A 56,271-nucleotide genomic window follows, 5' to 3' on the forward strand; every position below is an offset into this window, starting at 1 on the left:
TTATACGACTGGCGTAAAATTGACGCAGCCTCTTTCAGGTTGCCCTGATTCGCCGCCCAGACCGGAGATTCGCTCATATAGCGGCTGCGGATGGCGATAATCACCAGCGCGGGCACCGCGCCAAAGCCGAGAATCAAACGCCACAGCCAGTCGCTGTGGCTCTCCGGCAGCACGGCGTAGAAGAAAAGCACCAGCAGGTAGGAGATGCTGATGGCGGCATACCAGGTGGGGCACCACATCGCGACGCTGGAGGCCTTATTTCCGGGCCCTTTTAGCCTGGCGAACTCGCTTAAAAACGCCATCGCCACGGGAAGGTCGATCCCAACCCCCAGCCCCATCACAAAGCGGGCGCCCGCGAGCACATATTCGCTCGGGGCCAGCGCACAGGCTATCGCTGCCACCACGAAGAACACCATATCAGCCATAAAAACGCGGTAGCGCCCGATTTTATCCGTGAGGTAACCGCCGAGCAGCGCCCCGACAATGGCACCAAAGGTAATCGCCGAGGCCACCATGCCGGTACCGGCGGGCGTCAGGTTAAATTCGCGGGTGATGTCTTTAATGCCAAACGCCAGCGCGCCCAGATCGTAGGCATCGAGAAAAATGCCGCCCAAAGCGATTCCGACCACGATACGGGCGTTTGTCCGGCCCTGAGAACCGTCATTAACGAGGCGTGATACATCCGAAGCGCTGCGCACCCACTGGATGTCGCCATCAGGGGGAATACCTGCCGTTGAAAGGGGAGTTGATTCTGTGATTTCAGCCATTTTCTTCTTATGTGGTTGTGTTGTGTCCCTAACAGTTACCACAGGCAGAAGGTGACCAAAATCACATTTGGCTATAAGGCATAACTAACCCTTCGGAGCGTCTTTTTTCTTTCTCTTGAGCTTCGTCCAGATTTTGGTCTCCTGACGACGCCACAGGCGCTGAATATTGTCGTGATGACGCAGCAGGATAAGACAGGAGAGCATCGACACCGGGAAGGTGAACTGGGGTTTGAACCACCAGACGTAGAACGGGGCGATCAGCGCGCTGACGATTGCGCCCAGCGACGAATAGCCGCTCAGAAGAATGGTGAGCAGCCAGGTCCCGGCCATTACGCCGGTGAGATCCCAGCCGATAGGCGCAATGGCGCCAAAGGCGGTCGCAACGCCTTTTCCGCCTTTAAAGCCGAAGAATACGGGCCAGATGTGGCCGACGCAGGCGGCAATAGCAATGAGCCCCAGCCAGAACGGCGTGACGCCCAGCGCATAAGCGCCCCAAACGGGCAGCATCCCTTTCAGAACATCAAAAATCAAAACCGCTACGGCTGCTCCCTTGCCGCCAATTCGTAGTACGTTGGTCGCCCCCGGATTCCCGGAACCATTTTCACGCGGGTCAGGTAACCCGGCAATGCGGCAGACCAGAATGGCGCTGGAGATTGAGCCGCAAAGATAGGCGAGGAGGATCATTCCAGGCGCGATTGCACTCATAACGCTGTTCCGTTTTGAAAATGTATCTGTATTCTCAACATCTGTGGATAATACGCATAATTCGCCGGAAGTGGTATCCGGTTTAGCCAAAAAGCAGGCAGGTCGTGATGGATATTGTATTTATAGAGCAACTTTCGGTAATCACCACAATTGGTGTTTACGACTGGGAACAGACCATCGAGCAGAAACTGGTGTTCGATATCGAAATGGGATGGGATAACCGCAAATCGGCAAAAAGCGATGACGTGAACGACTGTCTGAGCTATGCCGATATCAGTGAAACGGTCATCGCCCACGTTGAAGGGCAACGTTTTGCGCTCGTCGAACGGGTGGCGGAAGAAGTCGCAGAATTGCTGCTGAAAAAATTCAACTCACCGTGGGTGCGCATCAAGCTGAGTAAGCCGGGAGCGGTGGCGCGCGCCGCCAATGTTGGCGTCATCATTGAGCGTGGCACAAATCTGAAAGGCAAGAATTAACGTCATAATTGCTAAACCATTTTAGGTTATACCGGTCTCAGGACTGTATCTTATCGGTTGTCCATATGGGGCACCGTTTTTTTATATCTTTTTAGGGGTTTATAGATGAGCGATATGCACTCGCTGCTGGTGGCGGCAATACTGGGTGTGGTCGAAGGATTGACGGAGTTTTTGCCGGTTTCCAGTACGGGCCATATGATTATCGTTGGCCATCTGCTGGGCTTTGAAGGGGATACCGCAAAAACGTTTGAAGTGGTGATCCAGCTGGGGTCTATTCTGGCGGTGGTCGTGATGTTCTGGCGTCGCCTGTTTGGCCTGATCGGCATCCATTTTGGACGTCCGCCTCAGCACGAGGGGGCCAGTAAAGGTCGTCTGTCACTGATCCATATTCTGCTCGGGATGATCCCTGCGGTGGTGCTGGGTCTGGTGTTCCACGACGCCATCAAATCGCTGTTTAATCCGATTAACGTGATGTACGCGCTGGTGGTGGGGGGCTTACTGCTGATCGCCGCGGAAGTGCTGAAGCCAAAAACGCCGCGCGCGGAAGGTCTGGACGATATGACGTATCGTCAGGCGTTTATCATTGGTTGCTTCCAGTGTCTGGCGCTGTGGCCGGGCTTCTCGCGTTCAGGCGCAACAATCTCCGGCGGGATGCTGATGGGCGTAAGCCGTTACGCCGCATCAGAGTTCTCGTTCCTGCTGGCGGTGCCGATGATGATGGGCGCTACCGTGCTCGACGTCTATAAGAGCTATCACTTCCTGACGGCTGGCGACATTCCGATGTTCGCCGTCGGCTTCATCACCGCGTTTATCGTGGCGCTGATTGCCATCAAAACCTTCCTTCAGCTGATTAAGCGTATCTCGTTTATTCCGTTCGCGATCTATCGCTTTATCGTGGCGGCTGCGGTGTACGTGGTCTTCTTCTGACCGATGGCCCTCAGTCTTTCGGCTGAGGGCAATGCTTTTCCTTCCAGTCCGACACCGCCTGAATTCGCCGCTTCGTGAGCTCTTCGCGAATTTCCGGTCCTTTGAATCCCGCTTCGACAACGTCCTTCGTGGGCACCGCTTTCGCTACGTCCCAGGCTTTACGCAGTAAACGTCCCTGCGGGTAATCGCACGCTTCAAAACCGGTACGACCGCGCACGTCAGCTTCGCTGGTCAGCGCGATTTGCTCCACGCGCTGGGGTTTGCGCCAGGCGTCGATGTTGTCGAAAAGCTTAACGATGGTAGCCGGTTTCAGGATGGGGAAGGTGTGGATCAGATCGTGGAACTCGGCCACCAGTTTCGCCAGATCGCGGATCTCGTTCGGCACGCGCAGACGCTGGCACAGCCCCTCGACCAGCTTCACCCCTGCCGGGCCGTGCCCGTGGTGGCGAGGCCAGAATTCTTTTGGCGTTAGGCCTTTGCCGAGATCGTGGCACAGGGTGGAAAAGCGCACGTCCACGTCAGGGCTGAGCATGGCGGCCATGCTCAGGGTCATCAGCGTGTGTACGCCGGTATCAATTTCCGGGTGCCATTTTGCCGGGGCAGGTACGCCAAACAGCGCGTCTATTTCCGGGAACAGTACCTTCAGCGCGCCGCAGTCGCGCAGGACCTGGAAAAAGACCTGCGGGTTGCGCGTGGTGAGGGCATTTTCCGTCTCTTTCCAGACGCGCTCTGGCGTCAGGTGTTCAAGCTCGCCCGCCTCGGTCATGGCGGTCATCAGCGCCATTGTCTCATTGGCAATACGGAAGCTGAGATGGGCGTAACGCGCGGCAAAGCGCGCCACGCGGAGCACGCGGAGCGGATCTTCAGAAAACGCCGGGGAAACGTGACGTAAAAGACGGTTGCGCAGATCGTCCTGACCGCCATAGGCGTCTACGATCTGCCCGTCTTCGTCCTGCGCCAGCGCGTTGATGGTGAGATCGCGACGCAGGAGATCTTGCTCCAGCGTGACGTCCGGCGCGGCATAGCAGGTGAAGCCCGTATAGCCCGAGCCCGATTTCCGCTCGGTACGCGCCAGGGCATACTCTTCACGGCTTTTCGGGTGCAGGAACACGGGAAAATCGCGGCCTACCTGCTGGTAGCCCGCGTCGAGCATCTCTTCAGGAGTGGCGCCAACCACCACCCAGTCTTTATCTTTGACCGGCAGACCTAACAACGCATCACGTACCGCACCACCGACCAGATAACTCTTCACGCCCAACTCTCCCGTTTTCTCTTTTCCAGAATGATACGTAAGTCTGGCAGAGAAGACGAATTAGTTCATCCAGCGGTCTTTACGCTTACGGCTTGGGATCAGATGCGGCAGCACCAGACCCAGTACCAGACCCACGCCCAGCACGCCGCCGCCATACATAAACCACTGCATGATAATGGTGCGCTGTTTGTCGTCGAGCTGCAGATTGGCGGCATTCACCTTCTTCTGCGCGACAATCAGCTCGTTTTTCAGTTTCTGGTTCTCTTCTTTCAGGCCGTTAATCACACCGTCGCTTTGCGCCACTTTCTGCTGCATTTCAGCGGTGCGCTGGTTCCAGGTGCCGTCGATGTTGTTCAGCTTATCGGTCAGAGTCTTCACCTGGTTTTCCAGATCGGGAACGCGCGTGCGCAGGCTTGGCACGGTGCTCAGCTCTTTCAGCGGGATCCAGGAAGTGCGGCCGGTACTGTCGCGAACCTGGCCGTAATTGGTATCCGCGTTGGTCTGTAACAGGGTGACTTCCTCACCGGCATTCACCGTGCCCACGAGGCGATAATTATCTCCAGGGCCACTGCGTACCCAGGTGTTCAGTTCGTCAGAAACGTAACGCTTCTCTTCAGCGTGCACTGCGGTTGCGGCGCTAAAAGCGAGTAAAGTAAGTCCAATCAGGCGTAATTTAAGCATCATTAGTCGTTATTTTCATAAATAGTGGAACGATAGTAGTGGCAACAGTGTCTCTACGCAAAGCATTCGTCAGCAATCAGAATCATCTGTGTCACGACTCTACAGATTTACGCCCGACAAATTGCTCATTGCATGGCAATTTGGCGCAAAATACTATGTACTGACAAACAAATGGCGAGGAAGTTCGCCTTCATTGACGCGTCTGTGACGCCCGCAAAAGTACAAGGCTATGGCACAAGAAATCGAATTAAAGTTTATCGTCGAAAAAGACAGCGTTGACGCACTCCGCCAGCATCTGCATACGCTTTCCGGCGAACACCATGCACCGGTACAACTGCTTAATATCTATTACGAAACGCCAGACAACTGGCTGCGTCGCCACGATATGGGGCTGCGCATCCGCGGCGCGAGCGGGCGCTACGAGATGACGATGAAAATTGCCGGCCGCGTGGTCGGCGGTTTACATCAGCGCCCGGAATACAATATCGACATCAGCAAGCCAGAACTTGAGCTGGAACGTTTCCCGGCGGAAGTCTGGCCGGATGGCGAGCTGCCTTCCACGCTGGCGGAACAGGTGCAGCCGCTGTTCAGCACCGATTTCTGGCGCGAGAAATGGCTGGTGACGGAAGGCAAAAGCCGCATCGAAATCGCCCTCGATCTGGGGGACGTGAAGGCGGGTGAGTTCCAGGAACCGATTTGCGAACTCGAGCTTGAGCTGCTGGAAGGGGACGCGAATGACGTGCTGAAGCTGGCGCGTAAGCTGGTGAACCAGTCCGGACTGCGTCAGGGAAGCCTGAGTAAAGCCGCGCGGGGTTACCATCTGGCCGCCGGAAATGCGCCGCGCGCGCTAAAAGAGACGACCATCCTGCACGTTGCGCCGAAAGCCAGCGTTGAACAGGGTCTGGAAGCCGCGCTGGAGCTGGCGCTTTCTCAGTGGCAATACCATGAAGAGCTGTGGGTGCGAAATGTGAAAAACGCGAAATCCAACGTGCTGGCGGCGATTGCCCTGGTGCGCCATACCCTGACGCTGTTCGGCGGTATTGTTCCTCGCAAAGCGAGCGCTCACTTACGTGACCTGCTGACGCAAACCGAAACGCTGATGCTCTCCGACGTATCGGCGCAAACGGCGATCTACAGCCCGCAAGCCGCGACGGCAAAACTGGCGCTGACCGAGTTCCTGGTGACGCGCGGCTGGCGCGCCTTCCTGGATGCGAAAGCCGAGACCAAAATCGCGGAAAACTTTAAGCGTTTCGCGGATATTCATCTTTCCCGTCATGCCGCCGAGCTGAAGAGTACCTTTGCGTATCCGCTCGGCGATCAGTATGGCGATCAGCTTCCTCGTCTGTCGCGCAACATCGACAGCATGCTGCTGCTTTCCGGCGCTTATGACGGCGTTAAAACCCAGGCCTGGCTGGAGAACTGGCAGGGGCTGAAGCACGCCATTGAAACCCGCCAGCATATTGAGATTGAGCATTTCCGTAACGAGGCCATTTCGCAGGAGCCGTTCTGGCTGCACAGCGGAAAACGTTAACTCTGGCAAGGAACCCCTATAATGCCGCTTTCTTCACCGTTACAGCAGCAGTGGCAGACCGTTTGCGAACGTCTGCCTGAGTCATTACCGGCGTCATCGTTAAGCGAGCAGGCGAAGAGCGTGCTCGCCTTCAGTGATTTTGTGCAGGAAAGTATCACCGCCAACCCGGACTGGCTGGCAGAGCTTGAGAACGCGCCGCCGCAGGCGGACGAGTGGCGGCATTACGCCGGCTGGCTGCAAACTGCGCTTGAAGACGTTGCGGATGAAGCGACGCTGATGCGCGTCCTGCGCCAGTTCCGCCGTCGGGTGATGGTGCGCATTGCCTGGGCGCAGTCGCTGGAGCTGGTAAGCGAAGAGAGCACGCTGCAGCAGCTAAGCGAGCTGGCGCAAACGCTGATTGTCGCCGCGCGCGACTGGCTCTACGCCGCCTGCTGTAAAGAGTGGGGCACGCCGTGCAGCGAGGAAGGGGTTCCTCAGCCGCTGTTGATTCTGGGGATGGGCAAGCTGGGCGGCTGCGAGCTGAACTTCTCCTCCGACATTGACCTGATTTTTGCCTGGCCCGAGAACGGCTCCACGCGCGGCGGCCGTCGCGAGCTGGACAACGCCCAGTTCTTTACCCGCCTCGGTCAGCGTCTGATTAAGGCGCTGGATCAGCCGACGCAGGACGGTTTTGTTTACCGCGTGGACATGCGCCTGCGCCCGTTTGGCGACAGCGGACCGCTGGTGCTGAGCTTTGCCGCGCTGGAAGATTACTACCAGGAGCAGGGGCGCGACTGGGAGCGCTATGCGATGGTTAAAGCGCGGATCATGGGCGACAGCGACGACGCTTACGCCAACGAGCTGCGCGCCATGCTGCGCCCGTTCGTATTCCGTCGCTATATCGACTTCAGCGTGATCCAGTCCCTGCGAAATATGAAAGGGATGATCGCCCGTGAGGTGCGCCGTCGTGGTCTGAAGGACAACATCAAGCTCGGCGCGGGCGGCATCCGCGAAATCGAATTTATCGTTCAGGTCTTCCAGCTTATTCGCGGCGGCCGTGAGCCGTCCCTGCAGTCCCGCTCGCTGCTGCCGACCCTGAGCGCCATCGAGCAGCTGCACCTGCTGCCGGACGGCGACGCGCAAACCCTGCGCGAAGCCTATCTGTTCCTGCGCCGTCTGGAAAACCTGCTGCAAAGTATCAACGACGAACAGACCCAGACCCTGCCGGGCGATGACCTTAACCGGGCGCGCCTGGCCTGGGGCATGCGCGTGGACGACTGGACGGCGTTAACCGAACGGCTGGATGCCCATATGGCAGGCGTACGCCGCATCTTTAACGAGCTGATCGGTGATGACGAAAGCGAATCGCAGGACGATGCGCTTTCCGAGCACTGGCGCGAGCTGTGGCAGGACGCGCTCCAGGAAGATGACACTACGCCGGTGCTGACGCACTTAACCGACGACGCGCGCCATCGCGTGGTGGCGCTGATCGCTGATTTCCGTCTTGAGCTGAACAAACGCGCCATCGGCCCGCGCGGTCGTCAGGTGCTGGATCACCTGATGCCGCACCTGCTGAGCGAGGTCTGCTCGCGGGCGGACGCGCCGGTGCCGCTGTCGCGCATGATGCCGCTGTTAAGCGGGATCATCACGCGTACCACCTATCTGGAACTTTTAAGCGAGTTTCCTGGGGCGCTGAAGCACCTGATTACGCTCTGCGCCGCGTCGCCGATGGTGGCCAACAAGCTTGCGCGTTACCCGCTGCTGCTGGATGAGCTGCTCGATCCGAACACGCTGTATCAGCCAACGGCGACGGATGCCTACCGGGACGAGCTGCGTCAGTATCTGCTGCGCGTGCCGGAAGAGGATGAAGAGCAACAGCTGGAGGCGCTGCGCCAGTTTAAGCAGGCGCAGATGCTGCGCGTGGCGGCGGCGGACATCGCCGGAACGCTGCCGGTGATGAAAGTGAGCGATCACTTAACCTGGCTGGCAGAGGCGATCATCGACGCGGTGGTACATCAGGCGTGGGTGCAGATGGTGGCGCGCTACGGCCAGCCGAAACACCTGGCCGAACGTGAAGGACGCGGATTCGCGGTCGTGGGGTACGGCAAGCTTGGCGGCTGGGAGCTGGGCTATAGCTCCGATCTGGATTTAATCTTCCTGCACGATTGCCCGGTTGACGTAATGACCGACGGCGAGCGTGAAATTGACGGGCGTCAGTTCTACCTGCGCCTGGCGCAGCGCATCATGCACCTGTTCAGCACGCGCACCTCGTCGGGCATTTTGTATGAAGTGGATGCCCGTCTGCGTCCGTCCGGCGCGGCGGGCATGCTGGTGACCTCAACGGAATCCTTCGCCGATTACCAGAAGAATGAAGCCTGGACGTGGGAGCATCAGGCGCTGGTGCGTGCTCGCGTGGTGTACGGCGATCCGCAGCTCAAAACGCAGTTTGACGTCATCCGCAGGGAGGTTATGACCACCTTGCGTGATGGCAGCACGCTGCAAACGGAAGTGCGCGAAATGCGCGAGAAAATGCGCGCGCATCTCGGTAATAAACATCGCGATCGCTTTGATATTAAAGCCGACGAGGGCGGGATTACCGATATTGAGTTCATTACCCAGTATCTGGTGCTGCTGCACGCCCACGACAAGCCGAAGCTGACGCGCTGGTCCGATAACGTGCGCATTCTGGAACTACTGGCGCAAAACGACATCATGGACGAGCAGGAGGCGCAGGCCTTAACCCGCGCCTACACGACGCTTCGCGATGAGCTTCATCACCTGGCGCTGCAGGAGGAGCCGGGGCACGTGGCGCTGGACAGTTTTGCTCATGAACGTGCTCAGGTAACGGCCAGCTGGCAGAAGTGGCTGGTGGAACCGTGCGTAACAAATCAAGTGTGATATTATCGCGCGCAAATTGTGAATCTTTCTGGAGTCAGGAATGAAAGTAACACTGCCAGAGTTTGAACGTGCTGGGGTAATGGTTGTTGGGGATGTGATGCTGGATCGCTACTGGTATGGGCCTACCAGCCGCATCTCTCCGGAAGCACCGGTACCGGTGGTTAAGGTCGACACCATTGAAGAGCGTCCCGGCGGCGCGGCAAACGTGGCGATGAACATTGCCTCTCTGGGCGCGCAGTCGCGTCTGGTGGGCCTGACCGGCATTGACGATGCGGCGCGCGCGCTGAGCAAGTCGCTGGCGGACGTGAACGTGAAGTGCGACTTCGTCTCTGTTCCGACCCACCCGACCATCACCAAGCTGCGCGTGCTGTCGCGCAACCAGCAGCTGATCCGCCTCGACTTTGAAGAAGGGTTCGAAGGCGTTGATCCTGAGCCGCTGCACGAGCGTATCAACCAGGCGCTGGGCAATATCGGCGCGCTGGTGCTGTCCGACTATGCCAAAGGCGCGCTGGCGAGCGTGAAGACGATGATTCAGCTGGCGCGTAAAGCCAACGTCCCAGTGCTGATCGACCCGAAAGGGACCGATTTTGAGCGCTATCGCGGCGCAACCCTGCTGACGCCAAACCTCTCCGAGTTTGAAGCGGTGGCGGGCAAGTGCAAAACCGAGGAAGAGCTGGTTGAGCGCGGCATGAAGATCATTGCTGATTTCGAGCTGTCTGCTTTGCTCGTCACCCGCTCCGAGCAGGGGATGACGCTGCTGCAGCCGGGCAAAGCGCCGCTGCATATGCCAACCCAGGCGCAGGAAGTGTACGACGTGACCGGTGCCGGTGATACGGTGATCGGCGTGCTGGCGGCGACGCTGGCAGCAGGAAACTCGCTGGAAGAGGCGTGCTACTTCGCTAACGCCGCGGCGGGCGTGGTCGTCGGTAAGCTCGGTACCTCAACCGTTTCGCCAATCGAGCTGGAAAACGCGGTGCGCGGTCGTGCGGATACCGGTTTTGGCGTTATGACCGAAGACGAGCTGAAGGTGGCCGTCGCCGCCGCGCGCAAGCGTGGTGAAAAAGTGGTGATGACGAACGGCGTGTTCGACATTCTGCACGCGGGCCACGTTTCGTATCTGGCGAATGCGCGCAAGTTGGGCGATCGCCTGATTGTGGCGGTTAACAGCGATGCGTCGACGAAGCGCCTGAAGGGTGAAACGCGCCCGGTGAACCCGCTCGAACAGCGCATGATTGTGCTCGGCGCGCTGGAAGCCGTGGACTGGGTGGTGTCGTTTGAAGAAGATACTCCGCAGCGTCTGATTGCCGGCATTCTGCCGGACCTGCTGGTAAAAGGCGGGGATTACAAGCCGGAGCAAATCGCGGGTAGCGAAGAGGTCTGGGCGAACGGCGGAGAGGTGATGGTGCTCAACTTTGAGGACGGGTGTTCAACCACCAACATCATCAAGAAGATCCAGAAGGACAGTCAGTAAAAAAACGGGCCAGTTGGCCCGTTTTTTTCTCCCTCTCCCTGTGGGAGAGGGCTGGGGTGAAGGCATCAGGCCGCACTTACTCCTGGTCGTCCACCGGTGGAATAGCCGGTGCCGGCTTCACTTCTTCCGGCGCATTTCGGTTTTCCAGCTCGGTCAGACGCTGTTCCAGCAGCGCCAGCTTCTCGCGGGTGCGCAGCAGAACCTGGGTCTGCACGTCAAACTCTTCGCGGCTGACTAAATCAAGGCGAACCAACTGCGCCTGCAGCGTCTGGCGGATTTTCTTTTCTACGTCATCACCAAATTCACGAATGCCTTTTGGCATAGATTCATGAACCTGACGCGCGATCTGCTCAATTTTTTTCGGGTCAATCATTGGCGTTTCCCTTGATGGAAAAGTGTTAGTGTCCATTGTAGCGCGTCATGCCCAAGGTAAACAAAATTGTTTGATGCTTATGCATTGCCCAGGATAATCAATAGCGTTATAGTTATCTCGCTTATTCTCAGGGCGGGGCGAAATTCCCCACCGGCGGTAAATCAGCGTGACGCTGAAAGCCCGCGAGCGCTTTGGGTGAATACTCAAAGGTCAGCAGATCCGGTGTAATTCCGGGGCCGACGGTTAGAGTCCGGATGGGAGAGAGTAACGATCAAGTCGGGCATGGGCCCGCTCACGTTATCTTTTTGCCGCTTATACGGCGCTCCTAAGACTGCCCTGATTCTGGTAACCATAATGTTAATGAGGTTTTTTTACCATGAATCAGACGCTACTTTCCTCTTTTGGCACTTCAACTCAACGTGTTGAACATGCACTGGATGCACTTCGCGAAGGCCGCGGTGTGATGGTGCTTGACGATGAAAACCGTGAAAACGAAGGCGATATGATTTTCGCCGCCGAAAACATGACCGTTGAACAGATGGCGCTGACCATCCGTCACGGCAGCGGCATCGTATGCCTGTGTATTAATGAAGATCGTCGTAAGCAGCTCGATCTGCCGATGATGGTCGAAAACAACACCAGCGCCTTTGGTACCGGTTTTACCGTGACCATTGAAGCAGCGCATGGTGTGACCACCGGTGTGTCTGCGGCTGACCGTCTGACCACCGTACGTGCAGCGATTGCTGATGGTGCGAAGCCATCCGATCTGCACCGTCCAGGCCACGTCTTCCCACTGCGTGCGCAGGCGGGCGGCGTGTTGACCCGTGGTGGTCATACCGAAGCGACGATCGACCTGGTGACGCTGGCTGGCTTCAAGCCTGCTGGCGTGCTGTGCGAACTGACCAACGATGATGGCACCATGGCGCGCGCGCCGGAGTGCATCACCTTTGCCCGCCTGCACAACATGCCGGTGGTAACGATTGAAGATCTGGTTGAGTATCGCCAGGCGCACGAGCGCAAAGCCAGCTGATAATAAAAACGCCGGGAAGTCCCGGCGTTTTTTACCCGATTCCTGCGGTCTGCAGGAGAACCAGACTTAATCCCATCACCGACATTCCGCACAGCACGCCATAGCTGGGGTTGTTGTTAGGATCGATCTCCTTCGCCAGCGGCATCAGTTCATCCACCGAAAGCGCAACCATGATCCCGGCTACCGCGGCCATAATCGCTGCCATCACTACCGGAGAGACCAGGCTACCAAGGATCAGCCAGGCCAGTACGCCGCCAAGGATTTCGGCCATCCCGGAAATGCCCGCCCAGAACACCGCGGTGCGTTTCGATCCCGTTGCGGCATACACGGGGCCGGCGACGGCCAGTCCTTCAGGAATATTGTGTAAGGCGACCGCCAGCGCGATGCCAAAGCCCATCTCAAGATTGCTGCTGGCCGTCACGTAGGTCGCGACCCCCTCCGGGAAGTTGTGCAGGCTGATGCCAAGCGTTAACAGCACGGCGGTACGCTTGATATTGCGCGGCATGGGCGTCACGTTTTTCTGCATTAAATCCTGCGGATGCGCGTGCGGCAGCATCCGATCGAGGGCAAAGTATCCCAGCAGGCCAAAGACAAACATGCCGTAGCCCAGCAGCGGAGACATGCCTTCTGTGCCCAACGCGGCAGGCAGCATCTCCATCAGGGAGATGAGCAGCATGATCCCGGCAGCAAAGCCCAGTGAGAAGGCCAGTACGCGGTTAGAGGGCTTTTGGCCGAGCACGCCGAGGATCGCACCGATGAATGTCGCGGCGCCTGCCAGTATGGTCAGGATCAGGGGGACTGACATGCATTGCTCCTTGTGATAATGATTCTCATTAATATAAATGATTCATTTCTGGCAAAGCGAGGGTTAAAACCTGGCTTTACACATTCCTTACATTCAAATTTCCTGATGATGATCTTCACGCTTATCTGCGTTCATCTTTGCCGGATTGCGCGTAATGTAGCACCATTAAATTGACACCTTCTGTAAGGATATCACCATGACTTCTTCCCGTATGCCAGCCCTGTTTTTAGGCCACGGCAGCCCTATGAACGTTCTGGAAGACAACGTCTATACCCGCGCCTGGCGTCATCTGGGCGAGACGTTGCCGCGTCCGAAAGCGATCGTGGTGGTATCTGCGCACTGGTTTACCCGTGGGACAGGCGTGACCGCCATGGAAGCGCCAAAAACCATTCATGATTTTGGGGGCTTCCCGCAGGCGCTGTACGACACGCATTATCCGGCCCCCGGCTCGCCTGAGCTGGCACAAAAGCTGGTAGAGTTGCTGGCACCCGTCTCTGTGACGCTGGACAAAGAAGCCTGGGGCTTTGACCATGGCTCCTGGGGCGTGCTGATTAAAATGTATCCTGACGCGGATATCCCGATGGTGCAGTTGAGCATCGACAGCACTAAACCGGCGGCCTGGCATCTGGAGATGGGGCGTAAGCTGGCAACCCTGCGCGATGAAGGCATCATGCTGGTGGCGAGCGGCAACGTGGTGCATAACCTGCGTACCGCACGCTGGCACGGTGAGAACACGCCGTACCCGTGGGCAACCTCTTTTAACGACTACGTCAAAGCCAACCTGACCTGGCAAGGCCCGGCTGAGGAGCATCCGCTGGTGAACTATCTGGATCACGAAGGCGGTTCACTCTCCAACCCGACGCCGGAACACTTCCTGCCGCTGCTGTACGTGCTTGGCGCGTGGGATGGTCAGGAACCGGTGACGATCCCGGTCGACGGTATCGAGATGGGGAGTTTGAGTATGCTGTCGGTGCAGGTGGGATAATAAAAGCAAAACGGCAACCTCAGGTTGCCGTTTTTAGTGTTTGCACCCTCTCCCTGTGGGAAAGGGGCGGGGTGAGGGCATCAGGCTGCGGCCTATTCGACAAAAATGTGCGGATAAAACCGTGACAGATCCTGCGTGATCAGCGCGCGATCTTCGCGAATGCCAATCCCGGCCGGTTGATCGTTGATGAGCCAGCTGCCAATCAGGGTATAGCTGTCGCCAAACTTCGGCAGCTGATAGAACTCCTGGACGATCATCCCTTCTTCGCCGTATGGCCCTTCAACCGCTTCCAGCGTCTTGCCGTTTTCGATAATCGAGACGTTTGCGCCTTCGCGGGAGAAGATCGGCTTAACGACGTATTTCTCCATTTGCGGGTAATCATCTTCCGCAAAATAGGCTGGCAGCAGGTTCGGGTGGTTCGGGAACATCTCCCAGAGCATCGGCAGCAGGGCTTTGTTAGAGATAATGCTCTTCCAGGCCGGCTCCAGCCAGCGCACGCCAGCATCTTCCAGCTTGGTGGAAAACATCTCGCGCAGCATGTATTCCCACGGGTAGAGCTTGAACAGGTTGCTGATCACCTGGTCCTGCATATCCGTAAACTGACCTTTTTCACCCAGGCCGATATCCTCGATATAGAGGAACTCGGTCGCCACTTCCGCTTCGGCGGCGCAGTCCTGCAGATACTGAACCGTGCCACGGTCTTCTTCCGTGTCGCGGCAGCAGGCGAGATGGAGCAGGTTAAAGCCATGCTGTTCGCGCAGCTCGGCAAAACGCTCAATCAGCTTTTCCTGCAGGCTGTTAAACTGGTCGCTGCCTTCCGGCAGGTTTCCGGCATTGGCCTGGTCTTCCAGCCAGATCCACTGGAAGAACGCCGCTTCGTACAGAGAGGTTGGCGTATCGGCGTTGTTTTCCAGAAGCTTCGGTTCACCTTTGCCGTCCCACGCCAGATCGAGGCGAGAGTAAAGCGAAGGTTGATTCGTTTTCCACGACTGGCGCACAAAGCCCCAGGTGTGCTTCGGAATGCGGAACTTTGCCATAAGCTCGTCGCTGTCGATGACCTTTTCCACGACCTTCAGGCACATCTGGTGCAGCTCGGCCGTCACCTCTTCCAGTTTTTCCACCTGAGCCAGCGTGAGCTTGTAATAGGCGTCTTCACACCAGTACGGCTCGCCGTACATGGTGTGGAAGTTAAAACCGTACTCGGTGGCTTTTTCACGCCAGTCCGGGCGCTCGGTGATACTGACTCGTTCCATGATCAGCCGCCCATTGAGCGAGTAGAGGAGGTGCCTGTCGCACTGCGCTGCATGCTGGTCTGCTTCGCCACAGATTCACCAAACCCGCCGCGGGTGATAGTGCTGGTCGTTGCTGGCTTCGGCGCCATCGCCGTTTTCGGAACGTTCACGGTGCGGCCTGGGGTCGCTGCGCCGTAGCCTTTGCCGCTGGCATCGGTATATTGACCGTAAGCCGGGCTGGCCGGGTTTTTCGAGCTAAACAGCGGCTGCTGCTGGTAGCCCGCACCGCCGCCCATCAGGCGACCCATCATGTAGCCTGCCATCAGCGGCATCCAGAAGCTGCCGCTGGACTGCGCCTGATTTTCAGAAGCGGTGCCTGCCTGAGCCGGTGCCTGCTGGCACTGACCTTCACCAAACTCCGCCACGCAGTCTTCGCGTGAGGCATATTTCGGTGCAGTACGTTCCGCTTCTTTCAGCGCGCTCGTATAAGCCGTTTTACATTCGGCGGCTTTGCCGGTTGCGGCGGAGCAGTCGTCTGCGTTTTGATACAGCGAAACCGTTTCGTCATTTTTCTCACAGCCTGCCAGCATAAAGACAGCCGTGACCGCCAGCGCAACAGGGGTGAGGTGACGCGCGTTCCAGCTCTTGCGGAACGAAGCGTGATTTATAGATTTTGTCCGTTTCATCTTTGTCTTCCAGGACCCAGTGGTAATAACGCTCAGGATAGAGGATGAGTGGTTGAAAATGAAGCGAAGAGGGGCGGAATCAGGGGGATCTTTACGTTGGCTTACGTTCGGATGTGATTCAGATGCGCCCTCTCCCTGTGGGAGAGGGGCGGGGTGAGGGCATCAGGCCGCGGTGGGCCTGATGACACTCTTAGTTACGGAACGGATTATTGCCTTTGCTGGCAGGCGCGGTGGTACGCGCGGCGGCCGGCTGTGCCGCAGGGGTGTTGCTGTTAGCGTTGAAGTTATCAACCGCGGCAACCTGCTCAGGGTTCTCCGGTGCAACGCTGTCCGGTGAAGTGGATACCGGTTTGCCCAGCGCGCTGTTCAGCATCTGCAGATCTTGCTCGTTCAGCGTACCCAGAGCCTGTTTGATGTTCAGCTGGTTAATCAGGTACTGGTAACGCGCGCTCGAGAGCTGCTGTTTCGCGTTGTACAGCGTGGTGGTCGCGTCGAGCACGTCAACGATAGTACGTGTACCGACCGAGTAGCCCGCTTCCATCGCATCCAGAGAGCTCTGCGCAGACACAACGGCCTGTTTATAGGCGTTGATGCTGCTGATCGAGGCGTTCACGTTGTTGAAGGAGGAACGCACGGTCTGCACCACGTTGCGGTGGGCGCTTTCCAGCTGCTCGCTCGCGCCTACAAAGTTGTACTGCGCCTGTTTCACCTGAGAGTTGACCTGACCGCCCTGGTACAGCGGGAGGGAGAAGCTCAGACCGACTTTGTTCTGACCCATATTGCTGTCGTCATACTGGGACGTATTGGTTTTAGAGCCGCTGTAGGTCGTATCAGAGACGCCGGTAGACGCGCTCAGGCTCAGGGTTGGCAGATGGCCGTCCTGCGCCTGACGAATTTGCTCGCGGGCCAGGTCCTGGCTCAGACGCGCCTGCAGCAAACTCAGGTTGCGGTTTTCCGCCTCTTTCAGCAGGGCGTTAACGGCCTGCGGTTTATCCGTTTTAAAGCTGTCCACGTTCAGCGACGCCAGCTCAGGATAGTAATTCCCGGTGACCTGACGCAGGGATTCCAGCGCGTTGTCGAGGTTGTTACGCGCGGTCACTTCGTTAGCCAGCACGGTGTCGTACTGTGAACGGGCGTTCTGCACGTCGGTGATCGCCACCAGGCCCACGTTGAAGCGCTGGGTGGTTTGATCTAACTGGCGGTAAATCGCCTGTTTCTGCGCTTCGGTGTAGGAGAGTGCGTCAATCGCGCTCAGCACGTTGAAGTACGCCGTGGCGGTGTTCAGGATCAGCGTCTGCTGGTCGGTCTGATAGGTCACATCCTGGATACCCGCACTCTTTTCCTGCAGGGTCAGGGCGCGCCATTTGGACATATCAAACAGCGTCTGTGTCAATTGCAGTGAGGCGCTGGTAGCATTGGAATTTACGCCGTTAGCGTCGCGGAAACCGTTGCTGTAGGTATAATCTGCACCTAAACCTAACTGTGGCAGCAAGGGGCTACGCGCTTCGTTAATCTTTTCAAACGCAGCATCACGATCGGCCGCTGATTTACGTAAATCAGGGTTGCCCAGACGTGCCTGCTGGTAGACCTGTAACAGGTTTTCCGCCTGGCTCATTGCACTGAAGCCCGTCAGGCTCAGGCCGATAAGGATGGGGAGCAATTTCTTCATTTGCATTCCTTGTTGTGAAGCAGTATTAGCGCTGATCTAATTAAAAAATAATTGCCGATTCTAACAGAATCTTCCATACCAAAAGGTTGGCGTAACGTGCCATCTGGCGGTAATTTGCACCAATCTACCATATAGCCTTACAAACGGCAGCCAAACAGCCTTGAAATTCACAATTTCATCACCATTGCTACCAGGACTCGACTCATGCAAAAACCAGAAAAGTTGCCCGTGACATTCGCCAAAAACGATGTAGAAATTATTGCACGAGAAACGCTTTATAGCGGTTTTTTTTCAATGGATCTTTACCGTTTCAGGCATCGCCTGTTTAACGGGGAAATGAGCGGCGAAATCAGACGCGAAATTTTTGAGCGCGGTCATGCGGCAGTCTTGCTACCCTTTGACCCAGTGCGTGACGAAGTTGTGCTGGTGGAGCAGATCCGCATTGCCGCTTATGACGTCAGTGAGAGCCCGTGGCTGCTGGAGATGGTAGCCGGGATGATCGAAGAAGGTGAGACGGTTGAAGACGTCGCCCGGCGCGAGGCGCTGGAAGAGGCCGGACTGGTGGTGGGTCGCACCAAGCCGGTGCTGAGCTATCTGGCAAGCCCGGGGGGCACCAGCGAGCGCTTGTCCATTATGGTGGGCGAAGTGGACGCCACGACGGCGGAAGGGATCCACGGTCTGGCAGATGAAAACGAAGATATTCGGGTTCATGTGGTGAGCCGGGAACAGGCTTATCAGTGGGTAGAAGAGGGGAAAATCGACAACGCAGCGTCTGTCATCGCCCTGCAATGGCTGCAGCTGCATTATCAGACATTACGAAACGAGTGGAAAAAATGAAGCGCTATACGCCTGACTTCCCAGAAATGATGCGCCTGTGCGAAACCAATTTCGCACAGCTGCGCCGCCTGCTGCCGCGAAACGACGCACCCGGCGAAACGGTAAGCTATCAGGTGAGCAACGCGCAGTATCGGTTAACGATAACAGAATCAACGCGCTACACTACGCTGGTGGAGATTGAGCAAACGGCACCCAGCATTAGCTACTGGAGCCTGCCGTCGATGACGGTGCGCCTCTATCACGACGCGATGGTCGCTGAAGTGTGTTCAAGCCAGCAGATCTTTCGCTTCAAGGCGCGGTATGATTACCCGAATAAAAAGTTGCATCAACGCGACGAAAAGCATCAAATTAACCAGTTTTTAGCCGACTGGCTAAGATATTGTTTAGCACATGGAGCAATGGCGATTCCGGTTTGTTAGCGTCATAAACCTACCTAAGGACACCATTTGGAAAGCCTGTTGAACCTGACTGTTGCTGGTGGGGCGCCAGTCAGGATATTACAAATCACCGATACCCACCTTTTTGCCGAAAAGCATGAGACGCTACTGGGGGTCAACACCTGGGAGAGTTATCAGGCGGTGCTTAGCGCCATTCACGCTGAAAACCGTGCATGCGATCTGATTGTCGCAACGGGCGATCTGGCGCAGGATCAGTCCTCCGCGGCCTACCAGCATTTTGCTGAAGGCATCGCGAGCTTTAGCGTGCCTTGCGTCTGGCTGCCGGGAAACCATGACTTCCAGCCTGCCATGTTCAGTTCTCTTCAGGATGCGGGGATATCTCCGGCGAAATGTGTTTTTGCGGGTGAACAGTGGCAGATCCTGCTGCTGGACAGCCAGGTGTTTGGCGTCCCGCACGGTGAGTTAAGCGAGTTTCAGCTCGACTGGCTTGAGACCAAACTGGCTGCTGAACCTGAACGCCACACGCTGCTGTTGCTTCATCATCATCCTCTGCCGGCGGGCTGCAGCTGGCTCGATCAGCACAGTCTGCGCAACTCCGCGGCGCTGGATCGCGTGCTGGCGAAGTTCCCGCGGGTGAAAAATCTGCTGTGTGGGCATATTCATCAGGAACAGGATCTCGACTGGAACGGACGCCGCATGCTGGCGACACCGTCGACCTGCGTTCAGTTTAAGCCGCACTGCGCCAACTTTACCCTGGACACCATCGCGCCGGGCTGGCGCTGGCTGGAACTGCATGCCGACGGCACGCTGACTACGGAAGTCTGCCGTTTGACCGGTGCAAAATTCCGCCCGGATACCGCTTCAGAAGGCTATTGATGTCTACGCTCCTTTACCTGCACGGATTCAACAGCTCGCCGCGCTCCGCAAAAGCGACACAGTTTCGCCAGTGGCTGAGCGAGCATCACCCCGACGTTGAGATGATTATCCCGCAGCTGCCGCCTTACCCGGCAGAGGCCGCGGAGATGCTGGAATCTATAGTGCTTGCGCACGGCGGCGAAACCTTCGGTGTGGTCGGTTCATCCCTGGGTGGGTATTACGCCACCTGGCTCTCACAATGCTTCATGCTGCCCGCCGTTGTGGTTAATCCGGCGGTTCGGCCATTTGAGCTGCTGAGGGACTTTCTTGGCGAAAACGAGAACCCCTACACCGGCCAGCAATATGTGCTAGAGTCACGCCATATTTACGATCTCAAAGTTATGCAGGTCGACCCGCTTGAGGCGCCGGATCTCATCTGGCTGCTGCAACAGACGGGTGATGAAGTGCTGGATTACCGCCAGGCAGTGGCGTATTACGCCTCCTGCCGCCAGACTATAGAAGAGGGCGGAAACCATGCTTTCACGGGCTTTGAGAATCATTTCACCCAGATTGTCGATTTTCTTGGACTGCACAGCCACTGACAATCAATGCGAATTGCTAGTTTAAATCATGACGCAAACCTATAACGCTGATGCCATTGAGGTCCTCACCGGGCTTGAGCCGGTTCGCCGCCGCCCGGGGATGTACACCGATACGACGCGCCCAAACCATCTGGGCCAGGAAGTTATTGATAACAGTGTGGACGAAGCGCTGGCGGGCCATGCCAAACGCGTCGACGTTATCCTGCACGCCGATCAGTCGCTGGAAGTCATCGACGACGGGCGCGGCATGCCGGTGGATATCCACCCGGAAGAGGGCGTGCCTGCCGTTGAGCTGATCCTCTGTCGTCTGCACGCGGGCGGTAAGTTCTCAAACAAGAACTACCAGTTCTCCGGTGGTCTGCACGGCGTGGGCATTTCCGTCGTGAACGCCTTGTCCAAACGCGTGGAAGTGAACGTCCGTCGCGACGGCCAAGTCTATAACATCGCGTTTGAAAACGGCGATAAGGTGCAGGATCTGCAGGTTGTCGGCACGTGCGGTAAACGCAATACCGGCACCAGCGTCCACTTCTGGCCTGACGAAAGCTTCTTCGACAGCCCGCGCTTTTCCGTTTCTCGCCTGACGCACCTGCTGAAAGCCAAAGCGGTGCTGTGTCCGGGCGTGGAAATCACCTTTACCGATCACGTTAACAATACCGCACAAACCTGGTGCTACGCCGACGGTCTGAACGACTACCTGTGCGAAGCGGTAAACGGCCTGCCAACGCTGCCGGAAAAACCGTTTGTCGGTAACTTTAGCGGCGATACCGAAGCCGTGGACTGGGCGCTGCTGTGGCTACCGGAAGGCGGCGAGCTGCTGACCGAAAGCTACGTTAACCTGATCCCAACCATGCTTGGCGGTACCCACGTCAACGGCCTGCGTCAGGGGCTGCTGGACGCGATGCGCGAGTTCTGCGAATACCGCAATATCCTGCCGCGCGGCGTGAAGCTGTCGGCGGAAGATATCTGGGATCGCTGCGCCTACGTGCTCTCCGTGAAGATGCAGGATCCGCAGTTTGCCGGTCAGACCAAAGAGCGCCTGTCGTCACGTCAGTGCGCGGCGTTCGTCTCCGGCGTGGTGAAAGATGCGTTTACCCTGTGGCTGAACCAGAACGTTCAGGCGGCAGAGATGCTGGCCGAAATGGCCATTTCCAGCGCCCAGCGTCGTCTGCGCGCCGCGAAGAAAGTGGTGCGTAAAAAGCTGACCAGCGGCCCTGCGCTGCCGGGCAAGCTGGCAGACTGTACCGCACAGGATCTCAACCGTACCGAGCTGTTCCTTGTGGAAGGGGACTCGGCGGGTGGATCGGCCAAGCAGGCGCGCGATCGTGAATATCAGGCGATCATGCCGCTCAAGGGTAAGATCCTGAATACCTGGGAGGTCTCTTCTGATGAAGTGCTGGCCTCGCAGGAAGTCCACGATATCTCGGTGGCGATCGGCATCGATCCGGACAGCGACGATCTGAGCCAGCTACGCTACGGCAAGATCTGTATCCTCGCGGATGCGGACTCCGATGGTCTGCACATCGCCACGCTGCTCTGCGCGCTGTTCGTGAAGCATTTCAAAACGCTGGTGAAAAACGGTCACGTCCACGTGGCGCTGCCGCCGCTGTACCGTATCGACCTCGGCAAAGAGGTTTACTACGCGCTGACGGAAGAAGAGAAAGCGGGCGTGCTGGAACAGCTGAAGCGCAAGAAGGGCAAACCGAACGTGCAGCGCTTTAAAGGGCTGGGCGAGATGAACCCAATGCAGCTTCGCGAAACGACGCTGGATCCGAACACGCGCCGCCTGGTGCAGTTGACGATCAGCGATGAAGACGAACAGCAAACCAACGCCATGATGGATATGCTCCTTGCCAAGAAACGTTCGGAAGACCGACGTAACTGGCTGCAGGAGAAAGGCGATATGGCGGATATTGAGGCCTGATGCCCTCACCCTAACCCTCTCCCACAGGGAGAGGGAATGGATCGTAGGCCCGGTAAGCGCTAGCGCCACCGGGCTTTTTTACGTCAAAACTCCATCTTCACCGTAAACTGCACTTCGCGCGGATCGCCAATCTGGTTGCCCAGGTTGTTGGTCGCAATGGACGATGTGTAGTAGGTCTTATCAAACAGGTTTTTCACGTTCACCTGTAGCGTCACCGGATACTGTAGCTTCATCTTGTACGCCGCAAACGCATCCGCCACGAAATAGCCCGGCAGATAATAATCCGCACCGTTGGTTGCGGAACGACGGCTTACGCCGTGCCCGCCGCCGCCCAGCGTCAGGGTATTCCCGGCAAACGCATTGTGAATATCGTAGGTCAGGAACAGGGAGCCGGTATGGCGCGGCACGTTTGGCAGCGGTTTGCCCGCATAGTCCGGGTCTTCCAGCACCTTCGCGTCGGTATAGCCGTAGCTGGCGATAATGTTGGTGTTCTCGGTCAATGACCCGGCAAGATCCACTTCCACGCCCTGCGAGCGCACGCGGCCCGCGGTTTTGGCGATGGTTTCATCACCCACGCTTTCGGTGTACAGCACGTTGCGCTTGTGGATATCAAACAGCGCAATATTAGCGGTAATGCCGTCGAACAGGTCAAACTTAGCGCCGATTTCATACGCGTTCGACGTTTCCGGCGGCAGGTCGCCGATGTAGCTCGCAATGGACGACTGCGGCATAAACGTCTGGGAATAGTTGGCAAACAGCGAGACCGCCGGGGTGAGCTTATAGACAAGGCCCAGCTTCGGCGTCCACTGGTCGTCGCTACTGTCGGTATTCACATTAAACGGACGGCCTTTTCCCGCGTACTGGGTGTAATACTGGTAGCGCAGTCCGGCGACGGCGATCCACTTATCGGTCAGATACAGCGCGTCCTGCGCGTAGGCGGAGTAGCTCTCCTGCTTGATGGTTTGATCGCTGTCGGATGCCGAGACGGTGGTGCACTTGCCGAGGCTGCCGTAGCTCGGGTTGTAAATATTAAAATCCTTAACGTTCTTACAGCGGATCATGTCCGTACGCAGCAGATCGTAATTCTCATACGACACGCCGGTCAGGATCTCATTGTAAAAGCCCGCGATGTCGACGTTCCCCTGCAGATCCGCGCGCGTCGTGTGCATACGCTGGGTCGAGCCCTGGGTCGCATCCACGCGGCGGGTCAGGTTGCCGGTTTTTGAATCGTAGGCCATCACGCGGGCTTGGTTATCGCTGTACTTATCCTGGCTGTAGCTGTAGTCAAACTTCGCGGTCCACTGGCTGTTGAGCCGATACTCCGCGTTGAGCTGAGCGAGATCGGACTGGCCGTCGGTCACGTTAAACGGCTCATCGAAGCGGGTTTTGCGATCGACGTCGACGGCTTTTTTAGTGTTGAGATCGAAGATCGTTCCGCGATCGAACGGCGTTTTATAGTCGCGATGCGAATAGAGCACGGTCACGGTGGCATCATCGCCAAACCAGGTGAGCGACGGAGCGATAAAGGTGCTGCGTTCGGTGCCAAAATTACGCCAGTAATCCTCGTCCTGATATTCGCCCGTCAGGCGATACGCCAGACGCGTGCCGTCAATCGGGCCGGTAACATCGATCTGTCCGGTGCCGCCGCCAAAGCTGGAAGAGGTGGCGGAAAGGGAACCGCCGAAGGTTTTCTCCGGGCGTTTGGTGACGACGTTAATCAGGCCGCCCGGATCGAGAATGCCATAGAGCGTTGAGGCCGGGCCTTTCAGCACCTCCACGCGCTCGGTTGCGGCATTGAAGGTGCGCGGCAGCACGGTGCGCAGGCCGTTGGTCATGATCGAGCCGTCGCGGTTCGCACCAAATCCGCGGCGCACGAAGGCATCCTGCGTGCCGCCCAGGGTGTTGGTCTGCACCACGTTGCTGACGTTATAGAGCGCTTCATCCAGCGTGGTGGCGTGCTGATCCGCCAGCACTTTGTCGCTGACGGTATTGACCACCTGCGGGATGTCCAGCATCGGCATGTTGGTTAACGTCGCGGTGGAGGTATTCAACGGCTGATAGCCATTGGTGGCCTCCGCCGCACTAGTTGGATTGGCGGTGACGGTAAGCGTTTCGCCGTCTGTAGCCGCGGTGTTATCTGCTGCCTGCACCAGCGGCGCCATAAACAGCAGTGAAAAGAGCGCGCGCCCTTTTACCCCAGAGAGTGAAGGTGTGAACGTAGCCATTACATCTGTTATCCCGAAATATCCCGCGAATGACGTTTCGCGGAAAAATGTGTGAGTCATTGCCCTTTACGGTCTGTCCGTTAGCCACGGCGGGCATCGGACATGTAATTGAGAATCATTCAATCATGCGAGAATGTAGTAGTAAATGGAAAAAAGAAAAAATCGGCTACAGCGTATAACCGGGCGTATAAGCGCAGCGGGATAATCATTAACTTATTGAAATAAATGTCTTTTAAAGCCGTTCTGCGTTCATTTTCTCTCAGGCTTACCCCTGGTTTTATCAGGGTGTTTCTTCTCTTGACTACTACATGGCGCAGCGTCAAACTCTCAAAAGAGAATGATTTTTATTTATATTTGTTGCGCTTTTTCTATTACGTTGGCATTCACGTGGCACACAACACAAAAAAACCGGGACTGGTTCTGGAGAACCTCTCTGCGGGCTATCAGAAAAAAATCATCGTTGATGATATCTCCCTTGCCATCCCACAGCAGAAAATAACCGTTCTGGTGGGGGCGAACGGCTGCGGAAAATCCACGCTGCTGAGCACCATTGCGCGTTTGCTTCAGCCGCTTGGCGGCGCGGCAGTTCTCGACGGCAAGGCGATCCACGAGCTGCCGACCAAAGCCGTCGCCCGCGAGCTGGGTATCCTGCCGCAGTCTCCGCTGCTCCCGGAAGGGTTGACCGTCTTTGAGCTGGTCTCGCGCGGGCGTTTTCCCTGGCAGAACTTTATGCGTCAGTGGAGCGACGAGGACGAACTGGCGGTGGAAGAGGCCCTGCGCCTGACCGGCACGGCAGAATTTGCCCATATGCCGGTGGAAAGCTTGTCCGGCGGCCAGCGTCAGCGCTGCTGGATCGCCATGGCGCTGGCGCAGCAAACGCCGTATATCCTGCTTGACGAGCCCACGACGTTTCTCGATCTCCGCTATCAGGTGGAGATCCTGGAACTGCTCCACACCCTGACTCGCCAGCACGGGCGTACCGTGGTGGTGGTGCTGCACGATCTCAACTTCGCCGTGAACTATGGCGATTCGCTGGTCTTTTTACGCCAGGGAAAAGTTGAAGGCGTATTGCATGAGGGCGATGCCTGCACGCCGGAGCTGATTAAAGCGGTGTTTGATGTCGACGTGCATATGTCCATAAACCCGTTGACCGGCAAGCCGTTCTTTATGCCGTTTCGCCAGGGCACGGTTCAGCCATGATGCGCTCCTCTCTGGCCTTCCCGATCTTCGCACTGCTGCTGGCGCTGGGCGCGATTATGCACCTGGGCATTGGCGCACGCTTTATCGCCCCGCAGACGGTGGTGGAGGCATTCTTTCATTTCGACCCGCGCAATTTCGACCATAGCGTCATTATCAAACTGAGACTGCTGCGCCTCTGCGCCGCGATGGTGACGGGCGCCGCGCTCGGCGTGGCGGGCGTGCTGCTGCAGTCCGTGATCCGCAACCCGCTCGGCGAGCCGCATATTCTGGGGCTCAACGCCGGGGCCGCGCTGGCGGTAGTGATTGCCAGCGCGCTTGGGCTGTCGCTGCCGTTTGGTCGCCCGCTCGTTGCCGCCGCCGGTGCCGCCGCGCTGTTTTTGCTGGTGCTGATGTTCTCCTCGTCCGGTCGCACCGGGCTTACGCCGATGAAGGTCACGCTGTGCGGCGTGGCGATGTCGGCGTTTGCCTCGTCGATTACCGCCGCGGTATTAATTCTCGATGAACAGACGCTGCTCGCCATGCGCACCTGGCTGGCAGGGGACCTGGCCGGGATCAACGTGCAGACGCTCCGGAGCGCCCTTTGGGCTGCAGCCGCCGGTTTTGCTCTCGCCATCGTGCTGTCGCCCTCGCTCAACATGCTGGCGCTGGGAGACCGAATGGCGCAGGGGCTTGGCGTGTCGCTGCTGAAAACCCGCCTGCTCGCCCTGCTGGCCATCGCGCTGCTCTGCGGTGCGGCCGTCTCTGTCGCCGGGCCGATTGGCTTTATCGGCCTGGTCGTGCCGCAGCTTATTCGCCGTCTGGTGTCGGTCGATTTACGCGTGATGGTGCCGCTGTCTGCCCTGTGTGGCGCGCTGATTCTGCTGCTGGCGGATATCGCCGCCCGCACGCTATTTACGCCCTGGGAGCTGGCAACCGGCATTATGACGGCCCTGGTCGGCGCGCCCGTGTTCATCTTTATGGCATCAAGGATGTTCAAATGAACCGGGCCGGATTCCGCGCGATCCGAATTGGCCGTGTATCGACGCTGGTTCGCCCGCGGGCGCTGGCGTGCCTGACCCTTTTAGCGCTGGTGGCGCTAAGCCTGCTGGGCTTTGGCCTGACGCACGGTTCTCTGCCCATTCCCACCTCCGCCATCGGGCGCGCGCTGTTTTCTCCTGAGAGCCTGACGGCGGAGACGCGCTACATCGTGATGGATATCCGCCTGCCGCGCCTGCTGATGGCTGTGCTGTGTGGGGCGATGCTCGGTATGGCGGGGGCGGCGATGCAGTCCATCACCCGCAATGGCCTGGCTGACCCCGGGCTTATCGGCGTGAAGGAGGGCTGTAGCGCGGCGGTACTGCTGCTGATTTTTCAGTTCCCGGCGCTGGGCCTGGCCTGGCGTCCGCTGGTCGGCATGGCCGGTGGGCTGCTTACCGCGCTGCTGGTCATCGCCCTGGCGCGCGATATCTCGCGCCCGCGATTTATCCTGATAGGCATCGGCGTGTCATGGGCCTTTGCCGCGGCAATGGGCGTCTTTATGACCACGGCGGACGTGCGCGACGTGCAGACGGCGATGCTGTGGCTGGCGGGAAGCCTGCATGCGGCCAACTGGACGCTGGTGGGGCTGGCCGCGCTTTGGGCTGCCCCCGCGTTTGCGCTGCTGCTGTTTACCGCGCGGGCAGCGGACGTGGCGTTGCTCGGCAATCATGCCGCAGCGGGCCTTGGCGTACGCACAACCCGGTTGGCGCTGCTGCGGGTTCTTGCCCCGGTGGTGCTGACGGCGGCCTGCGTTTCCTGCGTGGGCAGTATTGGCTTCGTCGGGCTGATTGCCCCGCATATGGCGCGCCTGCTGCTGCGCGGTGGGCAAACCGCGCTTCTGACGGGCAGCGCCGCGCTGGGCGCGCTGCTGGTGCTGCTGGCGGATAACGTCGGGCGTCTGGCTTTCCTCCCGCTGCAGCTGCCGGCGGGAATTGTGATTTCATTGATTGGCGGACCGTTTTTCCTGCTGCTGCTCTGGCAGCGTCGGGACAGATTTTAGGGGACTATAATGCGCGTAGTGTTTTCGATGCTGTTGCTGGTGGGGTTCGCGGTGGGTGCGGCGGAGCCGACGCAGACGTTTACTGACGATCTGAACCGAAAAGTGGTGGTGCCGGTTCATCCGAAACGGATTGTCTCTTTACACGATCTGGATATCACCATTCCGCTGATTGAGCTTGGCGTACCGCCGGTGGCAAGCCATGGCCGCACGCGGCCGGACGGCAGCCACTTTCTGCGCTCCAGCGGCATGTTGACCGGCGTCGACTTCGATAATTCCGACATTAAATTTATCGGCACGGCCGATATCGACATTGAAGCCATCGCCGCCGCAAAGCCTGACCTCATTATTACCGAGCCGACCCGCAACACCCCGGTGGAACAGCTGGCGAAAATTGCCCCGACGGTGAGCATCGATCATCTCGACGGCGGCGCGCCGGAGATCTACCGCAAGCTGGCTCAGCTGACGGGAACGCAGGCGCAGCTTAAGGTTCTGGAGCGGCGCTATCAGGAGCAGATTAGGGCGCTGAAGGCGACTATTGATACCCGCAAGGTGACCGTGTCCGTGATTCAGGCGAATCAGGGAAAGATTAACGCCATGCACAGCTACCACTCGCTGGGCCGCGTGCTGCGCGACGCCGGGTTCACCTTCCCGCCGCTGATTGAGAGCATCCCGGAAGGAGGGCGGATTGACGTCAGCGCCGAGCGCCTGCCGGAGCTGGATGCCGATTTCGTCTTCGCCACCTGGCGCGGGGATACGGGCGGGAAACCGCAGGACGAGCTGGCGGCGATGGATGCGGTCATGCCGGGCTGGTGTCAGTTCATGAATGCCTGCCGAACCGGGCACTACGTGCTGATCTCGCGTGAAGAGGCCATCTCGAATTCGTACGCCTCGTTAGGGCTGATGGCCGCGCAGGTACAGTCGCAGATTGCCGGGCGTCCGCTGCCGGAGGCGTCACGGTGATCCGCAAAGAGAAAGGGCGCGTGGATGTCTATGGCGACCGCTTTCGCGCGCGTGCGCATCAGCTGACGCCGCGTCTGCTGCAGGTTGCACGCTATATTCATGACAACCGCGAAGCGGTGATGGAACAGACCGCAATGGAGATCGCGACGCTGTTGAAAACCTCAGATGCCACGGTGGTCCGCGCCATTCAGGCGCTGGGTTTCGCCGGGCTGCGCGATCTCAAGCAAACGCTGGAGCAGTGGTTTGGTCCGGTGGTCACCTCCAGCGAAAAGATGTCAACCACGGTGAATACGCTCGCCAGCGACGTCAACGCGAGCATTGATTTCGTGCTGGAGGGGCATCAACACACCTGCGAGGTGTTATCCGAGCCCCACAACCGCTACGCGATGGCGCAGGCGGTCTCTCTGCTGGCGCAGGCGAGGCAGGTCGCCATATTTGGCATTGGCGCCTCCGGCATTCTGGCCGAGTACACCGCCAGGCTGTTCAGCCGCATGGGGTTACCCGCCACGCCGCTTAACCGTACCGGAATAGGGCTTGCCGAGCAACTGATTGCGCTTCAGCGCGGCGACGTGCTGGTGATGATGGCGCAGAAATCCGCGCACCGGGAGGGGCAAACCACGCTGCGTGAAGCAAAACGTCTGGGCATTCCCACCATCCTGCTGACCAACGCCCTAGACTCACGCTTCAGCAAGGAGGCCAGCGTGGTGATCCACGTTCCGCGCGGCGGCGAAAAAGGCAAAATCCCGCTCCACGGCACGGTGCTGCTGTGTCTGGAGATGATTATTTTATCCGTGGCCTCCACCGAGCCGCAGCGCACTATCAAGTCGATGAAGCGTATCAACGAGTTACATCGTGGGTTAAAACCGGGGAAGAAAAGCAGCTGATTTCCCCGGCTCGCGGATCACGCTTTAGGAATACGCAGCGTCTGGCCAGGATAGATTTTATCCGGGCTGGAGAGCATCGGGCGGTTAGCCTCAAAAATCTTATTGTACTTGTTGGCATCGCCGTACACGGTTTTGGAGATAGCGCTCAGGGTATCGCCGGATTTCACCGTGTAGTAGGTGGCTTCATCTTTGGCATCGGTCGCGGTGATGTTGTTCTCCACCTCGCTGACGCCCGCGATGTTCCCGACGGCGACCTGGATTTTTTCTTTCTGCTCCTGGGTCAGCCCGTCACCCGTCACGCTGGCTTTGCCGTCGGTAACGTTAACCTGAACCTTATCTGAACCGGGAATATTGAGTTTTTTGAGATGCTCGGTGATTTTGTCACTCTGGCCTTTATGATCGGTCAGGTTATCCCATAGCTTTTCGCCTGCTTCTTTCACGAAGTTAAAAAGACCCATTCCATCCTCCTGTTAATCATGAAGTCAGAATAAGCATAGCAGTTGAGTTTGAAGCTGATAAAAAACCCGGTAGCGCTGACGCTCACCGGGCCTGAGTCTGTTCTCCCTCTCCCTGTGGGAGAGGGCGGGATGAGGGGAAACTTAAACCCCTTGCTCCAGAATGCGGATGTGGGTTTCCAGCACGTCACCCTTCACCGCGTCGCTCCACGCTTTCATGTGCGGGGTCTGCAGGTGCGCTTCAAGGTGCGCGACGGTTTCCCACTGCTCAACCATGATGATTGAGTCTGGCGCGGTCGCCTGGAAGCTGGCGTCAGTGGCGGCATCGACCATCGGCGCGTAGCCGTGGCAGCCTTCTTCTTTGAGTACGGTCGGGATAATTTTCACGAACTGATCCAGCACCGCCTGACGGTGATGTTGACCTGGACGAGTACGGATTTCTGCGATTACGGTAAGCATGTTTACTACTCCTTTAATTCCAGGCTACCAGTTAAGCAAAAATTTCCGCGAGATGCTTGCGATATTCTGCGATATAGCTCGGGACGTCAGGCATTTTAATCACGTCGTTGACGATAAAGGTCGGCAGCGGATCCATACCCAGGAACTGGTTAGCCTTGTGGAACGGCAGGTACGCGCCGTCGACGCCCACGCCTTCGAAGAACTGATCTTTATCGGTGAAGGCTTCCAGCGGGGCGTTCCAGGTCAGCGAGAGCATATATTTTTTGCCCTGAATCAGGCCGCCCGAGCCGTATTTTTTGGAGGCGTCAGAGCGGGTGCGGCCATCGCTGGCATACAGCGAACCATGACCTTCGGTGAACACGTCGTCCATGTATTTTTTTACGGTCCACGGCGCGCCCATCCACCAGCCTGGCATCTGCCAGATCACCACGTCAGCCCACAGGAAGTTCTGCACTTCGGCCTTCACGTCGTAATTGCTGTCTGCACGCACGACCTTAACATCATGCCCGGCGTCGCGCAGGAAACCGTCCGCGACCTCGGTCAGGGTGTCATTCAGCTGGCCTTTAGAGTGCGCAAATTCTTTTGCACCGTTGATAATCAGAATGTTGCTCATTATTTGTCCTCGATGATGAGAGTATGGCGAGTATTCTACGCGCGAGGACGGTGCGGTAAAATGAGCAAAATGTGCAAAGTCTTTTGCATTAAACGCAATAATCCCTACCAGCTGACCTTCGCTTCAAAACCGCCTTCAGGGGCATTGCTCAGCGAAACGCGCATCCCGTGCAGGGCGGCGATGCGTTTTACAATGGATAACCCCAGCCCGCTGCCCGTGGCATCCTGACCCGGCGGACGATAAAAGCGCTCGCCGATGCGCGCCAGCGCGTCAGGTGAAATGCCTGGGCCGTTGTCGCGCACGGCAAAGCTACGCGCGTCCAGCGTCACGTCCACCACGCTGCCGCGCGGGCTGTAGCGAATCGCGTTATCCAGCAGGTTGCGCACCAGCAGGCTCAGGAGCAGCTGCTGGCCCGTGCGTGTAACCTCTGGTGCATGGATGTTCAGGCGAATATCAATGCCCGCCTGCTGCGCTGGATGCCAGATATCCAGCACGGCCGACTGCAGTAAGTCGGCCAGGGGAATCGGTTCGACATCGTTAAGGTTATCCAGCGAATCCAGGCGCGACAGCGTGAGAAGTTGAGCCACCAGCCGGGAAGCGCGGTCGATACCCGCATGTAGCTGCGAAAGGGCTTTGGACTGCGCCTCGGGATCGTCCTGGTACAGCTGCGCCACGTCAGTTTGCACCTTCAGGGCCGCCAGCGGGCTGCGCAGCTCGTGGGCGGCATCGGACGTAAAGCGGCGCTCGCGGGTCATCATCTCCTGGGTGCGCGCGAAGAGATGATTCAGCGCGTCGAGCAGGGGACGCACCTCTGTGGGTACCCCTTCCGTCGGCAGGTTATCGGTAGCATCCGGCGAGCGGGAGCGCAGGGTCTGCGCCAGCTTTTTCAGCGGCTTCAGTTCACGGCTCAACAGCAGGATCAGCAACAGCAGCATTACAGGCAGCGCCACCAGCCAGGGGGTCAGCTGCGAGCTGACCACGTCCAGCGCCATCTCCTGGCGGTACTCCCACTCCTGGCCGACTACCACGCGGTACTTCCCGTCGGGTGAGGTCAGCCATAAAAAGCGCCACTCGTCGTTGTCGCCCTGCAGCTGCCCGTTATCGAACCCGTCGCGGCGATAGTGGTACGGAATATCGCGTCCGTTTTCACCGTCGTTGAGGAGCATTTTGCCGTCGACGGCGTAAATGGCGAAAGCCAGCGCGTCGTCGTCCAGACGACCGTGCTTCACTTTTTTAGGGATGTCACGCATGCGTTCGGGAGCGCGGATCTCGTCCAGATCCATCGTCAGCAGCCGTTTAGCAAACAGCATCTGCTGGGTATCGAACAGCTTGTCGAGCTTGTGGGTCGTCTGCTGCCAGGCGACCACGCTGGCGGCAAACCAGGCCGTCAGAGAGAGCAGCAGGAAGAGAAGCGTCAGGCGCAGCTTCAGGCTAAGGCGTTGCGTCAGCTTCATGCGTCACCCAGGGTGTAGCCGATGCCGTGCACGGTGCGGATAAACTCGCTCCCGAGCTTGCGGCGCAGATGATGGACGTGAACCTCGATGGCATTGCTGGAGACGTCGTCGTCCCAGGTATAGAGTTTTTCCTCGATCAGCTTTCGCGGCAGCACCCGACCGGCGTTACGCATTAACAGCTCCAGCAGCGCGAACTCTTTCGGCTTGAGCGTCAGCGGCTCACCGTTCAGCGTGGCGACGAGACGGGTCGGATCGAGCGTGACCTTCCCGTGGCGCAGCTCGCTACGCGCCTGGCCGTGGCTGCGGCGGACCAGCGCCTCGAGGCGGGCACCCACTTCTATGAGCGCGAACGGCTTACAGAGATAATCATCCGCGCCCAGACGCAGCCCCTCGACGCGCTGGTTCAGCGCATCCCGCGCCGTCAGAATTAATACCGGCTCGCTGCGCCCGCTTTCGCGCCACGCGCGCAGGATCTCCAGGCCGTCAATTTCCGGCAGCGTCAGATCCAGCACCACGGCATCATAGGGTGCAGAAGAGAGCGCGGCCTGACCGGTTTTACCGTCGGTAAACCAGTCCACGCTAAAGCCCATTTTGCTTAACCCCGCCTTGATACCGTCGCCGATTAACCTGTCGTCTTCTACCAGTAAAATGCGCATGTTCCCTCCTTGATGCCGTCAGTAAACCCTCTGTAAGCGCCTGCTGTACAGCAATAATAATTAAATTTTTCCCTTAAGAAGTTGTTAAGGATTACCCTGTTAAATGGATTGCGAAACGACATTAAAGGGAGAGATGAAGATGAAAAAATTCGCTGCAATTGCTGCCATCATGATGATGACCACCGCGCCGGTCTTTGCTGCTCAGGGCGGTTTTACTGGCCCATCGGCCACACAGACACAGACCCAGACGCAAACTCAGCAGGGCGGTTTTGTCGATAACAACGCTAACCTCACCACCGCGGCAAAAGTGAAAGACCTGAAGGACGATGCCTGGGTGAAGCTGCGCGGGAACATTACCGAGCGCCTGTCCGATGACCGCTACACCTTCCGCGATGAGTCCGGCACGGTCGTAGTTGAGATTGACCACAAGCGCTGGAACGGCGTGACCGTCACTCCGCAGGATAAAGTTGAACTGCAGGGTAAAGTCGATAAAGACTGGAACGAGTTTGAAATCGACGTGAAGCAGGTTATTAAGCTGGACAAATAACCCGAAAAGGGCCGCCTGTGCGGCCCTTTTTCTTTGTGACTCAATTCATCAGATGAGGTAGTATCTGCGGCAATATTGCCTGAAACCCTTCGGTTTCTGAGTTGAGGAATCACACGTAATGAGCGATATGGCAGAGCGCCTCGCGCTACATGAATTCACGGAAAACGCCTACCTGAACTACTCCATGTACGTCATCATGGACAGGGCGTTGCCGTTTATCGGGGATGGCCTGAAGCCCGTTCAGCGCCGCATCGTCTATGCGATGTCCGAACTGGGGCTGAACGCCACCGCCAAGTTTAAGAAATCCGCCCGTACCGTCGGTGACGTACTGGGTAAATACCATCCGCACGGCGACAGCGCCTGTTATGAAGCGATGGTGCTGATGGCGCAGCCGTTCTCTTACCGCTACCCGCTGGTGGACGGGCAGGGGAACTGGGGTGCGCCGGACGATCCGAAATCCTTCGCGGCGATGCGTTATACCGAATCCCGTCTCTCTAAATATGCCGAAGTGCTGCTGGGCGAGCTGGGTCAGGGAACCGTGGACTGGGTGCCAAACTTCGACGGTACGATGCAGGAGCCGAAGATGCTGCCTGCGCGTCTGCCGAACATCCTGCTGAACGGTACCACCGGTATCGCGGTCGGTATGGCGACGGACATTCCACCGCACAACCTGCGTGAGGTGGCGAAAGCCGCCATTACCCTGATCGAGCAGCCGAAAACCTCGCTGGACGAGCTGCTGGATATCGTGCAGGGGCCGGACTACCCGACCGAAGCCGAAATCATCACCTCGCGCGCGGAAATCCGCAAAATCTACCAGAACGGTCGCGGCTCCGTGCGCATGCGCGCGGTGTGGAATAAAGAGGACGGCGCCGTGGTGATCACCGCGCTGCCGCATCAGGTTTCCGGTGCCAAAGTGCTGGAGCAGATCGCCTCCCAGATGCGCAATAAAAAGCTGCCGATGGTGGACGACCTGCGCGACGAATCGGATCACGAGAACCCGACCCGCCTGGTGATCGTGCCGCGTTCCAACCGCGTGGACATGGAGCAGGTGATGAACCACCTGTTCGCCACCACCGATCTGGAAAAAAGCTACCGCATCAACCTGAACATGATTGGCCTCGACGGACGCCCGGCGGTGAAAAACCTGCTGGATATCCTCACCGAATGGCTGACCTTCCGCCGCGATACGGTCCGTCGTCGTCTGAACCATCGTCTGGAGAAAGTGCTTAAGCGCCTGCATATCCTTGAAGGTTTGCTGGTGGCGTTCCTCAATATCGATGAAGTGATTGAGATCATCCGTACCGAGGACGAGCCGAAGCCGGCGCTGATGTCGCGCTTTGGCATCAGCGAAACCCAGGCCGAAGCGATCCTCGAACTGAAGCTGCGCCATCTCGCCAAACTGGAAGAGATGAAGATCCGCGGCGAGCAGAACGAGCTGGAAAAAGAGCGCGATCAGCTGCAGGCGATCCTCGCGTCCGAGCGCAAGATGAACACCCTGCTGAAGAAAGAGCTGCAGGCCGATGCAGACGCCTTCGGCGACGACCGTCGTTCTCCGCTGCACGAGCGCGAAGAAGCGAAGGCGATGAACGAACACGACATGCAGCCGTCCGAGCCGGTCACCATTGTTCTGTCGCAGAGCGGCTGGGTGCGCAGCGCCAAAGGCCACGATATCGACGCGCCGGGCCTGAGCTACAAAGCGGGCGACAGCTTCAAAGCGGCGGTGAAAGGCAAGAGCAACCAGCCGGTGGCGTTTATCGACTCCACCGGCCGCAGCTACGCCATCGACCCGATCACGCTGCCTTCCGCGCGCGGGCAGGGCGAGCCGCTCACCGGCAAGCTGACGCTGCCGCCGGGCGCAACGGTTGACCATATGCTGATGGAAGCCGATGACCAGAAGCTGCTGCTGGCGTCCGATGCGGGCTACGGCTTTATCTGTACCTTTAACGACCTGGTCTCCCGTAACCGTGCCGGTAAGGCGCTGATAAGCCTGCCGGACAACGCCCACGTGATGGCGCCGCTGGTGATTGAGAACGAAAGCGACATGCTGCTGGCGATCACTACCGCCGGACGTATGCTGATGTTCCCGGTCAGCGATCTGCCGGAGCTGTCGAAAGGCAAGGGCAACAAGATCATCAACATCCCGTCGGCGGAAGCCGCGAAAGGCGAAGATGGCCTGGCGCACCTCTTCCTCCTGCCGCCGCAGAGCACGCTGACCATTCACGTCGGCAAGCGTAAGATCAAGCTGCGTCCGGAAGAGCTGCAGAAAGTGGTGGGTGAGCGCGGTCGCCGTGGCTCGCTGATGCGCGGCCTGCAGCGCATCGACCGCGTGGAGATTGACTCTCCTGCACGCAGCGCCGCGGGTGACAGCGAAGAGTAATGTCGTGACATCCCCCTCTGCCCGGAGGGGGAGTTTCAATAAAATTTCCCGTAAAATCGTTGTTAATTCGTGCGTTGCGATTAACAATACGCGCTCGTAATAAAGTCCTTACCTGGCCACAGGTGAAGTATAATTGTCAGCTGTTGGGGCTTCAGAGGTCGCTATGCTATATATTGTTCGTCTTATTCTTACCGTTATCTACTGCATTCTGGTCTGTATTTTCGGCTGCATCTATTGCCTGTTCAGTCCGCGTAATCCTAAGCATGTTGCCACCTTCGGCCATATGTTCGGTCGCCTTGCGCCGCTGTTTGGCCTGAAGGTTGAGAAACGTCTGCCTGAAGGGGCGGAGAATTTCGGTAACGCCATCTATATCGCTAACCATCAGAACAATTACGATATGGTGACCGCCGCAAATATCGTTTTACCGCCGACCGTGACGGTAGGGAAAAAAAGCCTGCTGTGGATCCCGTTTTTTGGCCAGCTGTACTGGCTGACCGGTAACCTGCTGATTGACCGTAACAACCGTGCAAAAGCGCACAGCACCATTGCGGAAGTGGTGAATCATTTTAAAAAGCGCAAAATCTCAATCTGGATGTTCCCGGAAGGAACGCGCAGCCGCGGCCGCGGCCTGCTGCCGTTTAAAACCGGGGCGTTTCATGCCGCAATTGCGGCAGGTGTTCCAATTATTCCTGTGTGCGTTTCCAATACTTCGAATAAGATTAATCTTAACCGCCTGAATAACGGGCTGGTGATTGTCGAAATGCTGCCACCCGTCGATACCAGCAAATACGGTAAAGACCAGGTGCGCGAGCTGGCAGCGCACTGCCGTGAGCTGATGGCTCAGCATATTGCGCAGCTCGACAAAGAAGTCGCAGAGAGAGAAGCCGCCGGTAAGATTTAATCCGGCGTTGAAGGGAAAACGAATTCCCGCGTTGTTAGTCGTTTCAGATGGAGCTTATATGTCACTCAGTCGGCGTCAGTTTATTCAGGCTTCCGGGATCGCCCTTTGTGCGGGTGCGATGCCGCTGACAGCCAGCGCCGCCGGGCAGCAACAGCCGCTGCCTATTCCGCCATTAATTGAATCCCGTCGCGGTCAGCCGCTTTTCCTGACGCTGCAGCGCAGCCACTGGTCCTTCACCCAGGGGACGCGCGCGCCTGTCTGGGGCATTAACGGACGTTATCTTGGGCCGACCATACGCGTGTGGAATGGCGATGACGTTAAGCTCATCTACAGTAACCGTACCCCTGAAAATGTCGCCATGACCATCAGCGGCCTACAGGTGCCTGGCCCGTTGATTGGCGGCGCGGCGCGAATGATGTCACCCAGCGCCGACTGGGCGCCGGTTCTGCCGATTCGCCAGAGCGCGGCCACCCTGTGGTATCACGCCAACACGCCTAACCGCACGGCGCAGCAGGTCTATAACGGCCTGGCCGGCATGTGGCTGGTGGAAGATGAGGTCAGCAAATCCCTGCCGATCCCGAACCACTACGGCGTGGATGACTTCCCGATTATCATCCAGGACAAACGTCTGGATAATTTCGGTACGCCGGAATACAGCGAGCCGGGCAGCGGCGGCTTCGTCGGCGATACGCTGCTGGTCAACGGCGCGCAAAGCCCGTACGTCGAGGTCTCGCGCGGCTGGGTGCGCCTTCGCCTGCTCAACGCCTCTAACTCGCGCCGCTATCAGCTGCAAATGAGCGATGGCCGTCCGCTGCACGTGATTTCCGGCGACCAGGGCTTTTTGCCGGCGCCGGTTTCCGTCAAACAGCTGGCGCTCTCGCCGGGTGAACGTCGCGAAATTCTCGTGGACATGACTAACGGGGATGAAGTGTCGCTTACCTGCGGTGAAGCGGCGAGCATTGTTGACCGTATTCGCGGGTTCTTTGAACCGTCGAGCATACTTGTCTCGACCCTGGTGCTGACCCTGCGTCCAACCGGTCTGCTGCCGCTGGTGACCGATAGCCTGCCAATGCGCCTGCTGCCGCAGGAGATCATGAGCGGCTCGCCGGTGCGCAGCCGTGATATCAGCCTGGGCGACGATCCGGGGATCAACGGCGCGCTGTGGGACGTCAACCGCATCGACATTACCGCGCAGCAGGGCACCTGGGAGCGCTGGACGGTCCGTTCAGATATGCCGCAGTCGTTCCATATTGAAGGGGTGGCATTCCTGATCCGCAACGTCAACGGCGCGATGCCGTTCCCGGAAGACCGCGGCTGGAAAGATACCGTCTGGGTGGACGGTCAGGTTGAACTGCTTGTCTATTACGGTCAGCCTTCGTGGCCGCACTTCCCGTTCCTGTTCCACAGCCAGACGCTGGAGATGATGGACAGGGGCTCCGTGGGGCAGATGCTGATCAACCCCGCACCTTAACCCCAACATTCCCGGTTCGCCGGGAATGGTTTATGCCCGCCAGAAAAAGCGCGAGAACAGAATCAGCACCGGGTAAATTTCCAGACGCCCTAAGATCATCGCCGCGCACATCAGCAGTTTTGCCCCCTCTGTTAACGTGCCAAACGTCGACGCCGTCTCCCCAAACCCCAGCCCCATGTTGTTGATGCAGGCGGCAACCGTTGCGAATGAGGTAAACAGGTCGTAGCCCATCAGATTGAGCGACCAGACAAAAAAGCCCGTGATCATGACGTAGAGAAAAAAGAAGCTCCATACCGAGCGCAGGACGCGTTCATTCACCACGCTTTTGCCCACCTTAATGCTCAGCAGCGCTCTCGGATGCGCCAGCTGGTTCATCTCCTGAATACTCTGCTTGAACATAATGAGAAAACGCAGGGCTTTGATCCCGCCGCAGGTCGAGCCTACGCAGCCGCCAAAAAAGCTGGCGCTCAACAGCAGGAAAATGGTGTGTGCGGGCCATTGGGCATAGTCGGCGGTCGAAAGGCCGTTATCGGTCATCATCGAACTGGCAAGGAAGAAGGCGTGCACCAGGCTATCCGTGGCGTTGTACATCCCTGCATGCCAGACCTGCCAGGCGGTGATGACAATAATCACCGCGGCGGCGCTCAGAAAGAATTTAACCTCCGGGCTGCGGCGAATCGGTTTCAGGGTGCGTCTGACAATGGCGACGTACCAGAGGGTGAAGTTGAACGCGGAGAGCAGTGAAAACGCCCCGGCGACCAGCTCAATCGCGTGGTTGTCATAAAACCCAATGCTCTCGCTGCGGGTGGAGAACCCGCCCAACGACACGGTCGACAGCCCGTGACAGAGGGCGTCAAAAAATGACATTCCCGCCAGCCAGTAGGCCAGGGTGCAGGCCACGCCCAGCGCGAAGTAGGTCACCCACAGCGTGCGCGCGGTATCGGCAAGGCGGGGAGTCAGACGTTCCTCCTTGAACGGCCCCGGCATCTCTGACTGATAGAGCTTCATGCCGCCGATGCCCAGCAGCGGCAGGACCGCGACGGCCAGCACGATGACGCCTAACCCGCCAATGAAATTCAGCTGTGCGCGGTAATAAAGGTACGACTTAGGCAGGGCGCTGACGTCCCCGATTACCGTTGCCCCGGTGGTGGTGATCCCGGAAACCCCTTCAAAGAGCGCGTCGGCAAAGGAGAGCTGTAGCCCGTCATCCATCCAGAGCGGCATGGCGCTAATGAATGAAAACAGCAGCCAGAACAGCACGATAATCACAAACCCGTCGCGGGTGCGAAGCTGTATGCCGGCGTGACGGGTTGCCCGCCAGGTTAACCCTCCGAGAGTAAAAAAGGTTAAAAAGGTGGTCAGAAAGGCAAAGTAGGTTCGCTCTTTATTCAGCAGGGCGATAACCATCGGCGGCAGCATGGAAAGGCTGTACAGCAGAACCAGAAAACCGCAGAGGTGAAGGACAACCCGCAGCTGGGATACATGTAACGAATCGTTGGGCTTCACGACAGAGCTCCGCGCAATAACACGTTCCGGGGCAAATCACCGGAAAATATAGTGAATATTATGATTCAAAATTATCAGGGCGCCGTATTTTAACGACTTCCACGAATATCTGCCTGCTTCATGCATCCTTTTCTTCAAATCTGGCGGATGAACAGCGTATAATCCCGCTCCTTTTGTCTATTTTTTCTTCGGAAGCATTATGAGCGCAATTTCCCTGATCCAGCCGGATCGTGACCTCTTCTCCTGGCCCCAGTACTGGGCGGCCTGCTTTGGACCGGCACCGTTCCTGCCGATGTCCCGGGAAGAGATGGACCAACTGGGCTGGGACAGCTGCGACATCATTCTGGTCACGGGCGATGCCTACGTTGACCATCCGAGCTTCGGTATGGCCATCTGTGGCCGTATGCTTGAGGCGCAGGGCTTCCGCGTGGGGATCATCTCCCAGCCTGACTGGAACAGCAAAGACGACTTTATGCGTCTGGGTAAACCGAACCTGTTCTTCGGCGTCACCGCAGGCAACATGGACTCGATGATCAACCGCTATACCGCCGACCGCAAGCTGCGTCATGACGACGCCTACACGCCGGATAACGTGGCGGGTAAACGCCCCGACCGCGCAACCCTGGTCTATACCCAGCGCTGTAAAGAAGCCTGGAAAGACGTGCCGGTGATCCTGGGCGGCATCGAGGCAAGCCTGCGCCGCACCGCCCACTACGACTACTGGTCAGATACCGTTCGCCGCTCGGTGCTGGTGGATTCCAAAGCCGACATGCTGATTTACGGTAACGGCGAGCGTCCGCTGGTGGAAGTGGCGCACCGTCTGTCGCAGGGTGAACCGGTGAGCAGCATCCGCGACGTGCGCAATACCGCCATTATGGTGAAAGAGGCGCTGCCGGGCTGGAGCGGGGTGGATTCCCGCATCATTGATATGCCGGGCAAAATCGACCCGATCCCGCACCCGTACGGCGAAGATCTGCCGTGTGCCGATAACAAGCCGGTTGAGCCGAAAAAAGCGGAAGCGAAGGCTATCGTTGTGCAGCCGCCGCGCCCGAAACCGTGGGAAAAGACCTACGTGCTGCTGCCGTCCTACGAGAAGGTGAAAGCCGACAAGGTGCTCTACGCGCACGCGTCCCGTATTCTGCACCATGAAACCAACCCGGGCTGCGCCCGCGCGCTGATGCAGAAGCACGGCGAGCGCTTTATCTGGATTAACCCGCCGGCGATCCCGCTCTCCACCGAAGAGATGGACAGCGTCTTTGCGCTGCCGTACAAGCGCGTTCCGCACCCGGCGTACGGCAACGCCCGTATCCCGGCGTATGAGATGATCCGCTTCTCGATCAACATCATGCGCGGCTGCTTCGGCGGCTGTTCCTTCTGCTCCATTACCGAGCACGAAGGGCGTATTATCCAGAGCCGCTCTGAAGATTCGATCATCAATGAGATCGAAGCGATTCGCGACTCGGTTCCGGGCTTTACCGGCGTGATTTCCGACCTTGGCGGCCCAACCGCGAACATGTACATGCTGCGCTGCAAATCGCCGCGCGCGGAGCAAACCTGCCGTCGCCTCTCCTGCGTCTATCCGAGCATTTGCGAGCATATGGACACTAACCACGAGCCGACGATCAATCTCTACCGCCGCGCGCGCGACCTGAAGGGCATCAAAAAGATCCTGATCGCGTCCGGGGTACGTTACGACATCGCCGTGGAAGATCCGCGCTACATCAAAGAGCTGGCGACGCACCACGTCGGCGGCTATCTGAAGATTGCGCCGGAGCACACCGAGGAAGGCCCGCTGTCGAAAATGATGAAGCCGGGCATGGGCAGCTACGATCGCTTTAAAGAGCTGTTCGATACCTATTCGAAGCAGGCGGGTAAAGAGCAGTATCTGATCCCATACTTCATCTCCGCCCACCCGGGCACGCGCGATGAGGACATGGTGAAACTGGCGCTGTGGCTGAAGCAGCGTCGCTTCCGCCTGGATCAGGTGCAGAACTTCTATCCGTCACCGCTCGCCAACTCGACGACCATGTATTACACCGGCAAGAACCCGCTGAGTAAGATTGGTTATAAGAGTGAAGAGGTGGTGGTGCCGAAAGGGGATAAACAGCGTCGTCTGCATAAAGCGCTGCTGCGTTACCACGATCCGAAAAACTGGCCGCTGATCCGTCAGGCGCTGGAAGAGATGGGTAAAAAACACCTGATCGGCTCGCGTCGCGACTGCCTGGTACCGGCCCCGACGCTGGATGAGATGCGCGAAGCGCGTCGCCAGAACCGCAATACGCGCCCGGCGCTCACCAAGCACACGCCGATTGTGCATCAGCGTTCAAACGGTAATTCGAGTGTGAAGAAGCCCGTGAAGCGCAAAGCGTAAATAAAAAACCCCGGCAAGCCGGGGTTTTTTATGTAGACACGTAGACCGGGTATGGCGAAGCCGCCACCCGGCTTTTTTACGCACTTAACCGCCAAACTGGTCCGGGTCCGGCCCAAGCCGCTTGCCCTTATCCAGCTTCGCAATCTCACCCAGCTCGTCTTTGTCCAGACGGAAATCCCAGACGTCGAAGTTCTCGGCGATGCGCGACGGCGTGACCGATTTCGGGATCACCACCAGGCCGTTGTCCAGATGCCAGCGAATGACGATTTGCGCCGGGGTTTTACCGTATTTATCCGCCAGCTCACGGATAATCTTTTGATCGAATACCCCTTCGCCGCCCTGCGCCAGCGGGCTCCAGGACTCGGTCTGGATCTTATGCGTGGCGTTCCAGGCATGAAGCTGGCGCTGCTGCATTAGCGGGTGCAGCTCAATCTGGTTAATCACTGGCGCAACGCCAGTCTCGTCAATCAGCCGCTGCAGGTGATGAACCTGGAAGTTACAGACGCCGATGCTTTTCACCAGCCCCTCTTTCTGCAGGTCAATCATCCCTTTCCAGGCGTCAACGTAATGGTCGATAGCCGGAACCGGCCAGTGCATCAGCCAGAGATCGACGAAATCGAGCTGGAGTTTCTCCAGGCTCTCCTCCAGCGCTTCGCGGGGGCGTTTTTGATCGTCGTTCCACAGTTTTGTGGTGATGAATAACTCATCGCGGGGGACGCCGGCGCTGGCCAGTGCGGTCCCCACGCCGTCCTCGTTTTTGTACGCGGCGGCGGTATCAATGGACCGATAGCCGACTTCCAGGGCTTTATGAATGGCGGAGACGACCTCGTCGTTACCGGCTTTCCATACACCTAGCCCCAGCTGGGGCATCACGTTGCCGTCCTGCAGCTTGATTACGGTTTGGTTTGCCATTTTTCCTCCTTCAGGTGCGCATCGCCGGAGGGTTCCTCCGGCGATGGGGTGTGCATTAAGTCTGGACGAAATGTCAAAAAACGAAAGTCGGGAGGGCAAAAACGCTTAGCGTGCCGCTTCGTAGATGCGACGGCTGACGTCCAGCGTAATGTCGCCGTGCTCGCCCAGGTGGGTCATGCCGTGTTCTTCGAGTTTCGCCAGCAGAGCAGGGATGGAGCTGCCGTCCAGACCGTAGCCAGAGAGACGCGTTGGCACGCCCAGACCTTCAAAGAAGCTCCGGGTCGCTTCGATCGCGGCATCAATACGCGCATCGTCAGAACCCTCGGTGATGTTCCACACGCGCTCGGCGTACTGCAGCAGCTTGGCGCGCTTGGTGTCCCGCTTTTCGTTCCACAGGGCAGGCAGCACAACGGCCAGCGTTTGCGCGTGGTCCAGACCGTGCATCGCCGTCAGCTCGTGGCCCAGCATGTGGGTTGCCCAGTCCTGCGGTACTCCAGCGCCGATCAGGCCGTTCAGCGCCTGCGTTGCCGCCCACATGACGTTGGCACGCACGTCGTAGTTTTCCGGCTCTTGCAGCGCTTTCGGACCTTCTTCTACGAGCGTCAGCAGAATGCCTTCCGCGAAACGATCCTGAATTTTGGCATTCACCGGATACGTGACGTACTGCTCAACGGTATGAACAAAGGCATCGACCACGCCGTTTGCCACCTGACGCGCAGGCAGGGTGTAGGTGTAAACCGGATCCAGGATCGCGAACACAGGCTGAACGTGTTCGTTCATAAAGGCCTGCTTGTCGCCGGTCGTTTTACGGGAGATCACCGCGCCCTTGTTGGATTCAGAGCCCGTCGCTGGCAGGGTCAGCACGGAGCCCATCGGGATGGCGCTTTTAATGTCGCTGCCGCGGGTTTCCAGGATGTGCCACGGATCGATGCCGTCAGCGTAGTGCGCTGCCGCCGCGATGAATTTGGTGCCGTCAAGCACGGAGCCGCCGCCGACGGCCAGCAGGAAGGTGATGTTCTCTTCGCGGGCGATTTTCACCGCGTTCATCAGCGTTTCGTAAGACGGGTTTGGCTCGATGCCGCCGAACTCACGCACGTCCAGACCGTCCAGGGCGCTGTAAACCTGATCCAGCACGCCGGTTTTTTTCACGCTGCCGCCACCGTAGGTGATCAGTACGCGGGCGTCAGCAGGGATCTGCGCGCGCAGATCGGCGATAGCGTCTTTACCAAACAGAATGCGGGTTGGGGTGTGAAGATTAAAGTTGTTCATTGCTCGTTCCCTTTAGTGGGTGAAAAACCGTGGTGGCGCAGAGGGCGACCTGATGCTGCACATTGTGGCCGTCCGGGGCTATCCTCTCAATGCACATTCCTGCCGATGTCTTGCCCATTTCTACAGAGCGCTGGAGAAAGCGCGGAAAAGCACGCACACTGTCAACGTCGGAAACCGTACCCGGAGTAACGTAATATGAACCGTGAAGCGATCTGCCATCAGCTCACTGCGCAGATTAAAAAACTGATAGATAAAGAAAATGGCGTCAGCGATCTGCTTCCTGACATTCGCCTGCTTTATGGAACGCAGCCCGGGACGCGCACGCCGGTCATGTACCAGCCGGGCATCGTTTTTCTCTTCTCGGGCCATAAAATTGGCTATATCAACGAGCGCGTGTTCCGCTACGACACCAATGAATATCTGCTTCTGACGGTACCTTTACCCTTCGAATGTGAAACCTTCGCGACAGAGGCCGTTCCGCTGGCCGGTATTCGCGTCAACGTCGATATTCTTCAGCTGCAGGAGCTGCTGATGGAGATTGGAGAAGATGAGTTCTTCCAGCCGTCTATGGCATCGAGCGGGATTAACTCGGCGACGCTGTCGGAAGAGATCCTCTGCGCCATTGAGCGTCTGCTGGACGTGATGGAAAGACTGCTGGACGCGCGTATTCTGGGCAAGCAGATCGTCCGCGAAATTCTCTACCATGTGCTGCTGGGCCCGGGCGGCGGGGCGTTACTGGCTCTTGTGAGCCGACAGACCCACTTCAGCCTGATAAGCCGCGTGCTCAAGCGCATTGAAAGCCAGTACACGGAAAACCTCAGCGTCGACCAGCTGGCGGCGGAAGCGAACATGAGCGTCTCGGCGTTTCATCATAACTTCAAGTCGGTGACCAGCACCTCGCCGCTGCAGTACCTTAAAACCTACCGGCTGCATAAGGCGCGGATGCTGATGATCCACGACGGCATGAAGGCCAGCGCGGCGGCGATGCGGGTGGGTTACGAAAGTGCGTCGCAGTTCAGTCGTGAGTTTAAGCGCTATTTCGGCGTCACGCCGGGAGAGGATGCATCACGCATCCGAACCATGCAGGGAGCTTAAGCTTTTTCCCCACTCCCCTATGGGGATAGGGTGAGGGGATCAGGCGCTGCAGTACTTCTTCTTAATTACCACCGCGATGGTTCCCACCAGTCCTGCCACCAGCAGGAACATCGGCAGCACCATCAGGAAGGTCATCACCTGATCTTCATGGTGTTTCACAAAGGGGATCATATTCAGCGCATAGCCGAGCGTGGTGACCACACCCACCCACAGCAGAGCGCTCAGCCAGTTGAAGAACTGGAAGCGGCGGTTTGACAGACCGGAAATGCCCGCCATCGTAGGCAGAAGCGTGCGAACAAACGCGAGGAAACGCCCCGCCAGCAGGGCCAGCAGGCCATGCCTGTCGAACATGCAGGTCGCACGCTGATGATATTTATGCGGTAACTGCGCCAGCCAGCCTTTTACGACGCGGGTATTCCCAAGCCAGCGGCCCTGCAGATAGCTCAGCCAGCAGCCCAGGCTGGCTGCGGAGGTGAGAATAACCATCGTTGGCGTGAAGTCCATGACGCCTTTCCCGATTAATGCCCCGGCAAGTAAAAGCAGGCTGTCACCGGGTAAAAACGAGGCTGGCAGTAATCCATTTTCCAGAAACAGAGTTGCGAACATCACGAGGTAAACGATACCAACGATGTGAGGATCCGCCAGCGCGGCAAAGTCGTGATGCCAGAGCGCCGCGATAATATCTTGAATAACAGCCATGGACTTTCCTGTGGAACAGCAGATATAGCGCTATTGTACTCCCTTATTCGCCCGTCGGGTTTGATCCCGGGCGCAACTCATGCAGACTTTTCTCATTGCCGTGTCCACAAAAGCGTCCAGAGAGTACATTTTCAGCCAGCACTCTACACGATACGCTCGAACCCTGCTGCTAAATCGGCAATCAGATCGTCAACATTTTCTAAACCGATATGCAGTCGAATCAGGGTGCCGCTGAAGTCCACTTCTCCGCCGGGGCGCAGAGCCGCAACCTGTTCCGGCTGGTTAGGCAGGATCAGGGATTCAAAACCGCCCCAGGAGTAGGCCATGCTGAAGAGGGTAAAATTATCCAGATAGCTCGCCAGCTCGTCGTTATTTAGCCGCTTTTTCAGTACGAACGAGAACAAACCGCTGCTGCCCGTAAAGTCACGCTGCCAGAATTCGTGGCCTTTACTGCCCGGTAACGCAGGATGATTCACGCGCTCAACCTGCGGATGCTGCGCCAGCCATTCGGCCACCTTCAGGCTGCTTTCATGGTGCTGACGCAGGCGAACGCCCAGCGTGCGGATACCGCGGCTGGTCATGTAGGCCGTGTCTGCATCCACCATCTGGCCCATCAGGTAGGCATTTTCACGCAGCTGATCCCAGCAGCGCGCGTTGGAGACCGCAGTGCCAATCATGCCGTCAGAGTGGCCTATCAGGTATTTCGTCGCCGCCTGAATCGAGATATCAATGTCGAACCTCAGGGCTTTAAACAGCACGCCCGCCGCCCAGGTGTTATCGATCATAACGATCGCCTCTGGGGCTTTGCTGCGCACGGCCTTCACGATAGCCGGCACGTCGTGAACTTCCATGGTGAGCGAGCCCGGAGATTCCAGGAACACAATGCGCGTGTTTGGCTGAATAAGTTCGGCAATGCCTTCACCAATCAGCGGGTCGAACCAGCCGGTCGTTACGCCGAGCTTGCTGAGGATTTTGGTGCAGAAGTCCTGGCTGGGCTCGTAGGCGGTGTTGGTCATCAGGATATGGTCGCCCTGTTCCACAAAAGCCAGAATGGTGTTGGCCACCGCAGCCGCCCCGCAGGGGAACAGCGCGCAGCCCGCGCCGCCTTCCAGCTCGCACATCGCCTCCTGCAGCGAAAAATGGGTTAGCGTGCCGCGACGGCCATAAAACAGCCCGCCTTTCGCGCGGTTGCGCGTGGCAATTTTTTTCTCCTCAACGGTATCAAACACCAGCGAGGAGGCTCGTTGAATCACGCTGTTGACCGATCCCTGCGTATATTTTTTGCTGCGTCCTGCCTGTACCAGCGTGGTATCAAGATGCTTCTTTGTCATGTTCGCTAACCCTGTTTTTATACGTCTGGACGTCCAGACTACCACGATTGGAAAAAACTGCACCCCGCGGCTTATCGAATAAACAGAAAATATTAGCAAAAATTCGCATAAGAAATTTTTACTGCGTAAGCGCAAGGAAAGTGAGCGAAAATTACGGCACCATGCAAATACTAATGAGAACTACTATCAATTCGACGACGTTTTGATATTATTACGCTCAGATTTTGTGATTTGCGTCCTGGAGATACAGAGTGGGTAATAATTTGATGCAGACGGATCTCTCCGTTTGGGGCATGTATCAGCATGCTGACATCGTGGTTAAGATTGTGATGATCGGCCTGATTCTGGCGTCCGTTGTCACCTGGGCTATCTTCTTCAGCAAGAGCGCCGAGCTGCTTTCGCAGAAGCGCCGCCTTAAGCGGGAACAGCAGCAGCTGGCAGAAGCCCGCTCTCTGGATCAGGCTGCAGACATGACCTCATCCTTCCACGCGAAAAGCCTTACCACCCTGTTAGTGAATGAAGCACAGAACGAGCTGGAACTCTCCGCTGGCAGTGAAGATAACGAAGGTATCAAAGAGCGTACCGGTTTCCGCCTGGAGCGTCGCGTTGCGGCCGTTGGCCGACACATGGGACGCGGCAATGGTTATCTGGCAACCATCGGCGCGATCTCACCGTTCATCGGTCTTTTCGGTACGGTCTGGGGCATCATGAACAGCTTTATCGGTATCGCGCAGACCCAAACCACCAACCTGGCGGTCGTGGCGCCGGGTATCGCAGAAGCGCTGCTGGCGACGGCAATCGGTCTGGTTGCCGCTATCCCGGCGGTGGTTATCTACAACATCTTCGCGCGTATGATTGGCAGCTACAAAGCCACGCTGGGTGACGTTGCCGCGCAGGTTCTGCTGCTGCAAAGCCGCGATCTCGACCTGAACGCCAGCTCGGTTAAGCCGGTGCACGCGGCGTCTAAACTGCGCGCAGGTTAAGAGTATGGCGATGCGTCTAAACGAAAATCTGGACGATAACGGCGAAATGCATGAAATCAACGTGACGCCGTTTATCGACGTTATGCTGGTTCTGTTGATTATCTTCATGGTAGCCGCGCCGCTGGCGACGGTTGATGTGAAGGTCAATCTGCCTGCCTCTTCCAGCCAGCCCCAGCCGCGCCCGGAGAAGCCTATCTACCTGTCGGTGAAGGCGGATAAATCCATGTTCCTCGGGAACGACCCGGTGACGGCCGACTCGGTCATCCCGGCGCTGGAGCAGCTTACGGGCGGTAAGAAAGACACAACGGTCTTCTTCCGTGCGGATAAAACCGTTGATTATGAAACCATGATGAAGGTAATGGACACGCTGCATCAGGCGGGTTACCTGAAGATTGGACTGGTCGGCGAAGAGAAAGCGGCCTCGAAGTGATAAAGAAGCTGGCGAAAGCCGGCTTTTTTTATGCCTGTCGGTTTATGCGTTTTTGCTATCCGTCGGTGCGGTAGAGGGGGTTGCCAGCGCGTCCTCATCCAGCGCCACGCAGGTGACGTTTGAGGTACGATACTCACCGTCGGACAGCTTGCGCGTCAGACGCAGGGTGGCGATTTCTCTGGCAAGCAGATACTGATAATTGGCCTCAAGACGTCCGAGAAGCTTCTCTTTCAGCTCGGGACGCTGTTCTATGATGGCGTTCATCACGGCACCGTAAATCTCTTCTTTGACCTGTAGCGGATAAATTTCACGGCGATTCTGCCATTTCAGACGAACCAGCGTCGCCGGGATCGATACCAGGTCTTGTGTAATACGCGTCATCTCGTCATTTTTTGTGTTTCTCAGCGCGTCGAGATTTTGCTTTAAGATAAATTCATCACTTTTTTTATCATCTAAAGTCAAATAAACGTCGTTGTTTTTAACTTCTTTCACGTTAATCTTCCCCCAGGCTATAAAAAATTGGGTTGTTTTTTTCGCGCGTAATTAAATTAAGCCAAATTTCATTGCCCGCTTCATTAATTTCTTCGGTTTTCTCGGCCATTATTTGACTTAGTTTCTGGGCATCTATTTCACCCTCGGCCTGGAGGTCATTCAGCAGGTGGACAAAGGCTTCAATTTTTATGGCGCGAAATAAGCGGTCTTTTATATGGCGATCGTGCTCTTCCAGCAACATATTTCGGGATTTGCCAGTTCGGGAAACACCAATTAATATATCGGGCTCGAAATCAGAGAGCTTTCTTTTCCCCTGAGTGAAACTGGCCTCTTTTTCTGCTTCCGTCGGTTGCTGTTCCACAGGCGTAATGTGGTACTTAGCCGGGACGAGATAGTCGGGCAGCATTTTTAATTTCCTTTATTTTCAACAGGGTGGGGTTGGTAAAGGCGTGAGATTCGTTGACAATATCATGAGGCAAATTTAAAATCAAAAAAAATGGAGCCTACCCATGAACAGCATCTTTTTTACGGTCATCACATTACTATTACTGACCGCTGGTGTGCTTTTATTGATGCAGGAATTCAATAAAACAAAAGTGTCGAAAGACACCAGTGAACCCCCGCAACCTGAACTGATGACAAAAGAGGAAGGGGAAGACCATTTCTCTGTATTGATGAACTCCGTTACGCCTGTCTGGTACTGGCGGGTGAACCACGAATATATCGACTTTTTACACGCGACAATTAAGCGCATGAAAATGTCGGAAATTAATGACACGCCCGGACTGTTTGAGGCGCAGCGTCGCTGTAGCGATCTGAATTCAGCAGTCTATAAATATTATGACAATATTAAAAAGCGCTGCCTTAACGGCGAGAAGGTCTCTTATTCCGATCTGGACGTATTAAATTTGCGTCAGTGTTTTCGCGAGTTCAGTCTGGAAGCCTATCCTGAACTGGTGGGGCTTGTCTGGCCGGAGTATGCACGTCCCGAGGTTAACCCAGACAACGTCTGAATGACGTACCGTTGAGTTATTGCAAACAGCCAGCGCCGTTGAGATATACTGGGCGCTGGTTTCTTTTGCAAACAGGACTTTATGGAACGCTTTTTTGAAAATGCCATGTACGCCTCTCGCTGGATACTGGCCCCCGTCTATTTTGGCCTCTCGCTGGCACTTATCGCGCTGACGATTAAGTTCTTTCAGGAAATCTGGCATGTTCTGCCGAACATTTTTTCTATTGCCGAAGCGGATCTGATTCTGGTTCTGCTGTCGCTGGTGGATATGACCCTGGTGGGCGGGCTGCTGGTGATGGTGATGTTCTCCGGCTACGAGAATTTTGTCTCCCAGCTCGATATCGACGAGCGTAAAGAGAAGCTCAGCTGGCTGGGCAAAATGGATGCTTCGTCGCTGAAGAATAAAGTGGCCGCGTCGATTGTGGCGATCTCCTCTATCCACCTGCTTCGCGTGTTTATGGACGCGAAGAACGTGCCGGATAACAAACTGATGTGGTACGTCATCATCCACCTGACGTTTGTGCTGTCTGCGTTTGTGATGGGGTATCTGGATAAGATCAGTAAGAAGTAATTTCCCCTCACCCTAGCCCTCTCCCACAGGGAGAGGGAATAGTTAGCTCCCTCTCCCTGTGGGAGAGGGCCGGGGTGAGGGCATCAGACCGCACTATTTATCCGACGACGCCTGCCACAGATTCAACTCCCCATCCGCAACATGCTGGTCAATCCGCTTGAGTTCGTCCTCCGTAAAGCGCAGGTTTTCCAGCGCCTGAACATTCTCTTCCAGCTGTTCCGGGCGGCTTGCGCCAATTAGCACGGACGTCACGCGCGCATCTTTCAGCAGCCAGCTTAGCGCCATCTGCGCCATGGTTTGTCCGCGCGCCTGCGCCATCTCATTCAGCAGGCGAAGGCTGCTCAGGTTGGCGTCGGTCAGCATCTTCTGCGTCAGGCCGCGCGCTTTATTCCCTTCGCGCTGCATGCGTGAACCTTCAGGAATACCGTTCAGGTATTTTCCGGTCAGCAGCCCCTGCGCCAGCGGGGTGAAGGCGATACACCCCGTACCGTTTGCTTCCAGCGCATCCAGCAAGCCGGTCTTATCGACCCAGCGGTTAAGCAGGTTATAGGACGGCTGGTGGATCAGCAGCGGGATCTTCCACTCGCGCAGCAGCTCGGCCATTTTCTGCGTGCGATCGGTCGAGTAGGAGGAAATGCCGACATACATCGCTTTCCCACTCTGCACGGCGTGGGCCAGCGCAGAGGCCGTCTCTTCCATCGGCGTGTTTTCATCCACGCGGTGGGAATAGAAAATATCCACGTACTCGACGCCCAGACGCTTCAGGCTCTGGTCGAGGCTGGCGAGCAGGTATTTGCGTGAACCGCCCGAACCGTACGGCCCTGGCCACATGTCGTAACCCGCCTTGGTGGAGATAATCAGCTCGTCGCGGTACGCGGCAAAGTCCTCACGCAGCAGGCGGCCGAAATTCTCTTCCGCGCTGCCCGGCGGCGGTCCGTAGTTATTGGCGAGATCGAAATGGGTGATGCCGAGGTCGAAGGCTTTTCGCAGCAGCGCGCGCTGGGCGTCAAGAGGCTGGACGTGGCCGAAGCTATGCCACAGTCCCAGCGACAGCGCGGGCAGGCGCAGGCCACTTTTACCGCAATAACGATATTGCATACTCTCATAGCGGCCGGGGTAAGGGTGCCAGGACATGATGTCTCCTTTCTTATTGATGAATTTTTCGAAACAACGTTTTCATTCTGAACTTACCACATCACAAATTACATCACTAAGCGCGGGCTTAATGGTTAACGACAGCTGTGCGACCAGTGAAGCCACGCTAATTAAAAATGATCACAAAACGTTATAATTTCCCTCTTTCCTGCCGATAACGAGAGTAGTACTCGCCTCTGGGCGAACTCACCCTCACGGCAAGGAAGACTTATGAATATGCTCCGTAATTTCACGATCCGTTTCGTCATGCTGACGATTCTCGGGATCTTTTGTTTAATGTGGGCGGGCGTTGGGTTGTACAGCACCTGGTCCCTTTCTCGCGTTTCCGATGGCAATGAAGTCGACCGCCAGCTGGTTAAACAGATGACGGTACTCAGCCAGGGAAACGATCAATATTTCCGCTTTGTGACCCGTCTGAGCCGCGCAATGGAAGTCAAAGCCGCAGGCGGCACGCCAGATTTGGCCTCCGCCCAACAGGCGCTGGATAACATGGGCAAGAAACTGGCCGAGATGAAAGCGATCTCCCCAGGCCCGATGGATGAGCAGATCTCTTCCCGGGTGATCGGCTCCTGGCAGGCGCTGCTCGAACAGGGCGTAACGCCGCAAATGCAGCAGGCGAAGCAGGGGGCTCTGGAGGGGTATCGCCAGCAGGCCAACAACGTCACGCCGCCGCTGAGCCGTGCGTTCGGCGCGGCCGCCGAGGAGTTCAACAATGCCGCCGCGAAGTCGCTCGACAGCACCCGCGTGGTGGTGGACGGCCTGACAAGCATGACCCGCACGGTGATTATCGTCGCCACGATTATCGGCCTGCTGATCCTGCTCTTCACCGACCGTTACCTGGTGGCGATGCTGGTCAAACCGCTGGCTCGCATTCGCCAGCAGTTCCGCCAGATTGCCCAGGGCGATCTCAGCCAGCCCATTGAGCCGTTCGGTCGTAACTGCGTGGGACAGCTGGTGCCGCTGCTGAGCGCTATGCAGGACAGCCTGCGCGAAGCGGTCAGCACGATTCGCTCCGGCAGTGAAAACATCTGGCGCGGCGCGACGGAAATCTCCAGCGGTAACAACGACCTCTCTTCCCGTACCGAAGAGCAGGCGGCTGCGCTGGAAGAGACGGCAGCCAGCATGGAACAGCTGACCGCCACGGTGAAACTGAACGCGGAAAGCGCGCGTCAAGCAAGCCAGCTGGCCGATGTGGCCTCAACTACCGCCAGCCGCGGCGGCTCGCTGGTGGAAGAGGTGGTGACCACCATGAGCGGAATTTCGGAAAGCTCGAAGAAAATTGCTGAAATCACCAACGTGATCAACAGCATTGCCTTCCAGACCAATATTCTGGCACTCAATGCGGCGGTTGAAGCGGCGCGCGCGGGTGAGCAGGGGCGTGGTTTCGCGGTGGTGGCAGGCGAAGTTCGCAACCTGGCAAGCCGCAGCGCCAACGCGGCCAAAGAGATTGAGGGGCTGATTACCGACTCCGTTTCCCGCGTAGAGCAGGGGGCGCAGCTGGTGAGCGACACCGGCACCACCATGGATGCGATTTTGCGCGACGTGACGGAAGTGACGACCATCATGAAGCAAATCGCTTCCGCCTCCGAGGAGCAAAGCAAGGGCATTTCGCAGGTCGGGATTGCCATTACCCAGATGGACGGCGTCACCCAGCAAAACGCCTCGCTGGTTGAAGAGGTTTCTGCCGCGGCGGCGGCGCTGGAGCGCCAGACCGAAGATCTGCAGCGCTCGGTGCAGAAGTTCCGCCTGACGGCATAACGCAACGTATAAGGCCGCCTTGTGCGGCCTTATATTATTAACGCCTTCCCCATTCAGCCCCTTCTGAAACTGCTATTCTTTTGCTAACCCCCCTGACGTTCTGGGCTCTCTTCTTCGAGGTGTTGCTATGAACAGATCGTTATCTGTCATTCCTGTCCTTTCTTTCATTTTTCTGATGCTGTTCTCGGTTTCTGCCAGTGCGACCCAGCAGGCGCAGGAGCGGCGCGTGGCGCGTGATGTCAGGCAGGAAACCCGCGACGCGTCGCGGCAGGTGAAGCAGACCTGCGTAGCGAACAATAACCAGAGTAATCACGGCTGCCGTCAGGACAAGCGTCAGATGAAACAGTCTGGAAGACAAAAAGCGCGGGACATTAAGTATTAATACGGTTAACGGAAACTATCCAGGGATGAGACACGAACAATAAGCGGAGGGCGTCATCGGGAATGTGATTCATGCCGGGCAAACGCAGCGCTGCCCGGCTGTATTTATCAGTGCGTCGCTTCACCAATCAGCGCGCCCGTGCCCGCACCAACGGCTGCACCTTTCAGCACGCTCTTGCCGGTAACCGCTGCGGCACCTGCGCCCACGGCAGCACCTACCGCACCACCTTTACGCGCGGCTTTACCTTTGCCGCCGTTTTTGAACATGGCACCGGTGCCTGCGCCCACGACGGCGCCGCCAACGGTTGATTTCAGATCTTTGCCCGTGGCCGCACCAATGGCCGCGCCTGCTACGGCGCCAGCGGCAGTTTTGTCGATGGCCATTCCCGAGGTGGAAAAAATGAGGGCGCTGATAACCAGCGTTGTTTTAATAAGTTTCATAACAGATCCTTTGTGACTGCTGTCGGTTGAGATGTCATTTCTCACTCTAAGACGCGAGAAAAACGTCCAGATAGTGCCAGCAATAGGGGCTCAACCTTTAAGCTAATCATGCCCTGGGCAGGGATCTCAGTTGCCGGGCGGGGATCCGCCCGGCGGAACATTACGCCTGACGCTTATCTTCCGTATTGGTATCGAAGTCGCTCGCCGCGTGGCGCTCGTGGAGCTGCTCGTTCAGCTCGCCGCTGGTGCGGTTAACGATGCGGCCGCGCTTAACGGCATGGCGATTCGCCACGTCTTTCGCCCAGCGCTGGACGTTGGTGTACTTCCCGGCGTCGAGGAACTCGGCGGCGTTATAGACGCTGCCCAACGCCACGCAGCCGAACCACGGCCAGATGGCGATATCCGCGATGGTATACTCCTCACCCGCCACGTAGCGACCGCGCGCCAGCTGTTTATCCAGCACGTCGAACAGGCGTTTGGCTTCCATGGTGAAGCGGTCAATCGCGTACTCAATTTTTACCGGGGCATAGTTGTAGAAGTGGCCAAAACCGCCGCCGAGGAACGGCGCCGCGCCCTGCAGCCAGAACAGCCAGTTCAGGGTCTCGGTGCGTCCCGCCGGATCTTTTGGCAGGAAGTGACCGAATTTCTCTGCCAGATAGAGCAGGATATTGCCGGATTCAAAGACGCGCGTTGGCGGGGTCGTGGAGTGGTCACGCAGCGCCGGTATTTTCGAGTTTGGGTTCACGTCTACAAACCCGCTGGAGAACTGATCGCCCTCGCCGATGCGGATCAACCATGCGTCGTATTCCGCGCCCGTCACGCCCAGCGCCAGCAGCTCTTCGAGCATGATCGTTACTTTCTGGCCGTTCGGTGTCCCGAGAGAGTAAAGCTGCAGCGGGTGGGAGCCTACGGGCAGATCTTTCTCATGGGTCGCGCCGGAAATAGGGCGGTTAATATTGGCGAACGCGCCGCCGCCGTTCTTTTTCCATTCCCACACTTTTGGTGGCTGATACGTGTTGTCTGACATGTTGGCCTGCCTTTTGAGTGATGTGTTGAGGCAGTGTAGCAGGAGATTTGTGAAGCGTTTAACGTTGCGAGCGCAATCAATTAACCGCTATTCCTTCTGGCGCTTATATATAACAAATCTGGCATAAGCTTAATCGAAAATCGCATTTTCATAATTAATGCGTAAACCGATAAAGCTGAATATGATGCTTCAACATAAATAAAAGATGCAGTAATAAAAACTTTATAAGGCAAGGAGTTAGTGAGATGCGCAAGCTTCTGTTATCGGCAGTGGTGGTTTCGCTCGCGTTAGGCCTGGCTGGCTGTGATGATGCGAAAAATAAAGAGACAAACAGTGCGGCTGCGGCAAAAAACGATGCGCCAAAAGAGGGCGGTTCGCTAATTATTGGAATTACCTCCGGCGACCCGTTAGCCGTTAATCCGCTCTATGCCAGCGACCGTACGACCTTAACGATCATGCAGGCGCTCTATGCCCCGCTGTACAGCTTTAATAACGGCAACATTGAGTGGGGCCTGGCGGAAAGCCTGACGCCTTCTGCC

Annotated in this window: 55 protein-coding genes and 1 riboswitch (2 of these 56 running past the window's edge); of the genes, 30 read left to right on the forward strand and 25 right to left on the reverse strand. The window is 57.4% G+C overall.

Going from position 1 to position 56,271, the window contains the following annotated elements:
• A protein-coding gene (locus BJ885_RS14305; RefSeq protein ID WP_121932177.1) for an MFS transporter crosses the window boundary here: on the reverse strand, positions 1-767 show its 5' portion. 700 nt of this gene lie to the left of the window's left edge; the window shows 767 of its 1,467 coding nt (coding positions 1-767); it begins with the start codon at positions 765-767; the stop codon falls past the left edge of the window.
• A gap of 84 nt (positions 768-851) precedes the next feature.
• Positions 852-1,472, reverse strand: coding sequence for a glycerol-3-phosphate 1-O-acyltransferase PlsY (gene plsY / locus BJ885_RS14310; protein ID WP_023309216.1), 621 nt, complete (start codon positions 1,470-1,472; stop codon positions 852-854).
• A 107-nt stretch (positions 1,473-1,579) separates the two neighbouring features.
• On the opposite strand from plsY, the gene folB reads away from it, so the two are divergent.
• Both folB and bacA read left to right on the forward strand, forming a co-directional pair.
• Positions 1,580-1,948, forward strand: coding sequence for a bifunctional dihydroneopterin aldolase/7,8-dihydroneopterin epimerase (gene folB, locus BJ885_RS14315; RefSeq protein WP_023333447.1), 369 nt, complete (start codon positions 1,580-1,582; stop codon positions 1,946-1,948).
• A 105-nt stretch (positions 1,949-2,053) separates the two neighbouring features.
• Positions 2,054-2,875, forward strand: coding sequence for an undecaprenyl-diphosphate phosphatase (gene bacA, locus BJ885_RS14320; RefSeq protein ID WP_087823187.1), 822 nt, complete (start codon positions 2,054-2,056; stop codon positions 2,873-2,875).
• 10 nt (positions 2,876-2,885) lie between these two features.
• On the opposite strand, the gene BJ885_RS14325 is transcribed toward bacA, so the two are convergent.
• Positions 2,886-4,127 carry a multifunctional CCA addition/repair protein gene (locus BJ885_RS14325; protein WP_029740688.1) on the reverse strand — a complete coding sequence of 414 codons (1,242 nt, stop codon included), beginning with the start codon at positions 4,125-4,127 and terminating at the stop codon, positions 2,886-2,888.
• A gap of 60 nt (positions 4,128-4,187) precedes the next feature.
• Positions 4,188-4,808: a TIGR04211 family SH3 domain-containing protein gene (locus BJ885_RS14330; RefSeq protein WP_024906484.1), complete on the reverse strand. Its 621-nt coding sequence runs from the start codon at positions 4,806-4,808 to the stop codon at positions 4,188-4,190.
• A gap of 229 nt (positions 4,809-5,037) precedes the next feature.
• Between BJ885_RS14330 and BJ885_RS14335 the strand changes: the two genes are divergently transcribed.
• Genes BJ885_RS14335 through hldE form a run of 3 tightly spaced genes read left to right on the forward strand, consistent with a single transcriptional unit; the run spans position 5,038 to position 10,687 of the window.
• Positions 5,038-6,339: an inorganic triphosphatase gene (locus BJ885_RS14335; protein WP_029740689.1), complete on the forward strand. Its 1,302-nt coding sequence runs from the start codon at positions 5,038-5,040 to the stop codon at positions 6,337-6,339.
• Positions 6,340-6,360: 21 nt separating this feature from the next.
• Positions 6,361-9,216, forward strand: a complete 2,856-nt coding sequence (glnE, locus tag BJ885_RS14340; protein ID WP_029740690.1) for a bifunctional [glutamate--ammonia ligase]-adenylyl-L-tyrosine phosphorylase/[glutamate--ammonia-ligase] adenylyltransferase — start codon at positions 6,361-6,363, stop codon at positions 9,214-9,216.
• A 40-nt stretch (positions 9,217-9,256) separates the two neighbouring features.
• Entirely contained in the window at positions 9,257-10,687 is a 1,431-nt protein-coding gene (gene hldE, locus BJ885_RS14345; RefSeq protein ID WP_029740691.1) for a bifunctional D-glycero-beta-D-manno-heptose-7-phosphate kinase/D-glycero-beta-D-manno-heptose 1-phosphate adenylyltransferase HldE, read from the forward strand.
• A gap of 76 nt (positions 10,688-10,763) precedes the next feature.
• On the opposite strand, the gene ubiK is transcribed toward hldE, so the two are convergent.
• Complete coding sequence (gene ubiK / locus BJ885_RS14350; protein WP_014071796.1) at positions 10,764-11,060, reverse strand: ubiquinone biosynthesis accessory factor UbiK; 297 nt, start codon at positions 11,058-11,060, stop codon at positions 10,764-10,766.
• 119 nt (positions 11,061-11,179) lie between these two features.
• A riboswitch (FMN riboswitch) is annotated at positions 11,180-11,330 on the forward strand.
• 106 nt (positions 11,331-11,436) lie between these two features.
• Here ubiK and ribB point away from each other — a divergent pair.
• Positions 11,437-12,090: a 3,4-dihydroxy-2-butanone-4-phosphate synthase gene (gene ribB, locus BJ885_RS14355; RefSeq protein WP_023309208.1), complete on the forward strand. Its 654-nt coding sequence runs from the start codon at positions 11,437-11,439 to the stop codon at positions 12,088-12,090.
• Positions 12,091-12,121: 31 nt separating this feature from the next.
• On the opposite strand, the gene zupT is transcribed toward ribB, so the two are convergent.
• Positions 12,122-12,895, reverse strand: coding sequence for a zinc transporter ZupT (gene zupT, locus BJ885_RS14360; RefSeq protein WP_024906487.1), 774 nt, complete (start codon positions 12,893-12,895; stop codon positions 12,122-12,124).
• 196 nt (positions 12,896-13,091) lie between these two features.
• Between zupT and ygiD the strand changes: the two genes are divergently transcribed.
• Entirely contained in the window at positions 13,092-13,880 is a 789-nt protein-coding gene (ygiD, locus tag BJ885_RS14365) for a 4,5-DOPA dioxygenase extradiol (RefSeq protein ID WP_047646362.1), read from the forward strand.
• 92 nt (positions 13,881-13,972) lie between these two features.
• On the opposite strand, the gene BJ885_RS14375 is transcribed toward ygiD, so the two are convergent.
• The 3 genes from BJ885_RS14375 to tolC form a co-directional block, all read right to left on the reverse strand.
• Positions 13,973-15,133, reverse strand: a complete 1,161-nt coding sequence (locus BJ885_RS14375) for a glutathionylspermidine synthase family protein (protein WP_029740694.1) — start codon at positions 15,131-15,133, stop codon at positions 13,973-13,975.
• A 2-nt stretch (positions 15,134-15,135) separates the two neighbouring features.
• On the reverse strand, positions 15,136-15,798 hold the full coding sequence (locus BJ885_RS14380) for a DUF1190 family protein (RefSeq protein ID WP_121932179.1): 663 nt from the start codon (positions 15,796-15,798) through the stop codon (positions 15,136-15,138).
• A 190-nt stretch (positions 15,799-15,988) separates the two neighbouring features.
• On the reverse strand, positions 15,989-17,467 hold the full coding sequence (gene tolC, locus BJ885_RS14390; protein ID WP_029740696.1) for an outer membrane channel protein TolC: 1,479 nt from the start codon (positions 17,465-17,467) through the stop codon (positions 15,989-15,991).
• A gap of 204 nt (positions 17,468-17,671) precedes the next feature.
• Between tolC and nudF the strand changes: the two genes are divergently transcribed.
• From nudF to parE, 5 genes are read left to right on the forward strand one after another with little or no spacing between them, the layout of a single operon-like run.
• A complete protein-coding gene (gene nudF, locus BJ885_RS14395) occupies positions 17,672-18,304 on the forward strand; it encodes an ADP-ribose diphosphatase (protein WP_008502974.1) in 633 nt (210 codons plus the stop codon).
• Positions 18,301-18,723, forward strand: a complete 423-nt coding sequence (locus BJ885_RS14400; RefSeq protein WP_003862516.1) for a DUF1249 family protein — start codon at positions 18,301-18,303, stop codon at positions 18,721-18,723. The genes nudF and BJ885_RS14400 overlap by 4 nt, the downstream gene beginning before the upstream one ends.
• Positions 18,724-18,750: 27 nt before the next feature.
• On the forward strand, positions 18,751-19,578 hold the full coding sequence (gene cpdA, locus BJ885_RS14405; RefSeq protein WP_029740697.1) for a 3',5'-cyclic-AMP phosphodiesterase: 828 nt from the start codon (positions 18,751-18,753) through the stop codon (positions 19,576-19,578).
• Positions 19,578-20,159, forward strand: coding sequence for an esterase YqiA (gene yqiA / locus BJ885_RS14410; protein ID WP_008502976.1), 582 nt, complete (start codon positions 19,578-19,580; stop codon positions 20,157-20,159). The genes cpdA and yqiA overlap by 1 nt, the downstream gene beginning before the upstream one ends.
• Positions 20,160-20,187: 28 nt before the next feature.
• Positions 20,188-22,080 carry a DNA topoisomerase IV subunit B gene (gene parE, locus BJ885_RS14415; protein WP_029740698.1) on the forward strand — a complete coding sequence of 631 codons (1,893 nt, stop codon included), beginning with the start codon at positions 20,188-20,190 and terminating at the stop codon, positions 22,078-22,080.
• An 83-nt stretch (positions 22,081-22,163) separates the two neighbouring features.
• Here the strand turns inward: parE and BJ885_RS14420 are convergent, their stop codons facing one another.
• Positions 22,164-24,305: a TonB-dependent siderophore receptor gene (locus BJ885_RS14420; protein ID WP_121932180.1), complete on the reverse strand. Its 2,142-nt coding sequence runs from the start codon at positions 24,303-24,305 to the stop codon at positions 22,164-22,166.
• Between the two features lie 387 nt (positions 24,306-24,692).
• On the opposite strand from BJ885_RS14420, the gene BJ885_RS14425 reads away from it, so the two are divergent.
• Genes BJ885_RS14425 through BJ885_RS14445 form a run of 5 tightly spaced genes read left to right on the forward strand, consistent with a single transcriptional unit; the run spans position 24,693 to position 29,366 of the window.
• Complete coding sequence (locus tag BJ885_RS14425; RefSeq protein WP_121932330.1) at positions 24,693-25,505, forward strand: ABC transporter ATP-binding protein; 813 nt, start codon at positions 24,693-24,695, stop codon at positions 25,503-25,505.
• Positions 25,502-26,485 (forward strand): iron ABC transporter permease, encoded by a 984-nt coding sequence (locus tag BJ885_RS14430; protein ID WP_121932181.1) that lies wholly within the window; start codon positions 25,502-25,504, stop codon positions 26,483-26,485. The genes BJ885_RS14425 and BJ885_RS14430 overlap by 4 nt, the downstream gene beginning before the upstream one ends.
• The gene (locus BJ885_RS14435; RefSeq protein ID WP_121932182.1) at positions 26,482-27,522 is read left to right on the forward strand and encodes an iron ABC transporter permease; all 1,041 of its coding nucleotides are present in this window, start codon (positions 26,482-26,484) and stop codon (positions 27,520-27,522) included. The genes BJ885_RS14430 and BJ885_RS14435 overlap by 4 nt, the downstream gene beginning before the upstream one ends.
• A gap of 9 nt (positions 27,523-27,531) precedes the next feature.
• Complete coding sequence (locus BJ885_RS14440) at positions 27,532-28,482, forward strand: iron-siderophore ABC transporter substrate-binding protein (protein ID WP_121932183.1); 951 nt, start codon at positions 27,532-27,534, stop codon at positions 28,480-28,482.
• On the forward strand, positions 28,479-29,366 hold the full coding sequence (locus BJ885_RS14445; protein ID WP_023309195.1) for a MurR/RpiR family transcriptional regulator: 888 nt from the start codon (positions 28,479-28,481) through the stop codon (positions 29,364-29,366). The genes BJ885_RS14440 and BJ885_RS14445 overlap by 4 nt, the downstream gene beginning before the upstream one ends.
• Before the next feature lie 17 nt (positions 29,367-29,383).
• Here the strand turns inward: BJ885_RS14445 and lysM are convergent, their stop codons facing one another.
• The 5 genes from lysM to qseB all read right to left on the reverse strand — a co-directional run bounded on the left by lysM (position 29,384) and on the right by qseB (position 33,003).
• Positions 29,384-29,824: a peptidoglycan-binding protein LysM gene (lysM, locus tag BJ885_RS14450; protein WP_023309194.1), complete on the reverse strand. Its 441-nt coding sequence runs from the start codon at positions 29,822-29,824 to the stop codon at positions 29,384-29,386.
• 141 nt (positions 29,825-29,965) lie between these two features.
• A complete protein-coding gene (locus tag BJ885_RS14455) occupies positions 29,966-30,280 on the reverse strand; it encodes a putative quinol monooxygenase (RefSeq protein ID WP_023309193.1) in 315 nt (104 codons plus the stop codon).
• Positions 30,281-30,311: 31 nt separating this feature from the next.
• Positions 30,312-30,893: an NAD(P)H-dependent oxidoreductase gene (locus BJ885_RS14460; protein ID WP_023333418.1), complete on the reverse strand. Its 582-nt coding sequence runs from the start codon at positions 30,891-30,893 to the stop codon at positions 30,312-30,314.
• Positions 30,894-30,997: 104 nt separating this feature from the next.
• On the reverse strand, positions 30,998-32,347 hold the full coding sequence (qseC, locus tag BJ885_RS14465) for a quorum sensing histidine kinase QseC (RefSeq protein WP_121932184.1): 1,350 nt from the start codon (positions 32,345-32,347) through the stop codon (positions 30,998-31,000).
• Positions 32,344-33,003: a quorum sensing response regulator transcription factor QseB gene (gene qseB, locus BJ885_RS14470; protein WP_121932185.1), complete on the reverse strand. Its 660-nt coding sequence runs from the start codon at positions 33,001-33,003 to the stop codon at positions 32,344-32,346. Before qseB ends, qseC begins: the two co-directional genes overlap by 4 nt.
• Before the next feature lie 139 nt (positions 33,004-33,142).
• Between qseB and BJ885_RS14475 the strand changes: the two genes are divergently transcribed.
• The 4 genes from BJ885_RS14475 (at position 33,143) to ftsP (ending at position 38,299) form a co-directional block, all read left to right on the forward strand.
• Positions 33,143-33,550 (forward strand): YgiW/YdeI family stress tolerance OB fold protein, encoded by a 408-nt coding sequence (locus BJ885_RS14475; protein ID WP_121932331.1) that lies wholly within the window; start codon positions 33,143-33,145, stop codon positions 33,548-33,550.
• A gap of 118 nt (positions 33,551-33,668) precedes the next feature.
• Positions 33,669-35,927: a DNA topoisomerase IV subunit A gene (gene parC / locus BJ885_RS14480; protein WP_121932186.1), complete on the forward strand. Its 2,259-nt coding sequence runs from the start codon at positions 33,669-33,671 to the stop codon at positions 35,925-35,927.
• 163 nt (positions 35,928-36,090) lie between these two features.
• Positions 36,091-36,828, forward strand: coding sequence for a 1-acylglycerol-3-phosphate O-acyltransferase (gene plsC, locus BJ885_RS14485; RefSeq protein WP_029740707.1), 738 nt, complete (start codon positions 36,091-36,093; stop codon positions 36,826-36,828).
• Between the two features lie 58 nt (positions 36,829-36,886).
• Entirely contained in the window at positions 36,887-38,299 is a 1,413-nt protein-coding gene (ftsP, locus tag BJ885_RS14490) for a cell division protein FtsP (RefSeq protein ID WP_047650121.1), read from the forward strand.
• Between the two features lie 30 nt (positions 38,300-38,329).
• Here the strand turns inward: ftsP and BJ885_RS14495 are convergent, their stop codons facing one another.
• Positions 38,330-39,805 (reverse strand): TrkH family potassium uptake protein, encoded by a 1,476-nt coding sequence (locus BJ885_RS14495; RefSeq protein ID WP_121932187.1) that lies wholly within the window; start codon positions 39,803-39,805, stop codon positions 38,330-38,332.
• 199 nt (positions 39,806-40,004) lie between these two features.
• Between BJ885_RS14495 and BJ885_RS14500 the strand changes: the two genes are divergently transcribed.
• Entirely contained in the window at positions 40,005-42,176 is a 2,172-nt protein-coding gene (locus BJ885_RS14500; protein ID WP_121932188.1) for a YgiQ family radical SAM protein, read from the forward strand.
• An 84-nt stretch (positions 42,177-42,260) separates the two neighbouring features.
• Here the strand turns inward: BJ885_RS14500 and dkgA are convergent, their stop codons facing one another.
• Together dkgA and yqhD are read right to left on the reverse strand one after the other, a co-directional pair.
• A complete protein-coding gene (dkgA, locus tag BJ885_RS14505; RefSeq protein ID WP_054829942.1) occupies positions 42,261-43,088 on the reverse strand; it encodes a 2,5-didehydrogluconate reductase DkgA in 828 nt (275 codons plus the stop codon).
• Between the two features lie 105 nt (positions 43,089-43,193).
• Positions 43,194-44,357 carry an alcohol dehydrogenase gene (gene yqhD / locus BJ885_RS14510; RefSeq protein ID WP_059347666.1) on the reverse strand — a complete coding sequence of 388 codons (1,164 nt, stop codon included), beginning with the start codon at positions 44,355-44,357 and terminating at the stop codon, positions 43,194-43,196.
• Positions 44,358-44,552: 195 nt separating this feature from the next.
• Here yqhD and BJ885_RS14515 point away from each other — a divergent pair, with 195 nt between their 5' ends.
• Positions 44,553-45,452, forward strand: a complete 900-nt coding sequence (locus tag BJ885_RS14515; protein ID WP_121932189.1) for an AraC family transcriptional regulator — start codon at positions 44,553-44,555, stop codon at positions 45,450-45,452.
• A 39-nt stretch (positions 45,453-45,491) separates the two neighbouring features.
• Here BJ885_RS14515 and yghB read toward each other — a convergent pair whose 3' ends face one another.
• Entirely contained in the window at positions 45,492-46,151 is a 660-nt protein-coding gene (gene yghB, locus BJ885_RS14520; protein WP_029740714.1) for a DedA family general envelope maintenance protein YghB, read from the reverse strand.
• Between the two features lie 143 nt (positions 46,152-46,294).
• Positions 46,295-47,482 carry a cystathionine beta-lyase gene (metC, locus tag BJ885_RS14525; protein WP_059347668.1) on the reverse strand — a complete coding sequence of 396 codons (1,188 nt, stop codon included), beginning with the start codon at positions 47,480-47,482 and terminating at the stop codon, positions 46,295-46,297.
• Between the two features lie 251 nt (positions 47,483-47,733).
• On the opposite strand from metC, the gene exbB reads away from it, so the two are divergent.
• Together exbB and exbD are read left to right on the forward strand one after the other, a co-directional pair.
• Positions 47,734-48,465, forward strand: a complete 732-nt coding sequence (gene exbB / locus BJ885_RS14530; protein ID WP_023309174.1) for a tol-pal system-associated acyl-CoA thioesterase — start codon at positions 47,734-47,736, stop codon at positions 48,463-48,465.
• Between the two features lie 4 nt (positions 48,466-48,469).
• A complete protein-coding gene (gene exbD / locus BJ885_RS14535; RefSeq protein WP_023309173.1) occupies positions 48,470-48,895 on the forward strand; it encodes a TonB system transport protein ExbD in 426 nt (141 codons plus the stop codon).
• A 42-nt stretch (positions 48,896-48,937) separates the two neighbouring features.
• Here the strand turns inward: exbD and BJ885_RS14540 are convergent, their stop codons facing one another.
• Both BJ885_RS14540 and BJ885_RS14545 read right to left on the reverse strand, forming a co-directional pair.
• Complete coding sequence (locus BJ885_RS14540; RefSeq protein ID WP_029740716.1) at positions 48,938-49,387, reverse strand: hypothetical protein; 450 nt, start codon at positions 49,385-49,387, stop codon at positions 48,938-48,940.
• A gap of 1 nt (position 49,388) precedes the next feature.
• On the reverse strand, positions 49,389-49,793 hold the full coding sequence (locus BJ885_RS14545; protein ID WP_023309171.1) for a hypothetical protein: 405 nt from the start codon (positions 49,791-49,793) through the stop codon (positions 49,389-49,391).
• A gap of 103 nt (positions 49,794-49,896) precedes the next feature.
• On the opposite strand from BJ885_RS14545, the gene BJ885_RS14550 reads away from it, so the two are divergent.
• Positions 49,897-50,400 (forward strand): ESA_00282 family adhesion-associated protein, encoded by a 504-nt coding sequence (locus tag BJ885_RS14550; RefSeq protein ID WP_047646351.1) that lies wholly within the window; start codon positions 49,897-49,899, stop codon positions 50,398-50,400.
• Between the two features lie 81 nt (positions 50,401-50,481).
• Entirely contained in the window at positions 50,482-50,970 is a 489-nt protein-coding gene (locus BJ885_RS14555; RefSeq protein WP_023309169.1) for a TIGR00645 family protein, read from the forward strand.
• A gap of 93 nt (positions 50,971-51,063) precedes the next feature.
• On the opposite strand, the gene BJ885_RS14560 is transcribed toward BJ885_RS14555, so the two are convergent.
• Positions 51,064-52,104, reverse strand: a complete 1,041-nt coding sequence (locus BJ885_RS14560) for an aldo/keto reductase (RefSeq protein WP_121932190.1) — start codon at positions 52,102-52,104, stop codon at positions 51,064-51,066.
• A gap of 231 nt (positions 52,105-52,335) precedes the next feature.
• Between BJ885_RS14560 and BJ885_RS14565 the strand changes: the two genes are divergently transcribed.
• Positions 52,336-53,883: a methyl-accepting chemotaxis protein gene (locus BJ885_RS14565; RefSeq protein WP_059347672.1), complete on the forward strand. Its 1,548-nt coding sequence runs from the start codon at positions 52,336-52,338 to the stop codon at positions 53,881-53,883.
• Between the two features lie 127 nt (positions 53,884-54,010).
• Positions 54,011-54,265 carry a hypothetical protein gene (locus BJ885_RS14570; RefSeq protein WP_121932191.1) on the forward strand — a complete coding sequence of 85 codons (255 nt, stop codon included), beginning with the start codon at positions 54,011-54,013 and terminating at the stop codon, positions 54,263-54,265.
• Between the two features lie 107 nt (positions 54,266-54,372).
• Here BJ885_RS14570 and BJ885_RS14575 read toward each other — a convergent pair whose 3' ends face one another.
• Complete coding sequence (locus BJ885_RS14575; protein ID WP_029740720.1) at positions 54,373-54,705, reverse strand: hypothetical protein; 333 nt, start codon at positions 54,703-54,705, stop codon at positions 54,373-54,375.
• 160 nt (positions 54,706-54,865) lie between these two features.
• Positions 54,866-55,732, reverse strand: coding sequence for a glutathione-dependent disulfide-bond oxidoreductase (yghU, locus tag BJ885_RS14580; protein WP_029740721.1), 867 nt, complete (start codon positions 55,730-55,732; stop codon positions 54,866-54,868).
• 245 nt (positions 55,733-55,977) lie between these two features.
• On the opposite strand from yghU, the gene BJ885_RS14585 reads away from it, so the two are divergent.
• Positions 55,978-56,271 carry the 5' end (the start) of an ABC transporter substrate-binding protein gene (locus BJ885_RS14585; protein ID WP_121932192.1) on the forward strand. 1,296 nt of this gene lie beyond the right edge of the window, so 294 of the gene's 1,590 nt are visible here — the first part of the coding sequence; its start codon is at positions 55,978-55,980; its stop codon lies beyond the right edge, outside the window.

This window comes from Enterobacter sp. WP_7_1 (genome assembly GCF_003688535.1).
Classification (GTDB): Bacteria; Pseudomonadota; Gammaproteobacteria; order Enterobacterales; family Enterobacteriaceae; genus Enterobacter; species Enterobacter asburiae.

What these genes read in the sequence shown, in the direction of transcription:
- plsY (WP_023309216.1), bottom strand. Translation starts at nt 1,472, where the DNA reads ATGAGTGCAATCGCGCCTGGAATGATCCTCCTCGCCTATCTTTGCGGC.
- folB (WP_023333447.1), top strand. Translation starts at nt 1,580, where the DNA reads ATGGATATTGTATTTATAGAGCAACTTTCGGTAATCACCACAATTGGT.
- bacA (WP_087823187.1), top strand. Translation starts at nt 2,054, where the DNA reads ATGAGCGATATGCACTCGCTGCTGGTGGCGGCAATACTGGGTGTGGTC.
- BJ885_RS14330 (WP_024906484.1), bottom strand. Translation starts at nt 4,808, where the DNA reads ATGCTTAAATTACGCCTGATTGGACTTACTTTACTCGCTTTTAGCGCC.
- BJ885_RS14335 (WP_029740689.1), top strand. Translation starts at nt 5,038, where the DNA reads ATGGCACAAGAAATCGAATTAAAGTTTATCGTCGAAAAAGACAGCGTT.
- glnE (WP_029740690.1), top strand. Translation starts at nt 6,361, where the DNA reads ATGCCGCTTTCTTCACCGTTACAGCAGCAGTGGCAGACCGTTTGCGAA.
- hldE (WP_029740691.1), top strand. Translation starts at nt 9,257, where the DNA reads ATGAAAGTAACACTGCCAGAGTTTGAACGTGCTGGGGTAATGGTTGTT.
- ubiK (WP_014071796.1), bottom strand. Translation starts at nt 11,060, where the DNA reads ATGATTGACCCGAAAAAAATTGAGCAGATCGCGCGTCAGGTTCATGAA.
- ribB (WP_023309208.1), top strand. Translation starts at nt 11,437, where the DNA reads ATGAATCAGACGCTACTTTCCTCTTTTGGCACTTCAACTCAACGTGTT.
- zupT (WP_024906487.1), bottom strand. Translation starts at nt 12,895, where the DNA reads ATGTCAGTCCCCCTGATCCTGACCATACTGGCAGGCGCCGCGACATTC.
- ygiD (WP_047646362.1), top strand. Translation starts at nt 13,092, where the DNA reads ATGACTTCTTCCCGTATGCCAGCCCTGTTTTTAGGCCACGGCAGCCCT.
- BJ885_RS14375 (WP_029740694.1), bottom strand. Translation starts at nt 15,133, where the DNA reads ATGGAACGAGTCAGTATCACCGAGCGCCCGGACTGGCGTGAAAAAGCC.
- BJ885_RS14380 (WP_121932179.1), bottom strand. Translation starts at nt 15,798, where the DNA reads ATGAAACGGACAAAATCTATAAATCACGCTTCGTTCCGCAAGAGCTGG.
- tolC (WP_029740696.1), bottom strand. Translation starts at nt 17,467, where the DNA reads ATGAAGAAATTGCTCCCCATCCTTATCGGCCTGAGCCTGACGGGCTTC.
- nudF (WP_008502974.1), top strand. Translation starts at nt 17,672, where the DNA reads ATGCAAAAACCAGAAAAGTTGCCCGTGACATTCGCCAAAAACGATGTA.
- BJ885_RS14400 (WP_003862516.1), top strand. Translation starts at nt 18,301, where the DNA reads ATGAAGCGCTATACGCCTGACTTCCCAGAAATGATGCGCCTGTGCGAA.
- yqiA (WP_008502976.1), top strand. Translation starts at nt 19,578, where the DNA reads ATGTCTACGCTCCTTTACCTGCACGGATTCAACAGCTCGCCGCGCTCC.
- parE (WP_029740698.1), top strand. Translation starts at nt 20,188, where the DNA reads ATGACGCAAACCTATAACGCTGATGCCATTGAGGTCCTCACCGGGCTT.
- BJ885_RS14420 (WP_121932180.1), bottom strand. Translation starts at nt 24,305, where the DNA reads ATGGCTACGTTCACACCTTCACTCTCTGGGGTAAAAGGGCGCGCGCTC.
- BJ885_RS14430 (WP_121932181.1), top strand. Translation starts at nt 25,502, where the DNA reads ATGATGCGCTCCTCTCTGGCCTTCCCGATCTTCGCACTGCTGCTGGCG.
- BJ885_RS14435 (WP_121932182.1), top strand. Translation starts at nt 26,482, where the DNA reads ATGAACCGGGCCGGATTCCGCGCGATCCGAATTGGCCGTGTATCGACG.
- BJ885_RS14440 (WP_121932183.1), top strand. Translation starts at nt 27,532, where the DNA reads ATGCGCGTAGTGTTTTCGATGCTGTTGCTGGTGGGGTTCGCGGTGGGT.
- lysM (WP_023309194.1), bottom strand. Translation starts at nt 29,824, where the DNA reads ATGGGTCTTTTTAACTTCGTGAAAGAAGCAGGCGAAAAGCTATGGGAT.
- BJ885_RS14455 (WP_023309193.1), bottom strand. Translation starts at nt 30,280, where the DNA reads ATGCTTACCGTAATCGCAGAAATCCGTACTCGTCCAGGTCAACATCAC.
- BJ885_RS14460 (WP_023333418.1), bottom strand. Translation starts at nt 30,893, where the DNA reads ATGAGCAACATTCTGATTATCAACGGTGCAAAAGAATTTGCGCACTCT.
- qseC (WP_121932184.1), bottom strand. Translation starts at nt 32,347, where the DNA reads ATGAAGCTGACGCAACGCCTTAGCCTGAAGCTGCGCCTGACGCTTCTC.
- qseB (WP_121932185.1), bottom strand. Translation starts at nt 33,003, where the DNA reads ATGCGCATTTTACTGGTAGAAGACGACAGGTTAATCGGCGACGGTATC.
- BJ885_RS14475 (WP_121932331.1), top strand. Translation starts at nt 33,143, where the DNA reads ATGAAAAAATTCGCTGCAATTGCTGCCATCATGATGATGACCACCGCG.
- parC (WP_121932186.1), top strand. Translation starts at nt 33,669, where the DNA reads ATGAGCGATATGGCAGAGCGCCTCGCGCTACATGAATTCACGGAAAAC.
- plsC (WP_029740707.1), top strand. Translation starts at nt 36,091, where the DNA reads ATGCTATATATTGTTCGTCTTATTCTTACCGTTATCTACTGCATTCTG.
- ftsP (WP_047650121.1), top strand. Translation starts at nt 36,887, where the DNA reads ATGTCACTCAGTCGGCGTCAGTTTATTCAGGCTTCCGGGATCGCCCTT.
- BJ885_RS14500 (WP_121932188.1), top strand. Translation starts at nt 40,005, where the DNA reads ATGAGCGCAATTTCCCTGATCCAGCCGGATCGTGACCTCTTCTCCTGG.
- dkgA (WP_054829942.1), bottom strand. Translation starts at nt 43,088, where the DNA reads ATGGCAAACCAAACCGTAATCAAGCTGCAGGACGGCAACGTGATGCCC.
- yqhD (WP_059347666.1), bottom strand. Translation starts at nt 44,357, where the DNA reads ATGAACAACTTTAATCTTCACACCCCAACCCGCATTCTGTTTGGTAAA.
- BJ885_RS14515 (WP_121932189.1), top strand. Translation starts at nt 44,553, where the DNA reads ATGAACCGTGAAGCGATCTGCCATCAGCTCACTGCGCAGATTAAAAAA.
- yghB (WP_029740714.1), bottom strand. Translation starts at nt 46,151, where the DNA reads ATGGCTGTTATTCAAGATATTATCGCGGCGCTCTGGCATCACGACTTT.
- metC (WP_059347668.1), bottom strand. Translation starts at nt 47,482, where the DNA reads ATGACAAAGAAGCATCTTGATACCACGCTGGTACAGGCAGGACGCAGC.
- exbD (WP_023309173.1), top strand. Translation starts at nt 48,470, where the DNA reads ATGGCGATGCGTCTAAACGAAAATCTGGACGATAACGGCGAAATGCAT.
- BJ885_RS14545 (WP_023309171.1), bottom strand. Translation starts at nt 49,793, where the DNA reads ATGCTGCCCGACTATCTCGTCCCGGCTAAGTACCACATTACGCCTGTG.
- BJ885_RS14550 (WP_047646351.1), top strand. Translation starts at nt 49,897, where the DNA reads ATGAACAGCATCTTTTTTACGGTCATCACATTACTATTACTGACCGCT.
- BJ885_RS14555 (WP_023309169.1), top strand. Translation starts at nt 50,482, where the DNA reads ATGGAACGCTTTTTTGAAAATGCCATGTACGCCTCTCGCTGGATACTG.
- BJ885_RS14560 (WP_121932190.1), bottom strand. Translation starts at nt 52,104, where the DNA reads ATGTCCTGGCACCCTTACCCCGGCCGCTATGAGAGTATGCAATATCGT.
- BJ885_RS14565 (WP_059347672.1), top strand. Translation starts at nt 52,336, where the DNA reads ATGAATATGCTCCGTAATTTCACGATCCGTTTCGTCATGCTGACGATT.
- BJ885_RS14570 (WP_121932191.1), top strand. Translation starts at nt 54,011, where the DNA reads ATGAACAGATCGTTATCTGTCATTCCTGTCCTTTCTTTCATTTTTCTG.
- BJ885_RS14575 (WP_029740720.1), bottom strand. Translation starts at nt 54,705, where the DNA reads ATGAAACTTATTAAAACAACGCTGGTTATCAGCGCCCTCATTTTTTCC.
- yghU (WP_029740721.1), bottom strand. Translation starts at nt 55,732, where the DNA reads ATGTCAGACAACACGTATCAGCCACCAAAAGTGTGGGAATGGAAAAAG.